Annotated in this window: 52 protein-coding genes, 2 tRNA genes and 1 pseudogene (2 of these 55 only partly in view); 32 read left to right on the top strand and 23 right to left on the bottom strand. The window is 41.1% G+C overall.

Annotated features, from left to right (window positions below; all coding sequences use genetic code 11):
* Positions 1–3 (top strand): annotated as a pseudogene (rnpA, locus tag HQK88_09945) (ribonuclease P protein component); it begins 327 nt to the left of the window's first position.
* A protein-coding gene (gene yidD / locus HQK88_09940) for a membrane protein insertion efficiency factor YidD (protein MBF0617118.1) crosses the window boundary here: on the top strand, positions 1–209 show its 3' portion. Its footprint begins 1 nt before the window's first position; 209 of the gene's 210 nt are visible here — the last part of the coding sequence; only part of the start codon is in view: it crosses the left edge, with 2 bases visible at positions 1–2; the stop codon is at positions 207–209. The pseudogene rnpA and the gene yidD overlap by 4 nt, the downstream one beginning before the upstream one ends.
* Before the next feature lie 87 nt (positions 210–296).
* Complete coding sequence (gene yidC, locus HQK88_09935) at positions 297–1,916, top strand: membrane protein insertase YidC (protein MBF0617117.1); 1,620 nt, start codon at positions 297–299, stop codon at positions 1,914–1,916.
* Positions 1,917–1,924: 8 nt separating this feature from the next.
* Positions 1,925–4,543: a CBS domain-containing protein gene (locus HQK88_09930; GenBank protein MBF0617116.1), complete on the top strand. Its 2,619-nt coding sequence runs from the start codon at positions 1,925–1,927 to the stop codon at positions 4,541–4,543.
* Here HQK88_09930 and rmuC read toward each other — a convergent pair.
* Positions 4,540–5,853 (bottom strand): DNA recombination protein RmuC, encoded by a 1,314-nt coding sequence (rmuC, locus tag HQK88_09925; GenBank protein ID MBF0617115.1) that lies wholly within the window; start codon positions 5,851–5,853, stop codon positions 4,540–4,542. The two genes, HQK88_09930 and rmuC, sit on opposite strands and share 4 nt — an antisense overlap.
* 214 nt (positions 5,854–6,067) lie before the next feature.
* Here rmuC and HQK88_09920 point away from each other — a divergent pair, with 214 nt between their 5' ends.
* Positions 6,068–7,945: a GNAT family N-acetyltransferase gene (locus HQK88_09920; protein MBF0617114.1), complete on the top strand. Its 1,878-nt coding sequence runs from the start codon at positions 6,068–6,070 to the stop codon at positions 7,943–7,945.
* 12 nt (positions 7,946–7,957) lie between these two features.
* Here the strand turns inward: HQK88_09920 and HQK88_09915 are convergent, their stop codons facing one another.
* The gene (locus HQK88_09915) at positions 7,958–8,782 is read right to left on the bottom strand and encodes a nitroreductase family protein (GenBank protein ID MBF0617113.1); all 825 of its coding nucleotides are present in this window, start codon (positions 8,780–8,782) and stop codon (positions 7,958–7,960) included.
* A gap of 224 nt (positions 8,783–9,006) precedes the next feature.
* On the opposite strand from HQK88_09915, the gene HQK88_09910 reads away from it, so the two are divergent.
* Complete coding sequence (locus tag HQK88_09910) at positions 9,007–10,503, top strand: hypothetical protein (protein ID MBF0617112.1); 1,497 nt, start codon at positions 9,007–9,009, stop codon at positions 10,501–10,503.
* Positions 10,504–10,906: 403 nt separating this feature from the next.
* Here the strand turns inward: HQK88_09910 and HQK88_09905 are convergent, their stop codons facing one another.
* The gene (locus tag HQK88_09905) at positions 10,907–11,434 is read right to left on the bottom strand and encodes a hypothetical protein (GenBank protein MBF0617111.1); all 528 of its coding nucleotides are present in this window, start codon (positions 11,432–11,434) and stop codon (positions 10,907–10,909) included.
* Positions 11,435–11,493: 59 nt separating this feature from the next.
* Positions 11,494–11,568: transfer RNA gene (locus HQK88_09900), tRNA-Gly, on the bottom strand.
* Between the two features lie 153 nt (positions 11,569–11,721).
* Here HQK88_09900 and trpE point away from each other — a divergent pair.
* Genes trpE through trpD form a run of 3 tightly spaced genes read left to right on the top strand, consistent with a single transcriptional unit; the run spans position 11,722 to position 14,855 of the window.
* The gene (gene trpE, locus HQK88_09895; GenBank protein MBF0617110.1) at positions 11,722–13,212 is read left to right on the top strand and encodes an anthranilate synthase component I; all 1,491 of its coding nucleotides are present in this window, start codon (positions 11,722–11,724) and stop codon (positions 13,210–13,212) included.
* 19 nt (positions 13,213–13,231) lie between these two features.
* Positions 13,232–13,834 carry an aminodeoxychorismate/anthranilate synthase component II gene (locus HQK88_09890; GenBank protein MBF0617109.1) on the top strand — a complete coding sequence of 201 codons (603 nt, stop codon included), beginning with the start codon at positions 13,232–13,234 and terminating at the stop codon, positions 13,832–13,834.
* A 4-nt stretch (positions 13,835–13,838) separates the two neighbouring features.
* A complete protein-coding gene (gene trpD, locus HQK88_09885) occupies positions 13,839–14,855 on the top strand; it encodes an anthranilate phosphoribosyltransferase (GenBank protein ID MBF0617108.1) in 1,017 nt (338 codons plus the stop codon).
* A 35-nt stretch (positions 14,856–14,890) separates the two neighbouring features.
* Here trpD and nadC read toward each other — a convergent pair whose 3' ends face one another.
* From nadC to HQK88_09845, 8 genes are all read right to left on the bottom strand, one after another.
* Positions 14,891–15,730 carry a carboxylating nicotinate-nucleotide diphosphorylase gene (gene nadC, locus HQK88_09880; protein ID MBF0617107.1) on the bottom strand — a complete coding sequence of 280 codons (840 nt, stop codon included), beginning with the start codon at positions 15,728–15,730 and terminating at the stop codon, positions 14,891–14,893.
* Positions 15,727–18,582 carry a valine--tRNA ligase gene (locus HQK88_09875; GenBank protein MBF0617106.1) on the bottom strand — a complete coding sequence of 952 codons (2,856 nt, stop codon included), beginning with the start codon at positions 18,580–18,582 and terminating at the stop codon, positions 15,727–15,729. The genes nadC and HQK88_09875 overlap by 4 nt, the downstream gene beginning before the upstream one ends.
* A 330-nt stretch (positions 18,583–18,912) precedes the next feature.
* Positions 18,913–20,484: a response regulator gene (locus tag HQK88_09870; GenBank protein MBF0617105.1), complete on the bottom strand. Its 1,572-nt coding sequence runs from the start codon at positions 20,482–20,484 to the stop codon at positions 18,913–18,915.
* A 104-nt stretch (positions 20,485–20,588) separates the two neighbouring features.
* Positions 20,589–20,786 (bottom strand): zinc ribbon domain-containing protein, encoded by a 198-nt coding sequence (locus tag HQK88_09865; protein MBF0617104.1) that lies wholly within the window; start codon positions 20,784–20,786, stop codon positions 20,589–20,591.
* A 128-nt stretch (positions 20,787–20,914) separates the two neighbouring features.
* Positions 20,915–21,154, bottom strand: a complete 240-nt coding sequence (locus HQK88_09860) for a hypothetical protein (GenBank protein ID MBF0617103.1) — start codon at positions 21,152–21,154, stop codon at positions 20,915–20,917.
* 128 nt (positions 21,155–21,282) lie between these two features.
* Complete coding sequence (carB, locus tag HQK88_09855; GenBank protein MBF0617102.1) at positions 21,283–24,576, bottom strand: carbamoyl-phosphate synthase large subunit; 3,294 nt, start codon at positions 24,574–24,576, stop codon at positions 21,283–21,285.
* Positions 24,577–24,591: 15 nt separating this feature from the next.
* Complete coding sequence (locus HQK88_09850; protein ID MBF0617101.1) at positions 24,592–25,341, bottom strand: hypothetical protein; 750 nt, start codon at positions 25,339–25,341, stop codon at positions 24,592–24,594.
* The gene (locus HQK88_09845) at positions 25,265–25,723 is read right to left on the bottom strand and encodes a hypothetical protein (protein MBF0617100.1); all 459 of its coding nucleotides are present in this window, start codon (positions 25,721–25,723) and stop codon (positions 25,265–25,267) included. Before HQK88_09845 ends, HQK88_09850 begins: the two co-directional genes overlap by 77 nt.
* A gap of 131 nt (positions 25,724–25,854) precedes the next feature.
* Between HQK88_09845 and HQK88_09840 the strand changes: the two genes are divergently transcribed.
* Together HQK88_09840 and HQK88_09835 are read left to right on the top strand one after the other, a co-directional pair.
* Positions 25,855–26,055 carry a type II toxin-antitoxin system HicB family antitoxin gene (locus tag HQK88_09840; GenBank protein ID MBF0617099.1) on the top strand — a complete coding sequence of 67 codons (201 nt, stop codon included), beginning with the start codon at positions 25,855–25,857 and terminating at the stop codon, positions 26,053–26,055.
* Positions 26,052–26,270, top strand: a complete 219-nt coding sequence (locus tag HQK88_09835) for a type II toxin-antitoxin system HicA family toxin (protein ID MBF0617098.1) — start codon at positions 26,052–26,054, stop codon at positions 26,268–26,270. Before HQK88_09840 ends, HQK88_09835 begins: the two co-directional genes overlap by 4 nt.
* A gap of 99 nt (positions 26,271–26,369) precedes the next feature.
* On the opposite strand, the gene HQK88_09830 is transcribed toward HQK88_09835, so the two are convergent.
* The 4 genes from HQK88_09830 to HQK88_09815 all read right to left on the bottom strand — a co-directional run bounded on the left by HQK88_09830 (position 26,370) and on the right by HQK88_09815 (position 30,296).
* Complete coding sequence (locus HQK88_09830; GenBank protein MBF0617097.1) at positions 26,370–27,290, bottom strand: restriction endonuclease; 921 nt, start codon at positions 27,288–27,290, stop codon at positions 26,370–26,372.
* An 84-nt stretch (positions 27,291–27,374) separates the two neighbouring features.
* A complete protein-coding gene (locus HQK88_09825; GenBank protein ID MBF0617096.1) occupies positions 27,375–27,713 on the bottom strand; it encodes a Rieske (2Fe-2S) protein in 339 nt (112 codons plus the stop codon).
* Between the two features lie 136 nt (positions 27,714–27,849).
* Positions 27,850–28,992 carry a glutamine-hydrolyzing carbamoyl-phosphate synthase small subunit gene (gene carA, locus HQK88_09820; protein ID MBF0617095.1) on the bottom strand — a complete coding sequence of 381 codons (1,143 nt, stop codon included), beginning with the start codon at positions 28,990–28,992 and terminating at the stop codon, positions 27,850–27,852.
* Positions 28,992–30,296, bottom strand: a complete 1,305-nt coding sequence (locus tag HQK88_09815; GenBank protein ID MBF0617094.1) for a dihydroorotase — start codon at positions 30,294–30,296, stop codon at positions 28,992–28,994. Before HQK88_09815 ends, carA begins: the two co-directional genes overlap by 1 nt.
* Positions 30,297–31,064: 768 nt before the next feature.
* Here HQK88_09815 and HQK88_09810 point away from each other — a divergent pair.
* The 4 genes from HQK88_09810 (at position 31,065) to HQK88_09795 (ending at position 33,866) form a co-directional block, all read left to right on the top strand.
* Positions 31,065–31,364: an AbrB/MazE/SpoVT family DNA-binding domain-containing protein gene (locus HQK88_09810; protein ID MBF0617093.1), complete on the top strand. Its 300-nt coding sequence runs from the start codon at positions 31,065–31,067 to the stop codon at positions 31,362–31,364.
* 8 nt (positions 31,365–31,372) lie between these two features.
* Positions 31,373–31,762, top strand: coding sequence for a putative toxin-antitoxin system toxin component, PIN family (locus HQK88_09805; protein ID MBF0617092.1), 390 nt, complete (start codon positions 31,373–31,375; stop codon positions 31,760–31,762).
* Between the two features lie 234 nt (positions 31,763–31,996).
* Entirely contained in the window at positions 31,997–33,247 is a 1,251-nt protein-coding gene (locus HQK88_09800; GenBank protein ID MBF0617091.1) for an ATP-binding protein, read from the top strand.
* Positions 33,228–33,866: an RloB domain-containing protein gene (locus tag HQK88_09795; protein ID MBF0617090.1), complete on the top strand. Its 639-nt coding sequence runs from the start codon at positions 33,228–33,230 to the stop codon at positions 33,864–33,866. The genes HQK88_09800 and HQK88_09795 overlap by 20 nt, the downstream gene beginning before the upstream one ends.
* 49 nt (positions 33,867–33,915) lie before the next feature.
* On the opposite strand, the gene HQK88_09790 is transcribed toward HQK88_09795, so the two are convergent.
* The 6 genes from HQK88_09790 to HQK88_09765 are packed head-to-tail and all read right to left on the bottom strand — an operon-like array spanning position 33,916 to position 39,308.
* Positions 33,916–35,136 (bottom strand): aspartate kinase, encoded by a 1,221-nt coding sequence (locus HQK88_09790; GenBank protein ID MBF0617089.1) that lies wholly within the window; start codon positions 35,134–35,136, stop codon positions 33,916–33,918.
* Between the two features lie 20 nt (positions 35,137–35,156).
* On the bottom strand, positions 35,157–36,362 hold the full coding sequence (locus HQK88_09785; protein MBF0617088.1) for a cofactor-independent phosphoglycerate mutase: 1,206 nt from the start codon (positions 36,360–36,362) through the stop codon (positions 35,157–35,159).
* A gap of 33 nt (positions 36,363–36,395) precedes the next feature.
* On the bottom strand, positions 36,396–37,469 hold the full coding sequence (locus HQK88_09780; GenBank protein ID MBF0617087.1) for a threonine synthase: 1,074 nt from the start codon (positions 37,467–37,469) through the stop codon (positions 36,396–36,398).
* A gap of 52 nt (positions 37,470–37,521) precedes the next feature.
* Positions 37,522–37,758: an NIL domain-containing protein gene (locus tag HQK88_09775; GenBank protein ID MBF0617086.1), complete on the bottom strand. Its 237-nt coding sequence runs from the start codon at positions 37,756–37,758 to the stop codon at positions 37,522–37,524.
* A 3-nt stretch (positions 37,759–37,761) separates the two neighbouring features.
* The gene (locus tag HQK88_09770; protein MBF0617085.1) at positions 37,762–38,055 is read right to left on the bottom strand and encodes a MoaD/ThiS family protein; all 294 of its coding nucleotides are present in this window, start codon (positions 38,053–38,055) and stop codon (positions 37,762–37,764) included.
* 14 nt (positions 38,056–38,069) lie between these two features.
* Positions 38,070–39,308: a threonine synthase gene (locus tag HQK88_09765; GenBank protein ID MBF0617084.1), complete on the bottom strand. Its 1,239-nt coding sequence runs from the start codon at positions 39,306–39,308 to the stop codon at positions 38,070–38,072.
* Between the two features lie 551 nt (positions 39,309–39,859).
* On the opposite strand from HQK88_09765, the gene HQK88_09760 reads away from it, so the two are divergent.
* On the top strand, positions 39,860–40,069 hold the full coding sequence (locus HQK88_09760) for a type II toxin-antitoxin system HicB family antitoxin (GenBank protein MBF0617083.1): 210 nt from the start codon (positions 39,860–39,862) through the stop codon (positions 40,067–40,069).
* Between the two features lie 243 nt (positions 40,070–40,312).
* Here the strand turns inward: HQK88_09760 and HQK88_09755 are convergent, their stop codons facing one another.
* Positions 40,313–41,245, bottom strand: a complete 933-nt coding sequence (locus tag HQK88_09755; protein ID MBF0617082.1) for a hypothetical protein — start codon at positions 41,243–41,245, stop codon at positions 40,313–40,315.
* A 304-nt stretch (positions 41,246–41,549) separates the two neighbouring features.
* Here HQK88_09755 and HQK88_09750 point away from each other — a divergent pair, with 304 nt between their 5' ends.
* The 16 genes from HQK88_09750 to HQK88_09675 all read left to right on the top strand — a co-directional run bounded on the left by HQK88_09750 (position 41,550) and on the right by HQK88_09675 (position 57,301).
* A complete protein-coding gene (locus HQK88_09750) occupies positions 41,550–41,834 on the top strand; it encodes a DUF4258 domain-containing protein (protein MBF0617081.1) in 285 nt (94 codons plus the stop codon).
* Positions 41,831–42,052, top strand: a complete 222-nt coding sequence (locus HQK88_09745) for a YgiT-type zinc finger protein (GenBank protein ID MBF0617080.1) — start codon at positions 41,831–41,833, stop codon at positions 42,050–42,052. The genes HQK88_09750 and HQK88_09745 overlap by 4 nt, the downstream gene beginning before the upstream one ends.
* 131 nt (positions 42,053–42,183) lie before the next feature.
* Positions 42,184–43,293 carry a glycosyltransferase family 4 protein gene (locus HQK88_09740; protein MBF0617079.1) on the top strand — a complete coding sequence of 370 codons (1,110 nt, stop codon included), beginning with the start codon at positions 42,184–42,186 and terminating at the stop codon, positions 43,291–43,293.
* A gap of 116 nt (positions 43,294–43,409) precedes the next feature.
* Positions 43,410–44,105 carry a DUF928 domain-containing protein gene (locus HQK88_09735; GenBank protein MBF0617078.1) on the top strand — a complete coding sequence of 232 codons (696 nt, stop codon included), beginning with the start codon at positions 43,410–43,412 and terminating at the stop codon, positions 44,103–44,105.
* A 300-nt stretch (positions 44,106–44,405) separates the two neighbouring features.
* The gene (locus tag HQK88_09730) at positions 44,406–45,212 is read left to right on the top strand and encodes a hypothetical protein (protein MBF0617077.1); all 807 of its coding nucleotides are present in this window, start codon (positions 44,406–44,408) and stop codon (positions 45,210–45,212) included.
* 135 nt (positions 45,213–45,347) lie between these two features.
* Positions 45,348–47,528, top strand: a complete 2,181-nt coding sequence (locus HQK88_09725; GenBank protein ID MBF0617076.1) for a hypothetical protein — start codon at positions 45,348–45,350, stop codon at positions 47,526–47,528.
* Between the two features lie 52 nt (positions 47,529–47,580).
* Entirely contained in the window at positions 47,581–48,309 is a 729-nt protein-coding gene (locus HQK88_09720; GenBank protein ID MBF0617075.1) for a class I SAM-dependent methyltransferase, read from the top strand.
* Positions 48,310–48,428: 119 nt separating this feature from the next.
* Positions 48,429–49,133 (top strand): class I SAM-dependent methyltransferase, encoded by a 705-nt coding sequence (locus tag HQK88_09715; protein MBF0617074.1) that lies wholly within the window; start codon positions 48,429–48,431, stop codon positions 49,131–49,133.
* A 26-nt stretch (positions 49,134–49,159) separates the two neighbouring features.
* The gene (locus HQK88_09710; protein ID MBF0617073.1) at positions 49,160–50,323 is read left to right on the top strand and encodes a glycosyltransferase family 2 protein; all 1,164 of its coding nucleotides are present in this window, start codon (positions 49,160–49,162) and stop codon (positions 50,321–50,323) included.
* Positions 50,324–50,569: 246 nt separating this feature from the next.
* Positions 50,570–52,522: a hypothetical protein gene (locus tag HQK88_09705; GenBank protein ID MBF0617072.1), complete on the top strand. Its 1,953-nt coding sequence runs from the start codon at positions 50,570–50,572 to the stop codon at positions 52,520–52,522.
* Between the two features lie 184 nt (positions 52,523–52,706).
* A complete protein-coding gene (locus tag HQK88_09700) occupies positions 52,707–53,516 on the top strand; it encodes a MotA/TolQ/ExbB proton channel family protein (protein ID MBF0617071.1) in 810 nt (269 codons plus the stop codon).
* 11 nt (positions 53,517–53,527) lie between these two features.
* Positions 53,528–54,268: a flagellar motor protein MotB gene (locus HQK88_09695; protein MBF0617070.1), complete on the top strand. Its 741-nt coding sequence runs from the start codon at positions 53,528–53,530 to the stop codon at positions 54,266–54,268.
* A 63-nt stretch (positions 54,269–54,331) separates the two neighbouring features.
* On the top strand, positions 54,332–55,066 hold the full coding sequence (locus HQK88_09690) for a radical SAM protein (GenBank protein ID MBF0617069.1): 735 nt from the start codon (positions 54,332–54,334) through the stop codon (positions 55,064–55,066).
* Between the two features lie 174 nt (positions 55,067–55,240).
* Positions 55,241–55,327: transfer RNA gene (locus HQK88_09685), tRNA-Ser, on the top strand.
* A gap of 127 nt (positions 55,328–55,454) precedes the next feature.
* A complete protein-coding gene (locus HQK88_09680) occupies positions 55,455–55,616 on the top strand; it encodes a hypothetical protein (GenBank protein ID MBF0617068.1) in 162 nt (53 codons plus the stop codon).
* 197 nt (positions 55,617–55,813) lie between these two features.
* On the top strand, positions 55,814–57,301 hold the full coding sequence (locus tag HQK88_09675) for a restriction endonuclease (protein MBF0617067.1): 1,488 nt from the start codon (positions 55,814–55,816) through the stop codon (positions 57,299–57,301).
* The last annotated feature ends 370 nt before the right edge of the window (positions 57,302–57,671 follow it).

Here is a 57,671-nt window from a genome sequence, read left to right as displayed (position 1 = left end):
TGAAGACGATTCTCATTACGCTTATTCAGTTCTATAAGGCAATGTTTTCGCCACTGTTACCGTCATCATGCAGATTCTATCCGAGCTGTTCCGATTACTGTGCAGAGGCGATAGAAAAACACGGCCCTTTTACAGGGTTGTTAATGTCTTTAAAGAGGGTTTTAAGGTGTCATCCGATAAGCCGCGGCGGCTATGATCCGGTTAAATAAAAACAATGAATCTGGGGGTTAGCAACCCCTTGCGTTATTGGGGTTAGCAACCCCTTGCGTTATTAAGGAGAGGATTTAAAATATATTATGGAAAAGAAAGCTCTTACGGCTATAGTGCTCTCAGTTGCAGTACTGTTATTATACCAATTTTTCTACATAAAACCGCTTACGGAAAAACAAAGGCTGGCGGCTCAACAGGCAGCTCAAACAGCGGCTCAGGTTAAAGTGGAAACTAAGACGACTGCTGCCGATAATACACCTAAAGAAGCTACTGCTCCTACTACAGAAGCTAAAAACAACACTGCTGTTAACACTCCAGCATTAGCCAACGAAACGCCAAACGCACATGTTCCCATTAAACAGATAACCGTTGATACTCTGCACTACACTGCAATTGTGAACTCTGTTGGTGGTACGATTGAATCGTTTAAGCTTAAGGATTATAAAAACAATGACAAAAAAGATATTGAACTGATTGATAAAACCGCTAAGTACGGCGCCTTTGTAATTGGAGCTACAACTGATTTTGAACTCTCTCAGGCGGCATTTGCCACAGACTCAAAGAATATCACCTTAAACGGAACTGACACAGGACAGGTGATTTTGGATTATGAGTCAAACGGTAAAAAAATTAGAAGGACTTATACCTTTTATGCAAACAGCTACAAGGTGGAACTTAAGGACGAAACCTCCGGCATAAGCCCATACTACATAACTATCGGCAGCGGTTTTAGCCGGGATGGCGGAGATGGCTACGCTGCGCATTTTGGGCCAGTTGTCTTAAATGGTATGGACAGAGTAGAGTTTAATGAAGACAAAAAAATGGATGACATCAAAAAATATCCTGATGGTGTAAAATGGATTGCTGAGGAAAACAAATATTTTTGCACCGCTCTGGTGCCTCAAGGTCCTATGGCAGAGACAACGGTGTGGCAAATTCCAGCCACTCCATCTGTTAAACAAAAGTCTCTGGTGGCATTTAAGAGCACAAACTCCAGCAACGAGTTTCTTATTTACGCAGGCCCAAAAAAGTACGATTTCTTAAAGGCTCTAAATGTCTCCCTTGAACCTATTGTGGACTTTGGGTACTTCTCTATAATCGCACGGCCGCTTTTCTGGTTTCTGTTGTTCCTTAACAAATATCTTGGGAACTTTGGAGTTGCCATTATTGTTCTTACACTTATAGTTAGAATTCCTTTCATTCCGCTTATCAACAAAGGGCAGAGTTCAATGAAAAAGCTCCAAAAGATTCAGCCGCTTATGACCGAGATAAGGGAAAAACACAAGAAAGACCCCCAGAAAATGCAGCGGGAAATGATGGAGCTCTATAAAGTCCATAAGGTTAACCCTATGGGCGGATGTCTTCCGATAGTGATTCAGATACCGGTGTTTTTTGCCCTTTATAAGGCCTTATTAGTATCTGTTGAGTTACGGGGAGCACCATTTTTCTTTTGGGTCACTGATCTTTCTGCAAAAGACCCCATATACGTGCTTCCTGTCATAATGGGTATCACCATGTTCATACAGCAGAAGATGACACCTACCACTATGGATCCGACTCAGGCCAAAATCATGATGATTATGCCAATTGTCTTTACTTTTATGTTTTTAAGTTTTCCCTCAGGTTTGGTTTTGTACTGGCTTGTGAGCAATTTGCTAAGTATTGCGCAGCAGACGTATGTAAACCGTAAAGCCGCTGTAACTTAGACCTCACAGTGGATGTCATTACATGCCACATTAATGCTGACTTTGATTGTTTGGCTTCAATGGTGGGTACAAAAAGGTTGTTTCCGGAGGCTGTAATTGCTTTCCCAGGCTCTATGGAAAAACCTGTCAGAGATTTCCTTAAAGCATATCCTGTAGAGTTTTCAAAAATAAAAGATATTCCAATAAAAAAAATCAAGCGTCTTATCATAGTAGATACTCAGAGCGCTATAAGGATAGGACAATTTGCAGATGTGGTTGGCAAAAGTGGTGTCATCACTTTTATCTATGACCATCATGTTAAAAAGCAAAACGACATCATGGCCACCTTTGAGACAATTGAAGAGGCAGGAGCTACGGCAACAATAATTACCGAACTTTTGTTAAAGAGCTCTGTCACCATCACAGCCCTTGAGGCTACCATTCTGTGTCTGGGGATATATGAGGAAACTGGCTCGATGAGATTCTCTTCAACTACTGAGAGAGACTTGAAAGCGGCAGCATATCTGCTTAGGCGCGGCGCAAACCTCAACATCGTGTCGGCGTTTCTGAGGCCTCTGTTAAGTAAAGAGGATTTTGAGCTGTTAAATGAACTGGTTAACTCACTCTCTGAGGTGTTTGTCTCAGGGATAAGGGTAAAAATCGGCATTGCTGTCAGAGATAGCTATTTTGGCGATGTCGCCTACATGGCACACTATATAATGGACATGGAGGAGACAGACGCTGTGGTCTTGGTGTTTTCCATGGAGGGGAAAACTCTGCTTGTCGGACGCTCACGAGTGCCGGAGCTTAATATGGCAGAGCTTATGGGAATGTATGGAGGCGGAGGGCACTCTGTGGCTGCCTCAGCGACAATAAGAGAGGAAATCCCTGAGATTGTTGTTGAGGGGATAAAGGACGCTATTAAAAAGTTAATCAAACCAGTTAAGACGGCAAAAGAGATAATGACAAGTCCTGTTATCACAATAAAGTTAAATTCCACAATAAAGGAGGCCGGGCTGCTGCTTACGAAGTATGAAATAAATGTGCTGCCGGTTGTCAAAGAGGACTCTTACGTTGGGGTAATATCCCGTGAAGTTGTGGAAAAGGCAATTTTCCATGGTTTTCAAAAAAGTGCGATTGATGACTTTATAACTACCGATGCGGCAACAGCAGACACTGGCACATCTGTCAGTGAAATTGAAGAGACAATGGTAGAAAAGAATCAGCGCTTTTTACCGGTACTTACCGGGGATACGATAGTGGGAGCGATAACAAGAACTGATTTGTTAAGAAACCTATATGAGGACTACGTAAGACGTGACAGGTCGGCATCTAAGAATGATATTAAAACGTCATCGGTAAGAAACATCGCTTCACTTCTTAAAGAAAGGTTTCCGGCCTCAGTTTTTAAAATATTGAAAGACGTTGGAGACGCAGCTGACTCGCTTGGTATGAAGGTATTTCTTGTAGGAGGTGCTGTGAGAGACCTCCTGCGGTTTGAACAAAATCTGGATATAGATATAGTTGTCGAGGGAGATGGGATAGCGCTTGCCAGAGAGATTTCACTGCGACTTAACGGACGGGTAAAAACCCATGAAAGATTTCAAACGGCAAAGGTGTTTGGAATCAGGCTGCAAGGTACCAAGGATTTTGTAATAGATATAGCCACAGCACGCACCGAGTACTATGAAGAGCCGGGAGCGCTCCCTCAAGTTTTATCTTCCTCGGTTAAAAAAGACCTCTATAGGCGGGATTTTACGATAAATACGCTTGCAGTGTGTTTGAATAAAAAGGATTTCGGTAAGCTTATAGATTACTTTGGCGCTCAACGCGACCTGAAAGAGAAAACCATCAGGGTGCTTCATAATTTGAGTTTCATAGAGGATCCTACGAGGGCTTTCCGAGCAGTTAGATTTTCCGAGCGGTTTGACTTTAAGATAAGTAAACACACCGAGAGATTAATAAAGACGGCAGTTAAGTTTGATCTCTTTGGAAAAGTCTCAGGCACAAGGGTTTATGATGAAATGTCGGCTGTGTTCAGAGAATTAGACCCGGCTAAGGCTCTAAAGAGATTATCCGGCTATGAGCTGCTGAAAGCAATTCATCCGGACTTTACATTTAATAAGGACCTTGAGAGCATTTTAAAAAGTATCCACGCCGCCATATCATGGTACAAACTGACTTTTTTTTCGAGTGAACCGGATATTGGCCGGATTTATCTCATGGGAATAATGTCAACCCTTCCTGAAAGCTCACGCAGGGATGCTCTTATGAGACTAACAACACCACCTAACATAACAGAGAACATAATAAACTCTTTGAAGCACTCGGCTGCTTTTTTTGCTTTGCCCGACTCTGACAACCCTGAGGTGTTATATCATTTCTGTAAAAATTTAAATATAGAGACCATATTGTTTTTAATGGCAGTACACAAGGGCAGACAACAGGCCATATCGAGGTATCTGGTACAGCACAGACACATAGAACCTCTCTTAACAGGCAAAGAACTTAAGGACATGGGTTTAACGCCAGGACCAATCTATAGAGAAGTGTTTGACCAAATAATTAATGCAAAAATCTCAGGACTCATTAGAGACAAAGACGATGAGATAGCGTTAGTTAAGGAACGTTTTTTAATTCCAGCTTAATAATCTGTCTTATCTGCCTCACCAACCTCTGGCTCATCTTCTATCAGATTTTGGGGAAGCAGCGATGCAGCCTCACTCACTGGAAGCTCTTGCACATCCTTTAGTTTCCGGCCAACTGCTTTTGACCTCACTTTGGCTTTTTCAAGTGTATCGGATGCCTGATGCAGCTTTTTTTGCACTGCATCCAGTACATCTCCATACTTAGTCCACTCAGTTTTGACAGCAGCAAGGAGGTTCCATACCTCTCCGGAGCGCTTTTGGATTGCCAGAGTGCGAAATCCCATTTGAAGGCTGTTTAAAATTGACCATAATGTAGTTGGCCCAGCTATAACCACACGGGACTCCCGTTGAATAACCTCAGTTAATCCAACCCTGCGAATAACCTCGGCAAAAAGACCCTCTATGGGTAAGAACAGGATCCCAAAGTCTGTTGACTTGGGCGGGTTCAGGTATTTTGTACAGATGTCTTGTGCGCAGGCCTTAACACGGCTCTCCAGATGCTTTCCTGCCGCCTCCACACCATCTGCATCAGCACGCTCCTGAGCCTCCACCAAACGCTGATAATCCTCGATAGGAAACTTGGCGTCAATCGGTAACCAGACAGTTTCATCCTTTTCCTGTCCAGGCAACTTAATCGCAAACTCGACATTCTCACCGCCATCTTTCATGGCTACATTACGGGCAAACTGATTGGAATTCAGAGCTTGCTCCAGCAACGCCCCAAGCTGCACTTCACCCCACGTCCCACGCGTTTTAACGTTTGTCAGTACCCTCTTTAAATCACCAACACCCGTAGCAAGGGTCTGCATCTCACCAAGCCCTTTATGCACCTGCTCCAGCCGCTCACTGACCTGTTTGAAGGATTCGCCTAAGCGCTTTTCCAGCGTCCCCTGCAGTTTTTCGTCCACGGTCTGCCGCATTTGGTCAAGTTGTTTAGCATTATCGTTCTGTATGTTTTGGAGCTTTCCTTCAACAGTGGCCCTGATTGCCTCCAGTTTTTTCTCATTTGATTCAGAAAGCCTTCCTATTGCAGACGACATGAGCTCAAGCTGAGTCTTTTGAACATTAGCCAACTCGCCGATTGTCGTTATCATCGTCTCTGTCAGTTCCTGCCGCTGTTGTCTTGCTGCGTTACTGTGCTCTTCTCTGCTTTGTATCAGTTCTTGCCTGAGAGCGCGTTCGGTACGTTCCTGGGCTTTTTCAAAAGCATCAAGACGGTAATCAAGCGTTGATGTTTGTGGTGCTTTTATCAATAGCTTAAAAAGAAGAGCTATCACTGTTATCAGCATAATGAAAATAACGGGCAGCATTATATTAATGCCAGTCACACTTAACCTCCTTTTTTACCCACTAAAACTACCTGTACAACCACGTCCATTATAGCTGTATTGCACAGTATTTTACAAAAGCAGAGTATTTACGTTAACAGGCAAGTCACATTTTTTTTGATTTATCTACTCAATTGTGTTAGCATAGTTTAACAATACTAAATGTCTTACAGATTAGTGCGAAGGGGTTCCTGCAATGAGCCTGGATGAGCTATACAGCAAGAAATGTGTAACTGAGGAGACAATTTTCAGTCACATCAGGCGTGGCTCAAGGATTTTTGTGGGCACTGGGTGTGCCGAACCTCAGTACCTCGTAAAGGCACTAATAAAATATGCGGAGACCCACCCAAAGGCTTTTTTTGACACTGAGATTTTTCATGTCTGGTCACTTGGAGTGACTCCATACACTGACGAAAAGTTTAAGAACAACTTCAGGTATAATTCATTTTTTATAGGCGGCGGCGCCAGATCGGCGGTAAATGAGGGGTTAGCCGACTATACCCCTATATTTCTTTCAAAAGTGCCTGGGTTATTTATACGGAGAGTTGTTCCTGTTGACGTAGCTCTTATACAGTGCTCACCACCGGATACACATGGCTATATGAATCTCGGAGTAAGTGTAGATATAGTTAAGGCTGCTCTTGAGGCAGCCTCTATGGTTGTTGTTCAGATAAATACACATAGCCCCATTGTGCACGGCGACGGCTTTATTCATTTAAATGATGTGGATTACATCGTGCAAGCAGATGAACCCATACTGCAATACCACTCAGAGGCTGACTGTGAAACCGGACAAGCTATCGGGCGGTATGTTTCAGCGTTGATTCAAGACGGTGATACACTTCAGGTTGGCCATGGGAGTATTCCAAATGCAGCTATGGCAAATCTCTCTGGTAAAAACAACTTAGGAATACACACAGAGCTTCTTTCAGATGGGATAGTGGATTTAATAAAAAATGGCAATGTTAACAATTTTAAAAAGAACAGAAACCGCGGCAAAACCGTGGCATCTTTTGCCATGGGCTCTCAGAGCACCTATGATTTTATTAATAATAATCCCTCAATAGAGTTCAGAACCATAGACTATACAAATGATCCAATGGTAATAGCCTCACACGACAACATGGTGGCAATAAACAGTGCTCTGCAGTTGGATTTAACCGGACAGGCCTCTTCGGAATCCATAGGAAAGATGTTTTACAGCGGCATAGGGGGTCAGGCAGATTTCATGCGTGGAGCGGTTTTATCCAAAGGCGGTAAGACCATTTTAACTATTCAGTCAACTGCTACCATTGTTGATAGCACCGGAGCAACAAAAACAATTTCACGGATAGTTCCCCTGCTTGATAAGGGAGCTGGGGTAACACTCAACCGTGGTGATATCCATTATGTTGTGACAGAGTATGGAATCAGCTATCTTCATGGCAAAAACATCAGAGAAAGGGCTATGCAGCTTATATCCATATCGCATCCATATTTCAGGGCATGGCTTATTGAAGAGGCTAAGAGCCTTAACTTAATCTATAAAGATCAGCCCAATGTTACAGGCAGCTATCCGTTTGAACTTGAAACGCACAAGAGGCTTAAATCTGGTCTTGATATCTTTATCAGACCGATTAAAATAACTGATGAACCGCTCATGAAGGAGTTTTTTTATTCTCTCTCTGATGAAACGTTGTATAGCCGCTTTACATCGGTAAGGAAAGATATGCCGCATGAGAGGCTTCAGGAGTTTATCTCTATTGATTACAGCTCAAAAATTGTTATTGTTGCCATCATACAAACGGACAACAGGGAGTGGATTGCTGGGGTGGGCCAGTATGCACTTTCTAAGGATACTTACATGGCTGAAGCTGCCTTTGTAGTCAGAGATGACTACCAGGGAAAGGGGATAGGCAAGGAGTTGATCAAACATCTGACATTTATAGCTCAGAAACAAGGACTTCTTGGCTTTATTGCAGAGACCATATCAGAAAACCATTCTATGATTGCCTTACTAAAGTCACTGGAGGCCACTATGGAAAGACACGACGAGGAGGGCTCGTGCTCTATTAAGGCTGTTTTCAAACGATAACCTATTGTTGTTTCAGAATGTAACCCTGTTTATCTGTGCCGGGCCTCTCTGAACAGTGCGGTAATACTGTACGGCAGGTCTGCCAAATACCATGCAATACCCTATATAATGATCTTCAGGAATTCCAATTTTCTTTCTAAGCTCTGGCACAACGGCAGTGACAGCCCATTTTAAAAGGCCGTTCCAAAGTGTACCTATTCCCATGCTTTGTGCCAACAACTCAAAATAAGTTAGTGCAATAAGGGTGTCTGCCTCAGGAGACGGGCCATCTTTTGGTGATGATACAACAAGCATGTGTGGTGCGCCACGGAAAACAATGTCCTTGCCTGCATCCCAGGCATCAACTACAAAAGAGTAGAATTCAAATCCCTTTGGAAGAGCATAGTTTGCAACTGCCCTCCGGAGTCCTTCCATAGTTTCCTGTTTTATTTTATCCATAACCAGAGGGTCACTAACAACTGTAAAAAGATTCTGTCTTGTATTTCTGCCTGTGGGCGAATTTGCTACAACATCCAACAGACCACTTATCGTCTCCCACAGTACAGGCTCTTTCAAATAACGTCTCACTGCCCGCCGTCCTTTCATAAGTACCTCAAGCTTACTGGTTTCGGGCAGATTTCCTTCAAGCCTGATTGCATTGTCCGGATTAAGGCCTAAGATGCTAACTGCCCCTTCACTGCAGACAGCAAAACAATGCTCACACTGAACGCATTCGCTTTCCTTTCCTGGAATAATAGCAGGGTATTGTCCTTCAAATGCAATAATATTCATTACGCAATCCTCTATGCACTCACCGCACTTAAGACATCTTTCTTTGTTAACTGAAAAGTTAGTCATATATTACTCCTTTTATAAAAAAACCTCTGTTATTTTGCAGCTAAAAACAACTCCCCTATTTGAGGCATGTTAACCTCCACACACCTTATGACCTTCTATATTATAGTACAGAAACTATAGCTAATGCTGATATTATATCATATTATGTTGACTTTAAGAAGCCAAAACAGGCACAATCTTATCTGCGTACCTGGAATTTGAGTTATGTTATCGGGAGATTATTGATGGATACCGCTGCTAACAAACACGAGCTTTATCACAGCATATTTGGTTCTATACTTGACCGAACCGAAATGACCCCTTACCTTATGCTCTCCGCATATGATTATAAAACCGCTCTCTCACAGGCTACAAAAATGATGGGAAATCGCGGGTTTGACATAAGAGGAGCCGATGAGCTAACCACCGGTGAAAATAGCAGGGCAAAACGATATGTAGATATGGCTCTCAGTTATTGCCATCAATACCTGTTTCCATTTTTAAAGGAACAACTTGCAACACTGATAAGGTTAAACTCACCAGCTCTTCATTATTATGAAACGGTTAATGATTCATTAAAAGAAATAGAACAGAAACTTGAAAACAATGAATTCTGCAGCCTTGTCGATGAAGATCCAAGACATCTTTTTTTAATGGCATCATCGAGAAAGTACCCACACATGTTTTATGGATATAAAGGGACAGATATGGCAATATCCAGTGAATTCCAGCAAATGGCCTGCGCCCTTCTAAAAGTCTGTCATCTGATAAAATCAACCGAGGAGGACAGCCAGGATATAAACGATTTTGTTCAGCTCGGCCTTTATTTTACTTCAAACGGCTTATCCCTCAATAATCTGTTTGATTTTGACTGGAGGAACCCTCCTCCAACTCTAATTGAGAATGAGTCTTCATTCAGGGCATATGTTAAGGTTTCAACCTTCTTTGAGCGTCTCAAAGAATTCATAGATTTTGACAGGGTAAAAAACCTCTTTATTTTCAAAAGCGGTGACGGTGTCGATGTGGAGATTTCGGAAATCTCCTCCAGATTAAAGACCATATACAGTATGGCAACTAAACTTGGAAATGATTTTGAAGGTGAAGCCCACATAATAAAAGATCCGCTGGCCGTTACGTTTATATTAAATGACAGAGACGATACACTTAAGCTTTTTCACGCCTTGCAAAAAAGAGGTGTAATTCTGCAGGAGACCGTAGTCTCCTCATCCATTATGCAGACAATATTTGACACCCCGGAGGACATGACAGAGGCCATAAAGAGGTTAATGACAAGTCTGAACAAAAGTGCCCACAAAGATTATATGCCTGAAAATGAGGAGATTTCTCAAAGCGCAAGGGATTTCTACGGCGCACTGAGCAGAAATGCCATCCGAAATGCACATACCTCAAAAGGCCAAAAAAAGTTTCAGTGCAAGTTAAATTTTCCCGTACCAATACACCGTTGCAAGCAAACGAGAAAAATCCTTCTGCCGTATGCTGATAATCACTGCGGAGGAATATCCACGCCGTTTTTTACAGAACAACACACGCTACCAGTTGAATTAAGAATATCGGATAAACAGAGTTGGGAGGAATCGGAACAGAAAGGTGATTCCCATCACGACGCATATAAGTTCAGACAACTGGTTTCGGTGATGAACAGGATTTTTAAGGATAATTTCCACCTCCCAAAAGAAATAGATCCGCTATTGAGAGAGGATCAGCGGAGTATTTTTCTTTAGAGAGCAAAACACATCTGCTCTACTTTCTTTTTAATACCGAGTAGAGACCGTTGCAAAAATATTATAACACCAAGTTGAGTTCAAAAATATAACAAAATGTTATAGAAAAAGGATGAGATTGCCACACCCCCTGCGGGGGTTCGCAATGACGGCGTGGGCTGTGCGTGGGCGTACCTATCCGTCATTACGAGGAGCGATAGCGACGTGGTAATCTCATCATTATTATATTTTAGGCTGCTACTCGGTATTAATTGGGAAATACTTTCCCCCCATTTTGGGAATTTTGCAACGGTCTCGAGTAGCAGTCAGAGCATAACAAGGCGGCAAGGAGAAAGCGACGCAGGCGTACTTTTAGTACGTTGAGGAGCTTTTAACGATGCCAACAAAGTTAGGCGATAGAACGCTACTTGGTATTTTGGTCTAAAAAACCATGCCGTATGACACTATATCGCCCACTTTCCGTATTAACTTCATAAATGTCAAAGTTGTCTTTGAGGGAAAACCCTAATTCGTGCACTGCAAAATTCAATGAAAGTGATCCATCCTGTCCACTGGACACCCTGTGAAACACGCCAGGCGGCCATGACAGTATTGCAGGGGTGTCTATAACCAGCTCACCATTGTGTTTGATTGACTCAGGCGTTACTTCAAAAGTTTCTATCTTTCCATGTTTAGGGGTATAGAGTTCCGTTATCCTTGAGCCAAGGAAAACAAGGAGATTATCGGTCTGTGCTTTGTGATAATACCAAAACTGTCCTGTGCTCCCTTTTATGGTTGGAGAAACAGCATTTGGTCCGTGCTCAACTCTGTCCACCGAGTCTATACGCGGTATTTTATTTTCAGGAAGTACGTGGAATTTTACACTCGGTGTGTTTCTAAACTCTACCAGAGGTATTATCGTGTATAAGCCATCCACAAATAGTTTTGTCACAAGTGAACCCTCTCTCCCTCTCCCCTCCACCCCTTTTTCAATGCCACGCTGAGGAAATATGGAGCGGGCAACGAGACTCGAACTCGCGACCCCAACCTTGGCAAGGTTGTGCTCTACCACTGAGCTACGCCCGCTCTGGTGATGCCTCTACCGGTATCTTACTATAATACTTTCAAGTTTTACAAGTTTGCTCTTGTAACTTTAACATCTTTCTATGTATCATACAGTAACGTACCGTGAATGAATCACGGAAATAATTCTAAAGGAAAACGGCAGAGTTTGTCAATATGTATTATCCAAAAATAGAGGAATTTAAAAAAATATCTGAAGAGGGTAATCTAATCCCTGTTTATACCGAGATTTTAGCAGACACCGAGACTCCGGTTTCGGCCTATTTAAAACTGTGCGGACCTAACAGTTTCCTGCTTGAGAGCGTTATGGGGGGCGAGAAGTGGGCAAGGTATTCGTTTTTAGGAGTGGCGCCTGAAAAAATTATAAGATCGTATGGAAATGATGTTGAAATCATAACTGATGGTAAATCCATCACAAAAACGGTGCCAGACCCTATAGAGGTTCTAAGAGCAGAACTCTCGCAGCATGTTCCTGTCAAGATTCAGGGGCTGCCGCGATTTTATGGCGGACTTGTCGGATATATCGGATATGAGTGCGTGCGGTTTTTTGAAAGCGTTCCGGTAAGGGAGAAACCATCCCTTGATTTTCCTGATTCGATGTTTATGCTTATGGATACTATTGTAATTTTTGACAACCTGAGACAGGCAATTAAAGTGGTCGCTAATGCCTCCCTCATTGGCGGTAAAACCCCTGAGGAAAGTTACAAAGAGGCCACGGCAAAAATTGACGCTCTTGTTGAAATGCTAAAAAAACCGTCAACCAGCCGCACTCTCTCAATTGCTGAAAATCTCACTAATGTTAAAGACTCTGATGGATTTAAGTCATCATTTGTTGAAAAAGGACAGTTTCTTGCTGCAGTGGAAAAATCAAAGGAATACATAAGAGCAGGGGATGCCTTTCAAATAGTGGTGTCTCAGCGGTTTGAGGCAGACATAGATATAGACCCATTTGATGTGTATCGCTGCCTGCGGGTAATCAATCCCTCGCCGTACATGTTTTATCTTAACTTTGGGGATATAAAAATCGTCGGGTCCTCACCGGAGATTCTTGTCAGGGTAGAGGATGGCAAAATTACACTGCGCCCGATTGCGGGCACTCGTAAACGCGGACGCTCAAGCGATGAGGACAGTGCCCTTGAGGTTGAATTGAAGGCTGACCCAAAAGAACGGGCAGAGCACATAATGCTGGTTGATCTTGGCAGGAACGATGTTGGACGTGTGGCTGTCACAGGGTCAGTTAAGGTTACCGAACTAATGGACGTAGAGCGCTATAGCCATGTCATGCACATAGTGTCAAATGTGGAGGGTGTTTTACGAGAGGGGCTTGACTCCTTTGATGTGTTAAGAGCTTGTTTTCCGGCTGGAACCGTAACGGGAGCGCCTAAGGTGCGGGCAATGGAAATTATAGATGAGCTTGAACCTGTCATGCGTGGGCCCTATGCCGGAGCTGTAGGATATTTCGGCTTTTCCGGCTCAATGGATACGTGTATTACAATACGCACCATACTGATTACAGAGGGCAAGGTATATGTGCAGGCAGGGGCCGGAATTGTTGCTGACTCGGTTGCCGAAAATGAGTATGATGAAACTGTTAATAAAGCAAAAGGCATGTTTCGTGCCGTTAACATGGCTAAGAGCGGGTATTAGCCAAAAATATGGCGGTATTATGCTTTTAATGATAGATAATTATGATTCCTTTACGTACAATCTGGTTCAGTACCTTGGGGAACTTGGACAGAACATAAAAGTGTTCAGAAACGATAAAATCACCCTCAATGAAATTGAGAAACTAAGGCCGGAAAAAATTGTGATTTCTCCAGGCCCCTGCACACCAAATGAGGCCGGTGTTTCCGTTGATTTGATTAAAACATTTTGTACCAGAATCCCAATTTTTGGCGTTTGCCTGGGACATCAGTCCATAGGAGCCGCATTTAACGCAGACATTGTCAGAGCGGACAGGCTTATGCACGGCAAAACCTCACTGATTTACCACGACAACCGCGGCATATTTAAAGGCATACCAAATCCGTTTGAAGCTACCCGGTATCATTCCCTCATTATCAAAAATGGTACACTTTCCGAGGATTTTGAAATCACCGCGTGGACTGACGCAGATGAAATCATGGGGGTCAGGCACAAGTCATACCCACTGGATGGGGTGCAGTTTCACCCGGAGTCAATACTAACCAAAGCTGGCAAGGATATACTTTCAAATTTCCTGACACTTGCCGATGTTTTTAACAGCCATCACAGCACAGGTGGAGACTAAGCCTATGATAAGAGAGGCGATAAGCATAGTGACTCAGGGGATAAACCTTAGTGGTGCCGAGATGATTGACTGCATGACAGAAATAATGGAGGGCAAAGCAACGGATGCCCAGATAGCGGCGTTTTTGACAGCCCTTAAGATTAAAGGCGAAACAGTTGAAGAGATAACGGCAGCCGTCTCTGTGATGAGAAAGAAGGCTATAAAAATAAATGCGCCTGAAGGGGTTGTAGATACCTGCGGCACTGGTGGCGATCTTTCTCACACATTTAACATATCAACAACCGCTGCCATTGTTACCTCAGCGTGCGGAATTCCTGTGGCAAAGCACGGTAACCGTTCCTCGTCAAGCCGTAGCGGAAGCGCCGATGTGCTTGAAGCGCTTGGCATAAAAATAGACCTGAGTCCCGAAAACGTTGAAAAATGTTTGTTTGATACAGGGTTTGGTTTCCTTTTTGCGCCACTTTTTCACCCTGCTATGAAATATGCAGTTACCCCAAGGCGAGAAATCGGAATTAGAACGATTTTTAATATACTTGGGCCTCTGACAAATCCTGCAGGAGCTAAACGGCAAACAGTAGGCGTCTATGACTCAGCATTAACGGAGCCGCTTGCAAGGGTGCTTGGTAATCTGGGCGCCATTGATGCTATGGTGTTTCATGGAACGGACGGACTCGATGAGGTAACTATAACGAACGGCACACGGGTATCACGTTTTTCAGGAGGTACCGTTGATAATCTGGTGTTTACACCTGAGGATTTTCGTTTAGACAGAGCGACGCTTACTGACATAGCAGGCGGGAGCCGTGAGGACAATGCTCGTATTACACAAGAAATTCTAAGCGGTAAAAAAGGCCCCATGCACGACATAGTTGTCATGAACTCCGCTTGCGCTCTTATGGTATCTGAGGGACAGTATGATATTGATACGGCAGTTAATACTGTAACTGAGGCATTGGACAGCGGACGGGCACTTAAGAAGTTAGAGGAAATAAAGAGAGTCTCCGTGTCTTTATCAAACTAAGCTTTATATCGCTGTTTTTGAAAAAACAGATCCTATTAAATTATCTTCATACTTAAGTCAACAGCCTGAGCCGAGTGGGTGATAAACCCTGTTGATATAACATCAACTCCGGTTTCCGCAATTCTCCGCACGTTTTGCAGTGTCACGTTGCCGGAGGCCTCTATTAAAATCCTGCCTCCTGTGCTTCTGACTACTCCGACTGCTTCTTTCATCTGCTCTATATTCATATTATCCAGCATCACAGCATCTACGCCACAACTGAGAGCCTCATTGAGTTCTGAGAGGGTTTGCACCTCAACCTCTATTTTTGTAAGAAACGGGACATTCTTTTTTGCCCTGGTTACTGCCTTTGTAATTCCTCCTGAGGCCTTTATGTGATTGTCTTTAATTAGTACCCCATCATATAGTCCAAACCTGTGGTTTGACCCGCCTCCCACTGTTACCGCATACTTTTCCATGTGCCGCATGTTGGGCGTTGTCTTTCTTGTATCAAGAATTTTGACCCCAAGATCTTTGACCTCTGTTACAAATTTTGCGGTTAATGTTGCTATTCCTGATAACCGCTGCAAAATATTTAAAGCAACTCTCTCTCCTGTAAGCAATGAGGCGGTGTTGCCGGTAAGTCTTGCAATGTTCTGGCCGCGTTGCATAGTCGTACCGTCTGTGGCCAATACGGCCACCGTTACACCCTGCTTGAGAATATCAAAAACCTCTTTAAAAAACAATATACCGGCTAAAATCATTGTCTCTTTGGCAAGCACAACAGCCTCAGACATTGAATTATCATCAATTGTGCTCTCTGTCGTTATATCGCCGTGTCCTATGTCCTCAGCTAAGGCATCTCTTATGAATTCCCTGACTTGCGGCGTTATCATTTTATTTCCTTAAGTTTACTGATGTTTTCCACTATCCGCTCTCTTTTAAGAATATGCTCGTTATATTTAAGCTTTTCTTTATCAACTACAGCCTTTGGCGCTCGCTCTATGAAATCCTCATTAGAGAGTTTTATATTTAACCCGTGTATCGCCTCATCAACCTTTTTAAGTTCCTTATCAAGCCTCTCCGTCTCTGCCTCAATGTCAAACAGTCCGCTTAAAGGAACATATATTTCCATCTCTGTCTTTACCGAGGTAACCGAACCCTTTGACTTTTCCACGTTTTCACCTATTTCAAGGTTTTCCCCGCACCTTGTTAGCGCTGAGATATAATCCTTATGTTCTAACAGATTCAGGCGAGCTGCATCTGAAAAAGTCCTGATTAAAGCCGAAATCTTCTTTGACGGTGAAATATTGAACTCCCCGCGGATACTTCTTATGCCGGTTACGGCGTTAATGACAAAATCCATACGCTCCAGCGCTTCTGCGTCCTCTGCCAACATGTCGGGATATGAGGTGAGCATAATGGTTTTTCCCTCGTGAGGATATGAGTTCCAAATCTCTTCTGTTACAAAGGGCATGAAGGGGTGAAGAAGCCGCACTGAGGCATCAAGCACATACAGAAGACATTTAAGGGCAGCCTCAGAATACTCTTTACTCCTTTCAAAGGAGGTCTTAGATAGCTCTATGTACCAATCGCAAAACTCATACCACACAAACTGATACACAGCGTTTGCTGCATCATTAAACCTGTACTCCTCAAGTCCTCTGTTGACCTCAGCTGCGGCAAAAGACAGCCTGTTTAGAATCCACCTCTCAGGCAAGCGCATCAGAGCCCTGTCTGTCACAAGGAGTTCCTTTGCAATCTCCTCTATTTTCAATCCCTTATCAAATCCATACTTTTCTATGTTAAGATTTATAAACCGTGAAGCATTCCAGAGTTTATTAATGAAGTGCTTATACCCCTCTACCCTCTCCTCGGAAAACCTGATATCTCTGCCCTGAGCAGCAAACGCAGCCAGCGAAAATCTGAAAGAATCAGCCCCATACTCATCTATCATAATCAGAGGGTCAATCACGTTGCCCTTAGACTTGCTCATCTTCTGCCCGCTTTCGTCCCTTATGAGCGCATGAATGTACACATCGTTAAACGGGCGGTCTTTCATAAACTTTAACCCCATCATTATCATTCGCGCCACCCAAAAAAACAATATATCAAATGCTGTGACAAGCACACTTGTCGGATAGTATTCACTGAGGTCTTTTGTCTTATCAGGCCAGCCCATGGTGGAAAATGGCCAAAGTGCCGAGGAAAACCATGTGTCAAGGACATCCTGGTCGCGGATAATGTCACCACATCCACAGTGCGGGCAACTTGTTGGGTCAACGCTTGCGGAAAACGGTTTAACAGATATTCCAACAGTTAAACTTCTGACATTTTGGATTATATCCTTGTGTTCCACACCGGCCTCAGTCAGTTGCTTATATGTTCCCTCGTTAAGTCCCCTTAGTTTTTTCGAAAGCACTATAAAAATGGATTCGCTGTTAGAAGCGCCTTGATCATCTGTGCACTTAGGGCAGTACCAGACAGGAATTCTGTGCCCCCACCATATCTGCCTTGATATGCACCAGTCTCTTATGTTTTCCATCCATGAGTAATAATTATTTTTCCACCCATCGGGAATAATCCGAATCTTTCCCTCTTTTACGGCATCAATAGCATCTTTTGCCATTGAAGAGACACTAACATACCACTGGGCAGTAGGGAGCGGCTCTATTATGGTTTTACACCTGTAGCAACTGGCTACCGAATGGACATGTTTTTCCTCTTTTTGGATAAGCCCTTTTTCCTTAAGGTCAGCTACAACTTGTTTTCTACACTCATATCTGTCAAGGCCGGCAAACCTCCGTCCGGCATCGGCTGTCATCGTGCCGTCAAGCCCTATGACTGTAATAAATGGAAGGTTCGGATTTTGGCGCTTTGCAATCGCCTCATCGTTAAAATCATGTGACGGGGTCACTTTTACAGCACCTGTGCCAAAAGCCTGGTCAACCTCAGTATCGGTAACTATGGGAATGGCCCGGTCGGTAAGCGGGAGTATCAAACGTTTTCCTGCCAGTTGCTGATACCTTACATCTAAGGGATTGACGGCCACTGCCGTATCCCCAAGCATTGTCTCAGGTCGGGTGGTTGCTACCACGATATGGCCAGAGCCGTCCTCAAGTGGATACTTGATGTAGGTGAGTCTGCCCTCAAGTTCCTCATGTTCCGCCTCAAGGTCGGAAAGCGCAGTGTAACATCGCGGACACCAGTTTATCAGTCTCAGCGCTCTGTATATAAGTCCCTCGTTAAACAAGGAAACAAACACCTCACGCACAGCGTTAGAGAGTCCCTCATCAAGTGTGAAGCGCTCCTTTGTCCAGTCACAGGATGCGCCAATTTTTTTTAATTGATGTATTATCTGCCCGCCATAACTGCGTTTCCACTCCCAGACCCTTTTTATAAACTCATCACGTCCCAGCGTGTGGCGGGTTAAATTCTCCTTAGCAAGCATTTTTTCCACAACATTCTGGGTGGCTATGCCTGCGTGGTCTGTGCCGGGCACCCACAGCACCTTAAATCCCTTCATCCGTTTCCATCTGCAAAGCGTATCCTGTAGGGTTGCGTTTAAGGCATGTCCCATGTGAAGTGTTCCGGTAACATTAGGGGGCGGAATCACAATTGAAAACGACGGACGCCCACTGTCGCTTTCCGGGCTGAAGAGATTATTTTTCAGCCAAAAGTTATACCATTTATCTTCTATTTCTGAGGGAATATATCCCTTTGAAGGCTCTTTTTTTGTGTCTTCCATTAGTATGATTCCTTATACCTCAGTGACTATACATTTGTAAACGTCTGTTTACATGAATTCTTACAATGATTGATAAGGGAAAAGAGGAGATTACTACGTCGCTGTCGCTCCTCGTAATGACGGATAGGAATACTATGCATAGTTCCACGCCATCATTGTACAACCACAAGGCCACGAGCTGTCATTGCGAACCCCCACAGGGGGTGTGGCAATCTCCTCTTTTTGCAAAAACCAAATAACTCTTTCCATATTAATAATTTCTCTTCCAAAAAAATGCCCGACCCCTTACGGTGATTGGCATCTTACAAAAGAACCTAACTGTAAAATATGTTACATGAATTCCGATTTTATCTGCTCTATTTCGATTTTTATTAGTTTTTCTGCCATTTGCGGGACTGTCTCCCATATTACCTTTTCTACCTCCTCTCTGAGTGTTGGGATGTTTTCCTCCAAAGTGTTTTTTATGACACGCTCTGTTATTTCCTTTGTCATCTTAAACATCTCGCTGACTGTGTTAGATAAAATCCCCTTAATGGTAGAGGATATTACCTGGCTTATTATGGCATCAAGGTTAATCTGGCCTACAACATCATTTATTTTCCTGTTAATAGCCTCCGAGACACGGTCATCAAGGTCTATACTGATATCTTTAAAGTTTTCCTTAACATACAGATTTACCGACTCCTGAAATACGGAAAGAATACTCCCTTCGTCAAAAACCATATCTATCTTGTGGTCAAGACTTCTTTTAAGAATGCTGATTACATCAAAAGACGTAAGAAGGACATCACCTTGCGGCCTTAAGCCGGCATCCATTGGGATTTCTCTGTATCTGTCTTCTTTAGGGGTGTAAGAAACTGTATCTTTAGTTTCAGCCTTTGGTTGATTATCTTTTGTAAAGAAACTGCCGGAGAGCTCCTGCAGCTCCTCTTGATCTAAAAATTCGGTTGCGGTTATCTCCTCTTCTAAGAACTCCTGAGTTGGGACAGGGTCACCCTCTTTAAGCTCATCCGTAAGTTCATCAAAAAGTGAAGCAACAGAGTCATCGCCGTTGTCTTTACCATCTTTAGCCTGGAGAATTACATCCTGAGTGGTGTCAAAATCATCAAAGGACAGCTCTTCAAGATTTGCATCCTCCAGTTTCCTTGCATCGCCTTCAAAGGAAACTGTCTCCTCAACCATCGTCTCATTAAGAAGAGCCTCTATGTCGGCATCGCTCATCATAGAGGTATTATCCAACTCCATGGGTTCATCCATAATCTCATCCATGGAATCTTCATTGTCGTCGCCTGTCAGACTCTCCAACACATCTTTAAGTTCCCGTGTGGTTAAATCATTATCTGTGAAATCCTGAAAGTCATCTTTTTCGCCATGCAGAGAATCCTCAAACACAGCCGTTTCCTCTACATGAGTGTCTTCAAACAAACTGTCAATGTCTTTTTCATCCATGATGGAGGTCTCACCAAGCTCAATAGGCTCCTCCTCCTTGTGTGGATCCTCCACATCACCAGAGTCCATATTCTCAACGGCAGCAGATGATTTTATATAAGTATGTATCTTATTTAAAAACTCTTTGGAATCAAAAGGTTTAAACAGGTAATCGTTAGCTCCGACCTCTTTTATTTTTTGCTCATTAAGGGATTCAAATGCTCCAATGAGCAGTACAAAGGGCACATCTTTGAGGGCCTTATTAGCTTTTACCTGTTTACAGAGGTCGTAGCCGCCAAGCTTTGGAAGCTCCACGTCAGCAAGGATAATGTCCGGAACAAATGACTTTAATTTAGAAAGAGCCTCCTCCCCATCGTTAACAAAAACAATCTCGTAATTCTCCTCAGAGAGAATCAGCTCAACCACTTTTAGAATGGTCACACTGTTATTTACTAACAAAAGCTTATTAGCCATCAGCCATTTTCACTCTTTACCCTGTGTTCCGGCACAAAAAACTACCGGAAAGATATGTCAAATTTTAATATTGTTAAACACACGGTTTAACAGGAGGAAACACCTCATGAGCCGCCAAAACCGCCTGAGGGCATGGGATTATTAGAGAAATCTGATGAACTGTCCGCACAACTAAAGGTAGAAAATTGTTTTTTCACGTTTTTAGAATTACACAAGGTGCAAACGGCATCAGTTTCACCCATCTTCTGAAACACTGAAAAAAGCTTCTTACAGTCCTCACATATATATTCATATATAGGCATTGCTAACTCCTTTTTTTTTGGTATTTGCTTTAAACTTTCCGGCTATATTAACATAAAACAATAGTTTTGTTAACTATGTTGTTACATCATTTCATTATATCGGCCTGATACAATCCTCTGTCCACTCGTTAATCCTCTAAAATCTGCCCTTTCAGTCCATCTGGGGTGTAAACGCATATGGCATCCTTGTTTCCACTATCCGGATAAATCATACACCTGTAGGAGGCAGTCTTTCCGTAGTTTACCTTTATATGTTCCCATCCATTTATGTAAAAGCTGCACTCATCATTAAAACATACATACAAAAACGGGGTACACCACCCAAGACCGTCACTTAAATTAAACGTGGGTGGTTCCATCTTGCTCATCTTATGTCCGCAGTAGGGGCACTCCGGTGCTTCAGTCACTTTTACCTTTGTTTCCGTCATAAGTCTTTCCTGTCTCCTTTAACATACCAACGATACCCGTTGTTTGTCTTTGTTTATAAAAAAGTCTTTCATAGCCCTGATGCCGTCCTGTGGTATTCCTGAATAGATTTAATCCCCACCTTGTTTGATTTTAACATTTCCACAGCATTTGCGACAGCCCTTGCCGCAGAAATCGTAGTTGCGTAGGGAATCTTATAGGTGAGTGCTGATGTTCTTATTGATTGGGAGTCTTGTTTAGATTTGGAATCTGATATTGTGTTGATTATGAAGCTGATTTCTTTGCTTTTTATTAAATCAACAATGTGAGGCCTCAGTCCCTCATTTACTTTATTAACCGGCTCAGCCTCAATCCCCTGCCCCATCAGAAATTCCGTAGTGCCTTTTGTTGCAGCAATTGTAAAACCGTTTTTAATGAAGGTGCGCGCTATTTCCACGCATGAGTGCTTGTCCTTATCCCGCACACTTATAAAAATCTTACCCGCCATCGGAATCCTGTTATAGGCCGAGGCCTGAGCTTTAGCATAGGCCAGACCAAAATCCACGTCTATTCCCATAACCTCACCGGTTGATTTCATCTCAGGTCCAAGTATTGTATCAACTCCGGGAAACCTCCCAAATGGCAACACTGATTCCTTTACCGCAATGTGTTTAATTACCGGCTCCTTTGTGACACCCAACTCATCAAGAGTTCTGCCGGCCATTATCTTTGCCGCAATTTTGGCGATTGATACCCCTGTGGCCTTACTGACAAATGGCACCGTGCGGCTGGCTCTGGGGTTAACCTCCAAAATGTATATCTCACCCTCTTTTACGGCAAACTGTACGTTCATCAGCCCTATAACGCGAAGCTCAAGAGCCAGCGCTTTCGTCTGCTCCTTTATTTCGTTCACTATGCGGGGGTGCAGGGAGTATGGTGGTAGTGAACAGGCCGAATCTCCTGAGTGAATTCCAGCCTCCTCAATGTGTTCCATGACTCCGCCTATTATGACTTTGGTGCCATCCGATATGGCATCCACATCAACCTCTATGGCATCCTCCAGGTACTTATCCACTAACACCGGTTTTTCATGAGACACCTTAACGGCACGCCCCATGTAATCATATAACGACTCGCTGTCATAGACAATTTCCATGGCGCGTCCCCCTAATACATACGAGGGCCTTAACATAACCGGATAACCAATCCCATCTGCCGTCTTTACCGCCTCTTCAACAGAGCGTGCTATGCCGCTAAGTGGTTGTTTCAAATTTAACTTATGGAGAAGGTCTTTGAATCTGGCCCTGTCTTCAGCCCTGTCAATAGCATCGGGAGATGTGCCAAGCACCCTGACTCCAGCTCTTTCAAGCGGCACGGCAAGTTTAAGCGGCGTCTGCCCGCCAAACTGCACTATCACTCCTTCAGGTTTTTCAACGTCTATAATTGAAAGCACATCTTCAATAGTAAGAGGCTCAAAGTACAGCCTGTCCGAGGTGTCATAGTCGGTGCTAACAGTTTCCGGGTTACAGTTTATCATTATGGTTTCATACCCAAGCTCCTTAAGGGCATAAACCGCCTGTACGCAGCAGTAGTCAAACTCTATCCCCTGCCCTATCCTGTTTGGGCCTGAGCCAAGAATCACTATCTTTTTCCGATCAGTTGGGTTAGCCTCACAGGCCGATACGGCGTTTACTTCTGCCTTACCTGCGCCATCCTCGGTTATTTTGTAAAACGGCCTTTCATACGTTGAATACAGGTATGGGGTGCGTGCCTTAAATTCTGCCCCGCAGGTGTCAACGATTTTATATACCGGTATAATTCCTCTGAGTTTTCTTAATGCTCTGACTGTGTCCTCATCGGTTTTTAGAAGCTCTGAAAGCCGCCGGTCTGAAAACCCAAACTCTTTTGCTTTTCTAAGCAGCCCGGAATCTATATCTGACAGATTCTTGCCGTTTAAAGCTATGTCGGATAGTTGTTTTTCAAAATCAATAATTTCCTTAATATTGTTTAAAAACCAGGGATCCATTTTGGTCACTGAGTTTATGGCATCAACCGTATAACCCCTTCTTAGGGCTTCACCAATAAACCAGAGTCTTTCTGAGTTTGGCACTTTGAGTTTTAACATCAGAGCCTTTTCGTTTAAAGTTTCATCGGGCTTTTCAAAGCCGTATGTGTCTGCTTCAAGGCTTCGCATCGCTTTTTGAAGTGATTCCTTAAAAGTTCTCCCTATAGCCATAACCTCACCCACAGACTTCATGGCGACGGTTAGAATGGGCTCTGCCTCCGGAAATTTTTCAAACGCAAAACGAGGAATCTTTGTTACCACATAATCTATGGTTGGCTCAAAAGAGGCCGGAGTTTCACGGGTTATATCGTTTGGGATTTCATCAAGCCGTAATCCTACGGCAAGTTTAGCGGCTATTTTGGCTATCGGAAATCCGGTTGCTTTGCTTGCCAACGCCGAGCTTCTTGACACTCTCGGATTCATTTCAATGACAAGCATTCTGCCTGTTTCCGGACTTAGTGCAAACTGAATATTGCTCCCTCCGGTATCAACCCCAATTTCTCTGATAATAGCGATTGAAGCGTCTCTCATCCTCTGATACTCTTTGTCGGTAAGGGTCTGAACCGGAGCCACCGTTATAGAATCCCCGGTGTGTACCCCCATAGGGTCTAAGTTTTCTATTGAGCAGATTATAACCACATTGTCGGCATTATCTCTCATCACTTCAAGCTCATACTCTTTCCAGCCTATGACCGATTCCTCTATGAGCACCTGAGTGACAGGACTGAGATCAAGCGCATTTTTAAGAAGCGCACCGTACTCTTCAAGATTATAGGCAACCCCTCCTCCGGTGCCGCCCAGTGTAAAGGCAGGCCGCAAAATAGCCGGAAACCTTACGTACTCAACCGCCCTCATTCCCTCTTCAACCGTAGTTACAGCGACACTTCGGGGAATCTCAAGCCCGATTCGCTCCATAGAATGCTTAAACTGCTCTCTGTTTTCAGCCTTTACTATTGCATCCAGCCCGGCCCCTATCAGCTTTATACCGTATTTGTCCACCACACCAAGCTCACATAATTCCACGGTGAGATTAAGGGCTGTCTGCCCGCCCATAGTTGGCAACAGGGCATCGGGGCGTTCCTTTTCGATTATCATCTCAAGGATTTCACTGGTAAGCGGCTCAATGTAGGTCACATCGGCCATATCGGGGTCAGTCATTATAGTTGCAGGGTTGGAGTTTACTAAAATTACCTCATACCCCTCTTCTCTCAGCGCCTTACACGCCTGAGTACCCGAATAATCAAACTCACAAGCCTGGCCGATTATTATAGGCCCGGAGCCTATTATTAGAATTTTTTTAATGTCGCCTCTTTTTGGCACTTTCTTCCTCTTGGTTTATGTTTTTATATAATGCAACACGTTATCCGCTAATTCCTGAGACTCTTCTTTGGTTTTACTGCTGTATATTATTATGTTTTCTGCCAAGTCAGAAGTGTTTTTGAAAATACACTCAACAGTATAAATATGTTCGGAAAGCCCAAAGCCCGGGATGACTGTCCCATGGCCAAGAGCAATTTTCTTTACAAACTCAACCCCGTCAGGGTTAGACATCTTAAACTCTGTGTGTTTAACTATAACATCCTTAATATCACTTAATGGCCTTTCAAAAACATTGGTTCTAAATGTCCCGTTTTTAGTTAACTTTATTAGTCCAACGTCTTTATCTATTAACAGCTCAAGAGCCGGCTCTTTAAAAAGTAGAATTCTTGATAGTGGAAATGAGGTAATTGCAAGCACTAAAGCTATAACGTAGTGGCTAATTGTCAAAACGCTGACTCTGTATACGATAAACACATATAACAGCGCAACCCCTCCTGAAACAAATGCTGCTGACATTTCAGCGTTAAATATCCCCACATGCAGCACACTCGTCTTTTCCGACTTAAAAGATTTTGAGATTAGAAGCAGACAATTGCCTTCATAGTATATGTCATAGTTGTGTCCACTATTACTATTATCTTTTAAAACTGAGACAGTACCCCCCATTGCTGGTAAAACTATGTTCTCATTATAATAGCCCGACGTGTTTAAGAGCCTCTTTGATGTCAGGGTTTTTGATGGATACTTCTTTAAGGGCTTTTTCAAGCAATTCAGCCCGTTCCTCGAGTTCTTTAGTTTTTCGTACGGCGGGAGCAAGTGCAGTACGTCTGTCCCATAGTACAAATCCCATTAAAAATCCCATGCCACTAAAAAATAGTCCAAACAGTATTCCAAAGCCCCAAAGCATGAAAGTTGTCATCTGGTCAAACTTTCTATTCATATCAGCTTTCAAATCGTCAATCCTTTGGTTTGTAGCTTTCAGCCCATCGTCAATCTTTTGGTTTGTAGCCTTCAGCCCCTCTTCAAGGCGAATCAAGCGATCCCTGTCCGACTGCGTAAATGATGAATCTGCTGAAAAAGCAACGGTTGACAGACAAAACAACACAAATACGGCTATCGCTACGCTCTTCATGATTGATTGTAACATATATCGTATATTGCCAGCAACACGGCTGCGTTTTTTAACTAGTCAATATGCAAGAGATTGTGCCGTCAGGTTAGATGTGGTTGCAAAAAAATTCCAACACTTGATATTATTAGTTAAACAGGAGGACAAAGATGAGACGTGTAATAATTTATCCCGGAGAGGATGGATATTGGGTCGCGCAGTGTCCGTCTCTGCCGGGATGTATAAGCCAGGGGATTACAAGAACTGAAGCGCTTGAAAATATCAAAGAAGCCATAATACTGTATATTGAGACATTAACCGAGGATGGGCACTCAGTACCGGAGGATAATCTGGAATTAGTAACGGTATGAAATTGCCTGTTGTTTCAGGCAGTGAATGCGTTAAAGCTCTTGCAAAAACAGGGTTTATATTTAAAAGACAGCATAGCAGCCATATAATACTTGCAAGAGATAATCCTTATTCACTAATAGTAGTGCCTGACCATGCAACGTTAGACAGAGGAACATTAAGAGCAATTATAAGACAGGCCGGACTTACCGTCAACGAGTTTTTAGAATTGCTTTAAGTAACGCAGTTCTTCATTGACTACTGACATGCAAATTAAATGTGTTTATTCCGGATGTCATTTCTACAGCCTGATCGGTTCGCCTTTTTTTCATACAACTTAATCCTCAGAAAAGTAGTCTGAATCAATTTTTTTAAGCTCGTAGGAGCTTGAAAGTTTTACTCCAACATTGAAATTCATCATTAGTTCCGTTAATTTTTCTCCATCTATCAATATTAGTTTTGTATCACCCAATTTTTCAATATAAGACAGAGCATCTGACGTGAATTTTGAAGTTGTTATGAACACTCCTTTTTTAGCACCTTTTTGAAGCATAGCTCCGGCAAAACTTCTGACCTCCGACACACTAACAGACACTTTATCCCATCTTTTTGCCTGTATATATATTACGTCCAGACCTAAATGATCTTCCTTTATTATCCCATCTATTCCATCATCACCCGTTCTACCGACAGCCCTGCCAGCTTCTTTATTTGAGCCGCCATATCCCATTTTTACAAGGAGATCAACTACCAACATCTCAAAAAAACTAGGTGAACATACTTTAACTTTATCAAGCAGCTCGTCAGACAGTGCGTTTCTAATCTTTTTATATCCGTCCTCTATCATTTCCTCAGGGGTTGTTTCTTCAAACTCTGCATTATCATTTTTCTCTACCGTTGCAGACTTTTTATCATCAGCTATACCCTTTAATAATAGAGAAAACTCTGGATATTTTTTGAGAAAAGGCAAATTTATTTTAGCTGGATTTTGCCCTAGCGCATCCAATCCCCGCTCAAGTATTTTTATTACTCCACGACCTTTCGATTCTATTAATAATGCCTTTTTTAAATAGTTCACAGCCCAACCAATTCTATTGTATAGAATTTTTTGACCACTTGAATATCTGTCATTTAACTCATCATCAGATAAACTAAATTCCTTTGCAATAGAATCTACTATCTCACTTGTTCTATGTTCCTTTCGGTCTTTACAAAAACAAAGTATCGGAAGCATCAATGTCTGGAAATCAGGAATCATAATTTAGACCTATGCCTTCTCATCAAGTAACAGCTTGCCAGGATACTTATCATTTTAATAACCTCTATTTCCCCAAGTTTTCCTTCACGTTTCAATTAAAACCTCATCGCCACTGACTGTGCACTTATATGTCTTTACGTTCATAATGCCGATTTTAGCGATGAGTTTTATTAAAAATGGGGGAAAAATCTTATACCAGGCCTGAAGTTTCCCCGTGGTTACGTCAAAAGTCGCTCCGTGACATGGACATATTACCTGAGTGCCTTTTAATGTGCCTGTATGAAGTCTGCACTTTTTGTGCGGACATATGTCTCCCAAAGCAAAATAGTCACTACCAACTTTTATTAAAAGCACGTTGTTGCCACCCTCTTCAACTCCCATCATGCCGTTTTTCTCTAATTTATCAACACTCACTCGTATCAAATTTTTATCCTCCATAGCATATATTAACCAAGTGTTTTTAAAGAATTCTTTATTCGCAGATTTTCACAGATTGATATTTTTTATCTGCGTTCATCTGCGTCATCTGTGGACTATCCCTTTTCTGTAAATGTTTTCTTTACACATTTTTTTCAACCATATCCATAAAGCGCCTGAAGAGATACATAGAGTCGTTAGGCCCGGGGCCTGCCTCCGGGTGGTACTGTACTGAAAACAACGGGTACTCGTTATGCCGCATTCCCTCAGCCGTGTTGTCGTAGAGGTTAACGTGAGTAAGTTCCACTTTACCCTTCAGGGAGTCAACGTCAACACAGTAGTTGTGGTTTTGGGATGTGATTTCCACCTTTCCGCTTTCGAGGTCTTTAACCGGATGATTACCGCCGTGGTGGCCAAATTTAAGTTTATACGTCTTTCCGCCTAAAGCAAGCCCAATTATCTGATGTCCAAGACATATACCAAATATGGGCTTTTTGCCGATTAGTTTTCTTACATTAGAAATGGCGTATGTTACAGCCTCAGGGTCACCGGGGCCATTACTTAAAAAAATTCCATCCGGTTCCATGCCAAGCACATCCTCGGCTGATGTTTTTGCCGGTACCACTGTTATGTCAAACCCTGTATTAAACAAATTCCGTAGTATGTTAAATTTAACGCCAAAATCATAGACCACAACTTTGGGTTTAGCCCTGTCCACTATCTGATACAAATGCCTGCTGCGTTGTTTTTCCTTGCCCCATTCCCACAGCTTTTCATTCCAGCTGTAATCGGATTTGGTAGTCACATCCTTAACCAGATCAACACCCGCAATTCCAGCATGTGCTCTTATTTTTTTTAATAAATCCTTAGCGTTAGTCTCTCCTGTTGCAATAATTCCCATCATAGAGCCGTTGTCTCTAAGGTGTGAGGTGAGTGCCCGTGTGTCTATTCCCTGAATGCCTACTTTGCCGTGGTCTTTTAAATAACTGTCAAGAGAGCCCTTAGAGCGCCAATTGCTGTGGCAATCGAAATTCTCTTTTACGATAAAACCTTCAACTTTTGGGCCGCCCTTGGATTCAACATCCTCCGGATTAACTCCGTAGTTACCCATCTGTGTGTATGTCATGGCTACAATTTGTCCTGTGTATGAGGGGTCGGTAAGAATCTCCTGATACCCGGTCATTGAGGTGTTAAACACAACCTCACCTGCGGCCTCACCTGAGGCGCCAAAACTCTCACCCTCAAAAACCAAACCATCCGACAGCACAAGCGTTGCCTTTAGCATTAGTGTCTCTCCGAAATATTATCATAAGTGACTCTGCCTCGATTTATAGTTAACACCGGCTGCCCTTTAAGTTGCCATCCTAAAAAGGGAGTGTTTTTACCTTTTGATAAAAACTGTTCGCTTTCCACTATAAATTCCGCCCCCATATCAACCACCACAACGTCACCGTCTTTGCCCTCATGAAGGGTGCCCTTATCTATGTTTAATATAAGTGCCGGTTGACTGGTCATCTTTTGTATTAATCTATTTAGCGTCAACACTCCGTCATGCACCAGTCTGATACTTAGAGCAAAAGCCGTTTCAAAGCCTGAAATCCCAAATGCCGCCCTGTCAAACTCACACATCTTATCGTCCCTGTGATGAGGGGCATGGTCGGTTGCGATTGTGTCAATTGTGTCGTCACTTAGGCCCTCTCTTACGGCCTCCACATCGCGTTGGGTTCTAAGCGGAGGATTAACCTTACCGTTGGTATTGTATCCTGAGACAGCATCCTCCGTTATACTAAAATAATGCGGGCAGGTCTCGGCAGTGACATTTATCCCGTCTTTTTTAGCCTCTCGAATTGCTCTGACTCCGCCTGCCGTTGAGACGTGTGCCACATGCAGTCTGCCTCCGGTAAGAGCCGCTAAATCAATATCACGCTTAATCATGATAATCTCTGCCTCGGCTGGAATTCCTCTAAGCCCCAGTATGGTTGACAAATACCCCTCATTCATCACCCCGCCCTCGGATAAATGAGCATCCTCAGCATGGGAAATTACAGGACAGGAAAACACTTTAGAATACTCAAGCGCCCTCCTCATTATAAGAGAGTTCATAACAGGTTTTCCGTCATCTGAAAATGCAACACATCCGGCCGTTTTCATCATACCCATTTCGGCAAGCTCCTTGCCCTCCTGTCCCTTTGTGATAGCGCCAATTGGAAACACATCGCAATACCCCTCAACCATTGCCTTTCTTACGATAAACTCCGTCACTGTTTCGTTATCGTTTACTGGCTTTGTGTTTGGCATTGGGCAGACAGAGGTAAATCCGCCACGTGCTGCGGCAAGTGTGCCGGTTCGTATGGTTTCTTTGTACTCAAACCCAGGCTCTCTTAAATGAGCGTGCATGTCAACAAACCCCGGGAAAACATGCAGTCCTGCCGCATCAACCACAGTTATATTGGAATCGCCAACCTTGATTGAATCTGCTCCAACAGACACCTTTTCAACTCTGCCGTTTGTGATTAATACGCAGCCAACAGCGTCTATCCCCTGTGAGGGGTCAGTGATGTGTCCGTTTTTGATTAAATAATCTGTCATCTTTCTCTACCTATGCTGTCACTTAGTTCTTAATTTATCTCTTGTGTGGATAGGAGCATTTAAGTAGAATCCATTTGTTTGTGTTTCTATTTTAACGCTTACAGGTATAGAAAAGTCAATGGTAATAACAAAGCAACTGTTAAGTTTTATAGTAAATCATCAATGATCTGCTTGAGAGTTTTTATGAGAACCGGTACATCGTTAAGACAGGGAGCAAAAACAGCCTCAGCACTGATGTCAAAATACTGGTGTGCAATTTTCCCAAAGATGTTCTGTAGGTTCAGCTTCGGTGAATATGCAGGCTATAAGATAGTATAACATAATACTCTTTAGATTGCTATTTGAGACCGTTGCAAAATTCCCAAAATGGGGGAAAAGTATTTCCCAATTAATACCGAGTAGCAGCCTAAAATATAATAATGATGAGATTACCACGTCGCTATCGCTCCTCGTAATGACGGATAGGTACGCCCACGCACAGCCCCACGCCGTCATTGCGAACCCCCGCAGGGGGTGTGGCAATCTCATCCTTTTTCTATAACATTTTGTTATATTTTTGAACTCAACTTTGGTTTTATAATATTTTTGCAACGGTCTCTATTTGGTGTTGGTTTTAAAATAGGACAATTGCCCACATCAGTCTAAGACCTCATTTTGTGTGCAAATAAATTAGGATTCCAGCTTAGAGTCAACGTCTTGTTTTTCTTTACCCATTTATTTTATACTAAAAATGTATTTTACTAATTTAGTAATTTAATAAGGAGCACTATGAACGAACAAAAAACAATCGTTAGAAAAATAAGCCGGGGGTTTCAAATAACTATCCCACGAACCCTGCGAGAAACTTTTGGTCTTCATATCGGAGACATGATTGAGTTTGAGCAAAAGGACGACATGTTTATATTACGACCGGTGGAGGTGATAAGAAGAAAAGAAATGGTTCAAAAGTTGAAACATATATTGGAGAATCAACAGGAAAATGAGTTTAGTAATCTTTCAGAGGATGAAATAATGACAATTGCCAATGAAGAAATTAGAAAAAGCAGAAAGGAACGAAAGAAGCAGTAATTTATAAAATGAAGGTCGTAATAGATTGCAACATTTTTATTTCTGCAGGTTTAAACAGAGGTACTTGCCGGGATTTAATTTATGAACTGATTGAACATCATACAGTGTACTTTTCACCAGAAATTATCGAGGAATACACCGTTGTAATCAACAGGCCGAAATTTCAAAAAGTCCCTGCTTTTAATTTGATTTTGCAGGATTTAGGAACAGTAGCAATTATAGTTAAACCAGTGCAACTCTCTTTTAAACTTGCTGATCCCAACGATGAAACCTACCTTGCCACAGCATTGACAGCTAAAGCCAACGTAATTATCACTGGAAATAAAAAACATTTTCCTCTTGATGAGTACGAGGGAGTAAAAATTTTAAGCCCAAGAGAATTCTTAGATTTACTCTGACATTACCACGTTGGTGCAATCTTCTTGATTGCGCAGTAATGTTTGGAATTTTGAAAATGTTGGTACTACAATCCCAAACGTTATGGAGCAGTCTGCAAGACTGCTTCAACGCAGGCTTTAAATAGTTTTATCCAAACATAAATCGTAATATTATGAGAATTTATCACATTTATTGACTTTATTTTAAATATTTTATATGCTATAGCTAAAATACTTATAAAAAGGATAAATGAAATGTTAGTGACTTTTAGCGTAGCAAACAATTTGTCTTTTAAAAAGAAAGTAACACTAAGCATGGTTGCCGCCTCAGTTAAAGAACATGCGGATCACCTTATTCTCACACCTAACCCTAAACTAAAACTCTTAAAAAGCGCTGTCATATATGGTGCTAATGCAAGCGGTAAAAGTAATCTGATTAAATCAATAACTTTCATGAGAAACTGTGTATTGGAATCTGCAAATGAGAAATGGTTAGAGACTAGTTATCCCTTTCTTTTTGACACAGAAAGCATAAATAGAAATTCACACTTTGAGATTATTTTCATGTTAGGCGAAGTAAGGTACAGATATGGTTTTGAACTTTTGAAAGGCAAAGTCCAAAGTGAATGGCTCTATTCAAGTCTGAAAGCTAAGGAAAGGAAACTTTTTAAAAGAGAGCTTGGTAACATAGAACCTAAATTTAAGGAGGGCAAAGGTTTAGAGGAGAGGACTCGTCCTAACGCTTTGTTTTTGTCAGTTTGTGCTCAGTGGAATGGTGAAATCTCAACTAATATTTCAAATTGGTTTTCAAATGTTAACATAATTTCAGGGATAGATGACAGGCGCATCTTGCCATATTCATTGAAAAAACTTGAAGATGAAACAAATAAGAACAGTATTTTAGACTTTATAAAAATTGCTGATTTACAAATTGAGGATATTAAAAGTGAAAAAATAAAGGTAACTGCAGAACAAATTCCAGAAGATTTTCCAGAAGAATTAAGAAAGGCATTGTTAGAAAAGGACGCATCACTATCTTTCACTTTACACAATAAATACGATAATGAGAGGAAAGCAAGTGGTCATGTTAAATTACCAATAAATTTTGAATCTGAAGGAACATTGAAAATAATATCCTTATCAGCTCCAATACTTGAGAAACTTGCAGATGGTACAATTTTGGTTATTGATGAGATGGATGCAAGGTTACACCCAATAATAACCAAAGAGTTAGTTAAAATATTTAATACCAAAAATAAAAATGCACAGTTTATAATGGCAACGCACGACACTAATTTGTTAAAAAAGGAATACTTTAGAAGAGACCAGATTTGGTTTACTGAAAAGGACAGATATGGGGCTACTGACTTATACTCTCTAGTAGAATTTAAAGTAAGAAATGATGCCTCGTATAATAAAGACTATATAATGGGGAAATATGGGGCGGTACCTTTTATTGGTGATTTCTCAACACTTACTAAAGAACATGAGACGGCAAATGAATAATTTAAAACGCAAACAAAACTATAGAAAAGTTAGCAAAACAATTTTGATTGTCTGTGAAGGAGAAAAAACAGAGAAGAATTATTTTGAGAGTTTTCGGAAAGATCTTCATAATAGTCTGATAAATATACAAGATGTTAAAATAATTGGCACAGGATATAACACTTGCTCTTTAGTGCAAAAAGCAAAAGATTTACGAATAGAACTCAAAAAAGAAGGAAAAGATTTTGAAATAACCTGGGTAGTGTTTGACAAAGACTCTTTTGCATCTGAAAATTTCAATAAAGCAATTGATTCAGCAAAAAAGTGTAATATTCGTGTTGCCTATTCAAATGAGGCTTTTGAGTTGTGGTACTTGCTGCATTACGCTTATATTGATGCAGGGTTATCAAGAGACCAGTATAAAGAAAAGCTTACAACACGCTTAGGATTTAAATACGAAAAGAACTCAAAAAGTATGTATAGCACACTATTAGATAGACAGACAACCGCAATAATAAATGCTAAAAAATTAATAGAGCATCATAAGACTAGCAACCCTAACGGTTTAAACCCTGAACGAGATAATCCGTCAACAACAGTTCATGAACTGGTCGAGGAACTAAACAAATATCGTAAGTAGTGACTTTAAATAATTCCTGCATGTTATCTATGGGTCAATCAGCCATCTTTTACGCAGCAGCCAGTTCAAAAGCATCGTGCAGCTCTCGCACGGCAAGCTCCGTATATTTGGCGTCTATCACGCAGGATATTTTTATCTCAGACGTGCTTATCATCATAATGTTTATGTTGTTTGACGAGAGGGTTTGAAACATCTTTGCGGCTGCCCCGGAGTGGGTTCTCATACCTGCCCCTATGATGGAAATTTTAGATATGTTGTCGTTTAAGACCACTCCCTCAGCTTTTAGCTCTCCTGCCACCTTCTCGGTTATTGCCTGTGCAGCCTTTGAGTCCGTTTTAGGCACTGTGAAAGAAATATCAGCGGCTTTACTGTCTGTGCTAATGTTTTGCACTATCATATCAACAACAATACCTGCATCGGCAATGTTTGTAAACAGAGTTGAGGCAATACCCGGTCTGTCCGGAACGCCACGTACCGTTAGCTTCACCTGATTTTTATCATAGGCCACACCGGAGACCACTACCTTTTCCATCTCACTGTCCTCCTTTATTACTAAAGTGCCTGGCACATCATTAAAACTTGACCGCACCACTACCGGCACATCGTATTTCTTAGCATATTCCACAGACCTTGTCTGAAGCACCTTAGCGCCCAGACTTGCCAACTCAAGCATCTCATCATAAGAGATTTTGGTTAGTTTCCGTGCGTTTTTTACAACGTTTGGATCTGTCGTATAAACTCCGTCCACATCGGTGTATATTTCACAGAGATCGGCACGTATTGCGGCACTCATTGCCACTGCACTGAGGTCAGATCCACCACGGCCAAGGGTTGTTACATCTGCTCCCGTATTTGTAATCCCCTGAAACCCCGCTATCACAGGTATAAAGCCTTCTTTTAGAGCCACTAATACCCGTGCTGCATCAACCTTTTCTATCTTTGCCCGTGTGTGTTCACAAGTTGTGAAAACTCCGGCCTGTCTGCCGGAAAGCGACAACGACCTCTCTCCCAGTGACTCTATCGCTATAGCTGTTAGAGCGGCGCTTATGCGCTCTCCACTTGATAGCAGCATATCCATATCACGAGTTGACGGATTTTGACTTATCTCCTGTGCCAGATTTATTAATCTATCGGTCTCACCAGACATCGCTGACACAATAAGCACGACATCATGTCCCTCACGCTTTGTTCTAACCGCACGCTCAGCTACCGCCTTGATTCGCTCCTTGCTGCCAACCGATGTGCCCCCATACTTTTGCACTATTAACATATTATTTCACCGCCGTTTCTTTAGACGCTTATAAAATAATCCATAAGCGTATGCCCTGAGGTTATTGTCATAACACCCGCAGTTGTAATTATGTTTTCATCGTAAGATTTTACCGGACTTTTCACATCGTCTGCTGAATCATAAATAATAAACGGCACCGGTTCCCGGCTGTGGGTTTTTATACATATCGGGGTTGCGTGATCCGGCATTATCAACAGCCTGAAATCATGCCTGCCCTTTAGTTTATCTAACACTCCGCCAACAATGTATTTATCAAAATCCTCAATAGCCTTGATCTTATCATTAAGATTTCCCGTGTGTCCGGCCTCATCTGGGGCCTCAACGTGGATATAGACAAAGTCGGCATCATTCAGGGCATCAACCCCGTAGCTTGCCTTGCCCTCGTAATTGGTATCAATATAGCCGGTTATGCCGGGAACTTGAATTATTTTTAATCCTGCGGCAACCCCAAGTCCTCGTGTTAAGTCAACAGCGCTAATGAGAGCTCCGTTAAGTTTATATTTTTCTTTAAATAGCGGCAACAAAGGACGCTTGCCCTGTCCCCATAGCCATATGCTTGTGGCTGGTTTTTTGCCGTCTCGAGCCCTGCGGGTATTTACCTCATGCGTCTTAAGCACACCCTCTGATGCCGTCATAAGATCTATCAAAACATCTGATTTCTGTCCTTTAGGCAAAAACTGTGCTATCGGTTTACCGGTTATATCGTGAGGCGGAGTGCAGTCAATGTCAGTCAGCCCGTTTTCCCAGACCATCAGATGACGATAGCTTATGCCGGGATAAAATTTGAAATCGCTATTAGAAGGAACCGAGGCTGCCATTGCCTCAATGAGCGCCCCACCCTCCTCAGTTGTAATGTGGCCGGAACTGTAGTCCTCCATGATGGTCTGCCCATCCACGGTTTTCAATGTGACAAGATTGCAGCGGTAGGCAACATCAGTGGGTTTCAGGTCAATACCCATACTGAGAGCCTCAAACGGTGCTCTGCCTGTGTAGTAGAGAGTGGGGTCATAACCTAAAATACTTAAGTTCGCTACATCAGAGCCCGGCGGCAAACTCTCCGGCACTGTCTGAACCCCACCAACTGTGCCCCGTGAGGCAAGCATATCCATGTTTGGCGTGTGTGCTTTCATAAGCGGAGTCTGGCCACCAATGGAGTCAATCGGACGGTCTGCCATCCCGTCTCCTATCAGCACTATGTATTTCATGTTGTTGTGTTTCCTTATCAGAAGATTATTATCTTACAGAAGCTTTTCAATATATTCCTCAACGGAAGCCATATCTGACCACACCTGAAGGGGGTCTTTGGTAACTTTAAACACTGTGTCAGGGTCTTTCAGGCCATTTCCGGTAAGGGTGCAAACAATGGATGTACCCTGTTCAAAATATCCTGTCTTTGTGAGCTTTATAACTCCTGCAATTGTGGCAGCCGAAGCGGGTTCACAGAAAACTCCCTCAACTTTGGCAACAAGCGCGTAAGCCTCAAGAATCTCCTCATCCGTCACGGAGTCAATAAGACCGCCGGATTCATCCCTTGCCGCCTCTGCGCGTTTCCAGCTGGCAGGATTTCCGATTCTTATAGCCGATGCCACTGTCTCTGGCTTTGCTATTGGCTTGCCAAGCACTATGGGAGCTGCTCCTGCTGCCTGAAATCCGACCATCTTAGGCAGGGAATCTATCTTGCCGTGGGATTTGTATTCATTGTACCCTTTCCAGTAAGCCGTGATGTTGCCGGCGTTTCCAACCGGTAAGACATGATAGTGCGGAGCGCAAGACATCTGGTCACAAATCTCAAACGCTGCAGTCTTTTGTCCCTCCAATCTGAAAGGATTTATCGAATTAACCAAGGTCACTGGATATTTTGTAACCACATCTTTCACTATATTAAGAGCATCGTCAAAATTTCCCTTTATCTGAAGCACTGCAGCGCCATGAATAATTGCCTGAGCAAGCTTTCCCATAGCAATTTTCCCCTCCGGAATAATCACGATGGCGCTTATACCTGCCCTTGCGGCAAAAGCAGCGGCTGAAGCGGATGTGTTACCAGTAGAAGCGCATATAACGGCACGGCAGCCCTCCTCCACAGCTTTTGATATTGCTACTGTCATCCCCCTGTCTTTGAAAGAGCCGGTTGGATTTAAGCCATCAAACTTAAAATACAAGTTGGCTTTGAGGCCTATCTTTTTACAAAGATTCCTTGCCGGTATTAAGGGAGTGTTTCCCTCATTAAGTGTAATTACAGGGGTTTTTTCGGTAACTGGAAGATATTCCCTGTATTTTTCTATTAGTCCATTCCACTGTAACTTTGCAGGCATCGTACCTCCGTCTGCATCTAATGACATTTAACCTCCGTTAACCTCCGTGAGTTTACTGTAAGATGTCTCCCTCTACAAGCTCAACCTCTACACCCTTTTCTCTTAAGGCTGCAACCGCCTTATCCACAAGCTCATCCGTGCCATCTATTTCAAGCACCATTTCGCCTACTGTATCGGTAATCCTTGCCCGCCGGATGTTTGGCGTAATATCAAATTGTCTGGCTACCGTAAAAACGATCGGCTCCTTTATCAGATCCGGGGGAAATGTTAATTTTATGCGCCTTTTCATAGGTTAAACCCCAGAGTCAGTCGGGCATCCTCCGGCAATTGCTGGCACAATGGAAATCTCAGCCCCATCTACAACCTGCGTCTCTTCTGCCGACAGAAAGCGAATGTCTTCCTCATTAACATATACGTTGACAAAGCGGCGAATTTTACCGCCATCAGAAATCCTCTCGGCTATCCCCGGATACTTTGAGTCAAGTTCAGATACTATGCCTATGACAGTGCCTGCTGTGGCCTCCACTACATCTTTCCCCTCTGTCAGCCTCTGGAGAGGGGTTGGGATTCTCACTTTGACAGCCATATGACCTCCTTGATTTATGTATTTTGAATTTTTTTCAATGCTTCTTCAAAAGATTTCATGTTTGGAGCAATGTGGTGCGGACCACCCATGTGGCCGTTTAACGCCTCCTGGGTTTTAAGTCCGTTGCCGGTTACGCAAATTACCGTGGTTTCATTTTTCCCGATAACCCCTTGTGCCGCAAGTTTCTTAGTGACTGCCACAGTTACACCGCCTGCAGTCTCGGCAAAAATCCCCTCGGTTTTAGCCAGAAGTTTAATGCCGTCTATGATTTCCTGATCGGTTACACTGGCTCCGCCCCCCTGGGTCTCTTGTGTAATCTTAAGGGCATAGTAACCGTCAGCCGGATTCCCTATTGCCAAAGACTTTGCTATCGTGTTGGGTTTAACCGGCCTTATAGCGTCTGTGTGGTTATTGAGGGCTGTAATGATAGGACTGCACCCTTCAGCCTGAGCTGCAAACACACGGGTTTCCAGTTTTTTGAGCACTCCTATTTTTTGAAACTCTGTAAAACTCTTCCACACTTTTGTAAGCAGGGAGCCGCTGGCACACGGCACTATCACGTTATCGGGAGCAGTCCAGTTAAGCTGCTCTATGATTTCAAATCCGAGGGTCTTTGACCCTTCGGCATAAAACGGCCTGATGTTAATGTTTACAAATGCCCATTTGTACTTATTGGCGATTTCACTGCACAGTCTGTTGACGTCATCGTAGTTACCATCAACGGCAAGCAAATTAGGCTCATAGACCAGAGAAGCCACAATTTTACTGGCTTCAAGGGAGCCCGGGATAAATATAAAACGTTTAAATCCAGCCTTTGCGCCATGTGCTGAAACTGAATGTGCAAGATTACCGGTTGAAGCGCAGGCAACAGTGTCAAATCCAAACTCCTTTGCTTTTGTAAGAGCTACTGCAACCACTCTGTCTTTAAAAGAAAGGGTGGGATGGACAACCGTATCGTCTTTTATATAGAGGGATTTAAGCCCAAGCGCTTTACCGAGATTTTTGGCCTCAACAAGAGGAGTAAACCCAGAGTCAAGCCCGACCTGAGGATCGCCGTCAATAGGCAGAAGCTCCCTGTAACGCCACAGATTAGCGGGTCTTTGCATTATTTTTTTGCGATTTAATGCCTTCTTTATCTTATTATAGTCATAGACGGCCTCAAGTGGCCCAAAACAAAACTCACATACGTATATAGGATCTATCGGATATTCCCTTCCGCACTCACGACACTTTAACCCTGAAACAAAACCCATCTACAGACCTCCTTAACAGCTCTCTGTCCACGGCGCTGCCGCACGTGAAATGAGCTTATTGCGGGGAAGCTAATGTCCACACAACACAATACTAAAATATTTAAAGATATTTTGTAAACTGCGGGGTGATGATTTATAAAAAAAGTAAATTAATAAGAGAAGTAAGGGAAAGGGTGCTGCCCTTTCCCTTAACCCTATCCCACACGGGGAATGATTCCCCGTGACCCCCGGTTTTTTGACAATGATTGGGTGGTTTATTCTAATGCTGTTTTATTTTCCATGTGGGTAGCGAATTTTTTAACCAGCGTTCCGCCGCTTAAAAACTCTCATTGCGAGCTCCGCCCGAACAACAGACGAACAAATTAAAAGATTTATAAATATTATCGATATGAATGCTGCATGACCGCATCCCTCCGTTGGTGCAATCTTGTAGATTGTACCTCAGTGTTTGGAATTTGGAAAATGCGGGTACTGCAATCCAAAACTTTATGGAGCAGTCTTATTGACTGCTCCATAACAGAGGAAAAATGTTAAAATGCCTGTAAAAGAAGATGAATAAATATGAGATAATTATCTATTGGAGCAATGAGGACGAATCATTCATAGCTGAAGCACCCGAACTTCCTGGATGTGCGTCAGACAGCGGCACTTATCAAGAAGCCTTAGCAAACATTGAAGTAGTTATCTTAGAGTGGATAGAAACAGCAAAAGAATTAGGACGCACTATCCCACAACCAAAAGGACGTTTGATTTATGCTTAGGCTAAACATTATATGGCTCATTTTCAAATTGAGCGTTTAGAAAAAAGAACAAACCACTGTCGCTTAAAAAGAGTAGCCTTATTAGACGTTTTGCCTGTAAGCTTAATTTAAGTAAGCATAAGAATCGCTAACCACCCAACATCCCCACCACTTTCTACTTGTGGCTTTACACCTTCTGAGTATATGAAATAAAGTACCGAAATCTCTTCTTTGGAACTGCCTAACTAATGGGAAAGTTTACGGTTACAAATCTTTTTCATAATCCTCATCTATTTCATGAGCTATATTTTTCATATCTTCACATTTATTGTTTAAATAATTAGCAAATATGTAAGCGGAGTTGTTATTTAGGTAGCAGGTATCATTATCAGAAAAGAAAACTTTTAGCTCATCAATGGTATATTTAATTATTTTCATTTCGTATTCAATGTTCATATAAAATGGTAAAATATTTCTCTTTTTAAGAAAGGCTTCAAATTTTTTAATAATGTCATCAATCATCTCAATATGAGTTAAACCAATTCTCTTGTCTGATGAAGAGCATCCTTCAATTACCTTTTGTTTTATATAATCTGATTTTGAAAAAATATCAACTAGCTTCTCGGCCCTAAACTTTGCTTTGTGCATATTCTGTTCCTCAATCAATTTATTATAGATTCTTTGCAAAATGACTTTATGACATTCTCTCTGTATTTTGATCAATTCAGTTATATCTATATATTCACGTTTATATAATTCGTTTTCATCATTACCTGCTATCATCAAAATAAAACCATTTTTACTCATAGACATCCGTTCAATAAAATTACTTGTCGTTTCCACATTTTTATCACGTTTTGTTGGATGTCCAATTGAGTCATTTCGAATATGTCTGATTTTTCCCAGTTTATCATTTTTTTCCCGTAGTATTTTTAATGACTCCGTCATGTGTTTTATGGCATCTTGTTGTAAAAATAGACATTGTAGAATTCCATAAATAAATATATAAATTAACCCTTTATCGGAAATATCATCACAACTAAGGTAACTTTCAATGGCTATCTCCGTATCTCCAATAACATCAAGAGAACTGCATAGTTGATGCCATAATTTCGTATCTTTTATTAAAATATTCTGTTTATTTTGATTGTTTATTAAATCTCTAATCTTTCCTTCTAATGTTGCAACATCACCCATTATAAGTTTCTCCTTTTATTAAAAAATAAGTAAATATCATTTAATATATCATATAAAGACCTCTGCATAACTTAAAATAATGAATATTTTTAGGATTACTTAAGGGGAAGGACTCCATCCTTCCTGTTGGAGCAGTCTGAAAAACTGCTCCAACGCTAAAAACTATGATTAAAGAAACGGAATGATTTTCTGAACTATGATATAATGAATAAATACATAAAATAGAGGCGGATTACTTATTAACTTTGGCAATGCAGTTTAAAAGAGTGATGAAATTCACTAAAAATCATACTCCATCATTAAAATGACAGTATTAAAGAGGATTAGGCAAAAGATAATTGATAAGGATTATTACATATCTTCACACGCTGAAGATGAAATGTTTGATGACGGATTAAACAGAGATGATATTGAAAATGTAATATTGACAGGCAGGATAGATAAAAAACTTCTTACAGACGTCAGAGGGACGAGATATAGGATAGAAGGTCTTTCTTTGAATGGAGAGATTGTATATGTTATATGCCGGTTCAAAGAAAATGGAAATCTTATAATAGTTACAGCATATATGGTAACGGAGGGATTATGATTTGTGAATTTTGTGGTGGCAACACTACCGTTAAAAGAGTCAAGAGACAGCATTGGCTTCATGACAGGTTATATATCGTTGAAAATGTTGAAGCAGAAGTCTGTACAGAATGTGGAGAAAGATATTTTCATATAAAAACACTGGAAAACATTGATAGAGTTCTTGGTAGTGAACATAAAGTAAAAGAAAAAATTGGTGTCGAGATTGTTACCATGTAACAGTGTCAACCAAGCGCGGAATTCTACATAATTATAAAAAAAAAGTAGCTTGTTTTCCTGATGATGTGTTAAAATCTCGGCACAGTGCCTTATTTTTGGTTTAGCAAATTGTGCAGGATGGGTATATATAGTTGAAGATACTACAGATAATATATGAAAGTGCGGGTAGTCCTTTTGGATTTGGAGGGGCTGGGGTAAGGGCGTACGAAATATACAGCAGGCTTACCGAACGGCACGATATAACCCTGTTGTGCATGAAATATAAGGGAGCAAGGGATGGGGTTAAAAACGGTCTTAAACATGTCTTTGTCGGCATTGAAAACAGAAGTCTCACCAAAAGCGTTATTGCCTATACGTTTAAAGCAGGGCGGTATGTAAAGAAATTTGGTGGCAATTTTGATATAATAGTTGAAAATTTCCTTCCGTCAACACCTTTTTTCTCTAAATTTTTTACCTCCACCCCAGTGGTGCTTCAGGTGCAGGGGATAATGGAAAAGCACTCGTTTAATAAATTCAGCCCGCTCTACTCTATACCCATGTACGGGGTGGAAAGTGTTTATCCAAGCTTTTACGACCGGTTGCTTTTTGTCTCTGAAGTGACAAGGCGCAAGGTCATGTCTAATGTCTCAATGGGAAATGCAATAAGCACAGTCATCCCTAACGGTGTAAATCAGGAACTTTTGGAGGTTGAACCGGTTGAAAAACCATACGTGCTTTTTTTCAGCCGCATTGATATTTACACTAAGGGACTCGATATATTAATGAGGGCTTTTAATGAGATAGCTGATAAGTATCCCGATATAACACTAAAACTAGCCGGTTATGAATTTGATAATGCCTCACTTCTGATAGCAAGGCAGAATCAAAAACTCAGACAGCGGATTCAATACGTTGGGTTTGTATCGGGGGCCGAAAAAATAAAACTCCTGCAAGAGGCGATGATTGTGGTGCTGCCCTCACGGCATGAATCCCAGCCAGTCAGCATATTAGAGGCAGCAGCTTGCGAAAAGCCGGTTATAGTCAGTGATGTTGACGAGCTCTTGTTTGTCAGTGAAAACGACATCGGGTTGACATTTAAGTCTCAAAACTATGAAAGTCTCGCTGCTAAATTGCAGCAACTGATTGGCGATCAATCACTCCGGCAGGCTTTTGGAAAACGAGGCCGCGCCTATGCCTCTAAATTCCTCTGGGACTCTATAGCGCTAAAATACGAGAGTTTTCTGACAGGCTTTGTGCAGTAATTGACAAACTCAGCTTAAAGTTTATAAACTTAAAAAGCAGTTTTTACAGAGACGTTAGCCGTTTCGAGTGACACTGTGTTGCGGGGGTTCAAAAATAAGAAACAATGGAGGGTTTTATGAAAAGTATAGTGTTTGGCGTTTTGGTAGTCACCTTGTTGTCGTTATCATACGGAATATTTACAGCAGCCGCAGAGGAGGCTATAACATACACACCTCCTAAGCTTGGAATGCCCACTGTGCGTGTTGGAGCAGGAACTCGAACTATTGGCGGCAATGCCGATGTCTTATTGGCTCTTGTACCAGAACATGCGGGCTTAACCTCAAAAACACAGCCAGCCATTTGTTGGTACATGTCCAAACCGAGAAAGGCAAAGTTAGAAATTAGGGCACTTACATCTGAGGCAACAGCCCCTGTATTAGACAAAGAGATTGCAAAGCCAGCCAGGGGTGGGATTTATTGCGCTAACCTGAAAGACTCCGGAGTTACTCTTGAAAAGAAGGCGGAATATAAGTGGTTGATTTCGGCTATTGATGAAAAGGGACAAATTTCAAAAGGCATCTACGGTGGCGGAAATATAATTGTAACTGAACCCTCAGATGAATTCATAAAAAAAATATCCGAAGCAAAGGATACTCAAGTGCCCTTTGTAAGCGCAAGCAGTGGATATTGGTATGATGCAGTGGAAAGTGTTTCTGAATTAATAACAAAACACCCTAAGGACAAGAATTTACGAGGTATCAGAGCATCTCTCTTACAGCAGGTTGGACTGGAACAAGCGGCTGCTTCTGATAAAAAGACTTCAAAGAGATAAAACAATATAGCCTTTGTGTTGTAAAACACGCTGCAATATTTAAAAAAATACCGCAGCGTGTTTTTTTACTTCTTCTCATCGCATTCCTCCGGTCTTCTTTAAACCACACAAGTTAAAAAAAAATAAAAAAAAATAAAAAAAGTATATTTTATACTTGACATTTCTAAAATTGTGTGCTACGATACGCACGTGCTGAGCTTAAGCCTCAGATAAAGCCGTGGGAACTGCTTCTGAGGTAGTAAAAATCTAATTTTTAGATTTGATCTTATAGTTTTTAATAAGGAATCAAAGATGCTGAAAATGATGCTAAAAAAACTTTTTGTACTAAGCGCACTTTTTGTATTCCTGTACGGATGCGCAGAACATCAGGCAAACAAAGGGGATTTTTACTATGCTGATGGAAATTCATGGAATAATAACGAACTAAAAGCAAACTTGCTTGATACTAAAATACAAAACGAATCTGCAACGGATGAATTCTCCTCTGCCAATACTGCTGAACACTACTATAATAAACTCACTACAGAACCTGAGGAGAACACTCATGCCTCAAAAAAGAGTGTTATTGAAATCAATGTCCCTAAGGTGTCGCTCCACTACCTAGGGCTGCGTTACAGACGTGGTTCAGACCCTGATAAATCCCCATATTCTGACTGTTCTCATCTTGTCTGCGCTATAACTAAAAGAAGTTTGACCGACTCTGGCTACACATTTGTTCCGAATTATATTCCGTCACAGACTATTCAAGCTAACTACACATACACTATACAGAAAGAAGAAGTAAAACCCGGAGACCTTGTCTTTTTTAAGAAACCATACTACGCTAAACACAAAAAGTGCAGAGGAAAGAAGTATTCCAAAGCAAAACACCCCGCCGGATCAAGAATTTACCATGTTGCAATAGTAACAAAAGTTAATGGCGATACAATATACTTTACACACGCCTCCTCCGACTATGGAGTTGTTGAAACTTCTACCAACTCCAGAGACTGGCATTCTTACTGGGAAAAACATTTTCACTCCTTCGGCAGATGGCGCAAAGATGTCTTTGCAAAATCTGACAGTATCGCTAAAAACAACAGCAGCAGCTCTGCCGATCTCAATTGAAAATCGGTATAGGTGCGTTAAGCTGTTTTATATGGGATTCCGACGGTTTGTATGATTTAAGCAAACCGTCAGGGTTTGTCGTATAAGCGTTTTTACTGAGTCAAAGAAATCAAACAGCGTGCGGCTATTTAAATCATGAATCCGTCTTTTATAAAAAATATACTGTTTTCTATTGTAGTTGTTTTTTTAGCCTTTCTGTATGTTGGAGTTAGCCGTGCCTATCCTTTTTATTTCATCTGGGACATGGACCATTCGGTTACTGTGGATTTGCTTTTTTTGCAGAGTGGCCGTCTTCCAAGTAATTTAACGCACCCTGGATATGGTTTAAAGTTTCTGCTGTTTTTTATACAAAAAATCGGTTATCTTACTGGCGCCCTTTCGGTAAGTGATTTATCTAGCGTTAATTTTTCCCTGAATCCAATTATATGTGTAGCGGAATTGACTGATTTCAATCGTCTTGTGTCCCCGTTCTTAGCTTTATCCATAGTGCTATTATTGTGGGGGTCACTTGAGGTTTATTTTAAGCCTGATTTTAAACTTAGTATTTTTATACTGCTCTTTCTGGGTCTTGAGGAATCACTTATTTACCATTGCAGTATGATACGAAGCGAGCTTTACAGTGTTTTTTATCTTTGTTCTGAGGTGTTTTTTATATTGCTTGCAGCTAAAACTCAAAAGTTGAGTGTAAAAACCATAAGCTTAGTGATAGCAGGTACTCTGTCAGGGTTAGCATTTATGACAAAAGTGCAGGCTTATATACTAACTGCTTTTTTTCTCCCATTGCTCACATGTTTTGTCCTTTATGTCTGTGAACCACAAAAAAAAGAGACCGATGGTGTTAAAAAAATGCCGGTTTGGCTGTTTGCCGTCAGTATTTTTAATACAGTTACAATGGGAATACTACTTTTTAGTGCCTATAATTTCATAATGCCTGAGGAGCTTACACTTCTATTTACTGGTGTTTATGGATTTACCAAAATTTCAATATCCTTTACAATAATGCTTGGATTTATGTTCTTTTTTACAACACTTTTGTTTTTTGTGAAAAGATTTTATGGGAATTTCGTGCAAGCTGTAGTGTTTGTTAATCTCATGCTATTTGGGTTTATTTTGTCTGTTTTTTCTCATTTTTTACTGCTTAAAAGCACATCGTCTGGTTATGTTTACCTTTTAGCTGATCTCAAAGCAGTGTTTTTTGATCCTCTATTTACGGGAGCAGGTGGTTTTATGGGCTATTTTAATAAGACATCTGAGCAATTCCTGTATAATCCTGCACTTTTTATTACTAATTTGCTGTTAATTGCTTTTTTAATTTCAGGGTACTTTCTGAAGCTGATACGGGCACAATGGATGGAGTTTGTAATACTTGCGGCTGTCTGCTTTTTTTGCTATCTTAACATTTTTATAGGCACACGTTTTATTTTAAGAGATCATATATGGGTAGAGGTGTTTGCTAATTTTTTAAGTCTTTTTCTCTTTCTCTTTATAGCGTTAAGGCTTGTAAAATTTAAGAAGGTGTTTTCAACTGCTTTTATCGCTATTTTTATTTTTTTATTTTATATAAACGTTCTGCACTCAAAGGAAATGCCCATAAGAATTAATGCTAACTATAACACCTATGGATGGAAAATCCTTTTTACACAAGTATATTGTAACAATCCGTATGAGTACTACTTTAGTGAACCTATGGTAAACAGCTACAGTATGAACCTAAGTGAGGAGGGGCTTATGGAGGCTGCTAAAAGCACAGAAAATTATAGGTGGAAAAAACATGCTGCAGCTTTTGTATTTCCCGGAGTTAATCTAAACTTGCGGCATATTGGCTATGTTGCTAAAACCAGGCCAGTATGGACAGACTTACTCTATGTGAGAATTGCTGATTTCCCTGATGTATTAAAAGACGCAATGGTTGTCGACGTTTTGACTGCCTTAGGGGATAAAAACACTGCACTGCCATTTTATTTTGACCCCAAGTCGGTCATTTCTAATGACAAAGAGTTATTTTACCAATCTGAGTATCAGGATAAGCTCAGAAAGGAAAAAAAGAGCGGATTTCTGCCTGTTCTAACACGACAGGACTTAGATGTTTACTTATTTGTAGATAAAGTTGATTTCCCACAATTTAATAAGACACCGGACACTAAGAGTTTAACAATTAAACTTTTTGCTCTAAACTCATACTACGAATACAGCGGCATTAAAATTGACAAATATACCGAGTTGGAGCTTAAAAAATTTACTAAGAGATATTTTTTTGTGATTAAAAACAATTACCACAATTTTTACTGTATTCCCTCAAACAGGGCAGAATACTAACGTTTTAGCCTTGTCTCCTGTTCTCCACATTTGTTATACTTATAAGGTAGCAATGCAAGAAGTAAGTGCAAAAGACCAGGTTTTTTATGATAAGCTCTGGAAAGAGTGGGATGATATGCATTATTATTCTCCTGCTCCTCGGATAAGACGCGAGAGAATTATTGCACTCCTTAAAAAAGTACCGTTTAAATCCTTACTTGATGTGGGATGTGGAAACGGTGAATTTTTAAAAGATGTAGGAAACAGTATAGGCAACATATCACTTGCAGGAGCAGATATATCATCAAATGTCATAGAGAGCACCAGCAAAAGATTTAAAGATATGAAGTTTTATCAGCTTAACCTCAACGAGGAAACACTGCCTGAGAAATTCGACGTTGTAACCAGCCTTGAGGTGATAGAACACTGCTGCGATTACACAGATTCCGTAAGAAGGTTGGCAGAGATGACAAGAGGACGCCTCATTATCTCAGTCCCCTGCGGGCCGGTGTTTGCAATAGACCGTATTGTGGGACACACTAAGCATTTTACGGCTAAAGAAATACAAAACGCTATCGAAAAAGCTGGTTTAAGGGTTATCAATATTCAGTGCTGGGGATTTCCGTTTTTTAACCTCTATAAGCACGCTATCAATATATCACCTGAGAAAATGACGGAATCATTTATGTCTGAAAAGCCATATACATGGAAACATAAGCTGCTTTCCAATGCTGTTCACTCAGCGTTTAAACTCTGCTTTCCGTGGGGCGGGTATCAGTTGTTTGCCGAGGCTCAGCGTTAACCGTTTCTAAACTGAATCAGTAAGGATAATTACAGATAAAAACGTATTACATTATGGATGCCTTTTGCTTGATTTTTTAAGATCGTTAAACTTATAATATTTGTGCAGTGGAATATGAAGTGACGGAGACTCATAACGATTTCTACAAGCGATGGAATGCTCTTGCTAAACCGTATTTCGGCCTGCAACTGAGACAGTTTAACGGCTCTGTAGGAAAACGAGTGTGCGATATAGGCTGCGGCTACGGTAACTTTACTGACTTATTACAAGACAAAGACCTGTATGTCGGAGTTGACAGCAATTCTGAGTTTATCACTGAATTAAAATTAAAATATATGGACAGATCTAATATAAAATTTCTACATCATGACATAACCGACGAGGTTGCCGTTAAGGAGCTAAGAGCACTAGAACTGGACACCGTTCTGTGTATGAATCTTCTTGAGCATGTTGAAAATGACTCTGAAGTTGTAGAAAATATTTGTAACGTGCTGCCAAAAGGCGGTACCTTATGTATTTTAGTGCCGGCTTTTCAGTTTCTTTTTGGTACGCTTGATACTTTTGGTTTTCATTACAGAAGATATACGAAAGCCTCTCTAAAGAAAATACTTTCAAATCAGCCACTTGAAATACTTAAGATGCACTATTTCAATTTTCCTGGGGCCTTGGGCTGGTTTATAAAGGGGCGTATTCTTAAGCACAGCACACATACAAACGATAACTTTCACGTAATGAACGCTATTATACCACTGGTGGAAAAGATAGAGGGAATTATAAAACCCCCGATAGGGCAATCTCTTGTGGCAATTGCGATGCGCACGTGAGCACTAAGGTGGAACTGACAATTCTCATGCCATGCCTTAACGAGGCAGAAACACTGGGTATCTGTGTAGAAAAAGCGATGGGATTTATAAAGCGCTCAGGAATTTCAGCTGAGGTACTGGTGGCAGACAACGGCAGCACGGACGGCTCTAAAGAGATAGCCATAAGCCATGGAGCTACGGTAATTGATATAAAAGAACGCGGCTACGGAGCTGCTCTTATGGGAGGCATTGCGCAGGCAAACGGAAAATACGTGATAATGGGCGATTGTGATGACAGTTACGATTTTACAAATCTTGAGCCATTTGTCGAAAAACTTCGTGAGGGCTATGAGCTGGTAATGGGAAACAGATTTAAGGGCGGGATAAAAAAAGGCGCCATGCCTCCTCTTCACAGATACTTCGGGAATCCTTTCCTTAGCGGCTTAGGACGGTTGTTTTTCAGAAGTCCTGTCAGAGATTTCCAATGCGGCCTCCGCGGTTTTAACAAAGAATCAATCGAAAAGATAAACCTTCAAACGCCTGGTATGGAGTTTGCCAGCGAGATGGTTGTCAAGGCAACACTGTTTAAGCTTAAACTAACAGAGGTTCCTACCACTCTTTCCCCTGACGGCAGAAGCAGAGCACCGCATCTGAGGAGTTTTCGTGACGGATGGCGTTATCTCAGATTTCTCCTAATTTTCAGCCCCAGGTGGCTTTTTCTGTACCCGGGAATACTGATGATTTTTATCGGCACACTCTTAAATGCACTGATTATGCGGGGCCCTATGCCATTTCTGGGCGCCAATCTTGATATACACACCATGCTTTACGCATCTGCTGCGATAATAATTGGCGTACAGTCCGTTGTGTTTGCGCTGTTTTCAAAAGTATTTGCAATAAACTCAAAGCTTGTTCCGGATAACGATCGTTTTATAGAAATTGTTAAATCTTTCACTCTTGAAAAAGGCATAATTCTGGGAATGCTGCTTACATTAATAGGACTTGTAAGCTCTGTGTATGCAGTTGAACTTTGGAGCAAAGCAGCCTTTGGAAAGTTAAACGCTGCCATGATGATGCGCATTACGATACCTGCTGTCACCACTCTTACTGTGGGAATTCTGATCATTATTTCAAGCTTTTATCTGAGCATTCTTGGACTGAAATCAGATATAGAAACACAGCAGTCACTTAAGAAATGGCCAAAAAAATGATAGTATCAAAAGGATTTACCCTCGTTCAGGTTGTTTTAAGCAATTTTTATTTTTGATTCATACCACGTAGCTGCCAAAAAGGTAATATAATGTAATGGTGGAGAAAAAGGACTGGATCCCGCAACAAGTGCGGGATGACAAAGGGGTGGTTCTTATCCTGTCATTCCTGCGAAGGCAGGAATCCAGTATTTTATTTATATCTTTGAACGCAACTCGGTATAAGTGCAGCAATAAAAAGTTATCTCAATGAAAAGAACACAGAAATATCTCATAATAGCCCTGTTAATCATTGCCACTGTCAGGCTGTTTTTGGTGTCTAACATGTCAATAATTGCCTTTGGCATAAATAACATAGACGATGCCCTGTTTGTCAGGCTTGCCGCAAATATTTTAGGCGGCCTTTGGCTTGGTCCTTACAATGAGCTTACACTTATCAAAGGAGTGTTTTTTCCCTTGTTTATTGCCGCGAATTTTTTAATTGGCTTACCTCTTTTGCTTACTCAACATCTTTTCTATATTTTTGCAGGGTTGGTCTTTTCGTACACAGTCTATGGTATTACAAAAAACACGGTTATTTCAGCCGTTGTTTTTGCTTTTTACACATTTCTCCCGCTTCTTACCTACTTTGAGTTTACCAGAGTTATAAGAGATGGTATTTATGTATCTGAGGTAGTGTTATTGTTCTGCTCTTTATTTGGGATGATTCTTTACAGAAATTATAAGTGGGCTGTTTTTACAGGACTTTCCCTGTCAATGTTCTGGTTTACACGTGAAGAGGGAGTTTGGGTGCTACCATCAATTGCAATAGCTTATTTTGTTATCTTTTTTAAACTGAGAATTAACAGCAGAGATACAATACTCAAAACTCTAACCTTGTTAAGCATGCCAATTGTAATACTATTACTTTTTTCAGGTTTAATCTCTTACATTAATAATGTGCACTATGGTAGCTATACAGTAAACGAATTGAAAGAGAAATCCTTTCTCAAGGCTTACGGAGCAATAAGAAGGATAAAACCAAAAACGTGGAAACCGCAAGTGCCGGTTCAGTTGTCCACTATGGAGGAAATAGCAAAACATAGTCCTTTGTTTGCAAAAATAAAAGCTAACATCAACCCTGGATGGCCTAACGAAAATGGAGATATTTTGGGAGGATGGTTTCTTTGGGCTTTCAGAGGGGCGGTTGCGCGTGCAGGATACTATACATCAGCTAAGAATGCTTTGAATTTTTATGAACTGTTGGCACATGAAGTTAATGGTTTGTGTGATAGAAAAGTTCTGGAGTGTACCCAAAGCCGCGAGACTCTCATGCCTCCAATATGGAAATATGCCTTAACTGACTTTATAAAAAGCTTTTTCACGGCAGGAACGACCGCTTTTAACAATATTTCCAGGATTACACCCGATGAGTTTGAAAACTCCTATGGTGACACAAAATTGCTTAATATCTTTCAAACCATCACAAATAGCAGAATCTATCCGGATACATGCTCTTGCACAGTCAGAGGCTGGGCTTTTAAGAAGGGTTCTCCGCCGCTTCAGGTAAAACTCAAATCAATTGCCGCTAACCCCTATGCTTTTCCCTGTGCGTTTCAACCCACAACTTTACAGAGATTAGACAGCTCTGATATTGTAGCTGCACTTAAAGAGCCGTCAGCTGATGGGTCCAGATTTGAGATTTATACAAAATACCATAACTATTGCGCTTTAGCCTTTTATGATAACTCATCTGTTTTGGTTGCAGAGTCTCCAATAATTAATCTAAAAGACAGAATAAAACTCTACGATAAAAACGTGAAGGTGAATTTCGACTGGGTGATTTTCGAACATGACGCTTATGATTTGCTTAAAGACATACCGGCTCTGAAGTATCAAATGCTTAATCTTATCTCTGAAACATACCATAATATTTTCCCATATCTTTGCCTTACAGCCCTTCTGTGCTACTTTATGAACCTGCTCATATTCAGGAAATTTTCATTACTGTTCTGTCTTGATACAATTCTCTTAATTGGAATTATAAGCCGTCTCATGCTCCTTTCGATAATAGATGTGACATCATTTCCTGCTATTGATAACATTTACCTTTCACCAGCTATAGTGTTGCTTTGTCTGTTTGTTCCACTAAGTATAATAGATATTTTTCTGAAAATACCCTTTGTTAATGACAGTACTTATACTGAAAAATCTGCTGTTTGACCGCTTTTTTGACACATAACATTTTTTTGACCCCCGCATAAATGCAATAATTTCACGCTTAGCAGGAAAAATCTTCCCGTTGGTTTCAACTCCGTTTTTCTGCCATCACGCTAAATAGCTTGTATTTAAGCCATTGGCACAATATTTGCTAAATAAATAGGTAAGAAAAGCAGAGGAGGTTAAAATGAAAGCAATGAACTATCTGTCATTTACGGTAATATTAGGTGTACTTGCAGCAGTGGTGTTTTCAGTGTTTAAGGGGATGGGGCTTAACGTATTTCTGAATGCCGATGCACTTGTCATCGTATTTGGCGGCACAATCGTGGGAATGTTTCTGGCATTTCCAGTAGACAGAGTGAAAAATACAATTAAGGATATAGCAGCCTCGTTTAAGGGTAACCATGACAGGGATTTGCTTGTACAAGAAATTGTAGAGTGTGCGTCGGCTAACCGAACCATGGGAATACGGGAACTTGAGGAAATGACCTCAGATATTAAGGACGATTTCCTGCGCTTTGGCCTTACACTTGTAGTCAATAACCACAGTGAAAAGGCAATTTATGAAATCATGGAGCGGGAAATGACTGACAAAATGATTAATCTTAATTTTAGTCAGAATGTCCTTAAAACCATAGCACGGCTCACACCGTCCCTGGGCCTGACCGGTACGGTTATTAGTCTCATAAAGTTATTCAGGAATTTTGACTCCATAGATGCTCTTGCCCCTCTGATGGCAGTCGCTCTGATGTCAACTTTTTACGGCGTTGTCGTATCTAACCTGATAGCGCTGCCGCTTAGCGCTAAGCTAAAAGATTACGCTATGACCTCAGAGAGTCTTATGAATGTTACGCTGGAGGGTGTAGTAGCAATATCCTCACTTGAACATCCCTCTAAGGTAGAAGAGCGGTTAAGTAGGTATGATGATATTGACGAGATTGGTTACTCCAAAAACAACTACGGCAAAACCCTTGCATTTGGAAACACTTCAAGGTAGGAGTGATAGCGATGACTCACAGAAAACTTACAGGACATTCAAAGTCATCCGGGGATGAAAACCTCTGGCTAATTACTATGACGGATCTGATGTCTTTACTTTTGGTGTGTTTTGTCATGTTTTTCATTATCACACGCAACAAGGAAAAGGCGTTGGAAAAAGCAGCCGCACAGGGGACTTTAAAGAAAGTGCAGAATGATGAAAAAGTAACCCGCGCTAAGTCTGGCGCTGTGAGGCAGCCTGACAGTAAATTATCTAAAACTGAGCAATCTGTTGAGGACTTTCAAGTGTCAGAGCAAAGCAAGGAGGCGATACAAACGCTTAACGCTGTCATAAAAGAACTGAAACTTGAAAAAAATATAACTGCAGAGTCAAAAAACCGTGAGATATTGATTACAATGAAAGAAAGTGTGATGTTTGAGCCGGCCAATGCGGAGATTCTACAGCAATCGGCGCCCATGCTTGACTCAGTAGCTGAAATAATAGAAAAGTATCCGTCTCTTATAGTAGAAATAGACGGCCACACGGATAACGTTCCGATAAAGAATTCCCGTTATCCGTCCAACTGGGAACTCTCCTCAGCCAGGGCAACAACTGTGCTTAAGTACCTTACAAACGTGCATTCAATTGAAGCGGCAAGGTTTTCTGTAAAGGGCAGCGGAGCGGAACATCCGGTTACCCCTAACGATACTGCCGAGCACAGGGCACTTAACAGAAGGGTGGAAATACGGCTGAGAGACGTAAGGACATAAACCTGTAAACGACTGAAATACTGTTAAAGAAATTATAAAAATTGGATAAGGAGAAAAACTAATATGGCAGTAAAGATTGAAAAAATATCAGCTAAATCAGCACTGAAGCGGAGCCACGTAAAAGGAGTTGACTATTTTTTAAATCCATACAGCACTTGCACCAATGGTTGCAGGTACTGTGACACAAACAGCAGTGGCTACGGTGATACGTGGGGAGAAGGTATTAACCTCATTAAGATAAACTGTGCTGAGGTGTTAAAGCGGGAGCTGCCAACTGCTGAGCGCGGCGTCGTCAGGATAAGCCCACAAGCTGACCCGTATCAGCCGGCAGAGGGCAGATACAAAATCACAAGGAATTGTATGGAGGCACTTGTCCCGTATCAGTTCCCTGTTGAATTATTCACCAAATCTCCACTGATACTCAGAGACATTGACGTACTTAGCCAGTTAGAAACACTGGAGGTTGGAATAACCATCACAACAGACAGCGACATGGTACGAAGGGCATTTGAGCCTAAAGCATCTCCCATAGCTGTGCGCATAAACATTCTTAAAGCGCTTCATGAGGTTGGCATTAACACATGCGTAAAGATTGACCCGCTTTTACCGATGAACCCGGAAAGACTGGCTGAGAAAGTACGTTTATACACAGATAAGGTAATCATAAGCCATAGTAACTCCGTGTCAAATAAAACGTTGCATCTGTATAAGGAATTAGGCTACACACAGTGGGCAGACAAAAACTTCGTTAAGGATGTTCTGGAGAGGTTAAAAGAAAGTCTGCAAGGCCTTATCTAACATGTTGTTTACCTCTTAAAAATTACACCCCTCTTAGTGGCGGTAAGTCAAACTTACCGCCTTTCTTTTTTCCGATTTCTGAGTATATCTTGTATTTAATAATAGTTTTTTAATTTCTTAGTTGATAAATACTATACCAGTTGTTGTATTATATAAGCCGAGCTTGGGCATATGGGAGAGGTTGCCGAGCGGTTGAAGGCGACGGTCTTGAAAATCGTTGTAGGGGTAACTCTACCGTGGGTTCGAATCCCACCCTCTCCGCTTTTTTTTATTAAGTAAATTGAAGTATATTTTAAATAAAAAATTCTTGACAACGTAGATATTTGAGTGGTCTAATTTACAGACTAAATAATTTGTCTTGGGACTTAGTCAACAGGAGGGATTGGCGATGGCAATAACAATAGACACATTAAAGGTATACGAACGACTCAAGAATGGCAAGTTTGAGACCGTTGCAAAAATCATTTTTCAGCCAAAACTTTACAAAAAACACAATTGTAAATATACCAAAATTCAAAAAGATATTCATATTGATTATTTAAAAGGATGAGATTGCCACGCCCCCTGCGGGGGCTCGCAATGACGATAAATAATAGTTTTTACTGTGTTTTTTATTCGTCATTGCGAGGAGCGATAGCGACGTGGCAATCTCAGCCTTTAAAAATAATTAACGTAATTATGCATATCGCTATAAGAGTTTTTTTATTGTGAAAATTCAAAATATCGAATTATGCAACGGTCTCAAGTTTGGAAATTGATTCTTTAAAAAGTCTATTACTGGATAGTCTAAAAACAAATAATAAGTTTGATTGGAACACATTAAAAGATTTTTCTAATTTTGAAATTGCCAAACCAGAACTATCTATTGTGAAAATGCCAAATAGGGATGATTTTAAATATCAACCAAATTTTACATTAATAGATAAAATGTTCCTATCGCAAAAACAAGATAAAATAAATGAAGCAAATAAGAGATATCTTTATGATTTAACAGCATATCAACATACTTTATCAAAAAACAAAAAAGCATACAATGATGCACTAAATGAAGCTGATAGGAGATATCTTTTTGATTTAACAGCATATCAACATGCTGTATCAAACAATAAAAAAGTTTACAATGATTCACTAAAAGAATGGGAGGAAAAGAGAGATGAATTCATAAAAAAGCAGGAGGAACATAATTCTAAAATAGATAAATTTAAACAAGATTATTTCGATAATATTTCATCTGCAATAAGTGAATATTGTGAAATTATTTTATCTAATTCAAACTATCCTGAATTTATTACAAAAGAATATAAAGTCTTTTATGTTGAAGATAGTGGAATTCTGATTGTTGATTACTTTTTGCCTGCGCCAAACATATTGCCGAATGTTAAGGGTGTTAAATACAATAAATCTTCAAAAGAATATAAAGTTATATGTTTGTCAGAAACTGAGCAACAAAAATTATATGACAATACAATTTATCAAATAGCTTTACGTACTATTCATGAATTATATAATGCAGACATTATTAATGCACTTAAATCGGTAGCATTTAATGGTTTGGTAAAACATATTGACAAAGGGATAGGAAAAGAAGTAACTGCATGTATTATTTCTCTACAAGCGAACAAAGAAATATTTTCTGAAATCAATTTATCTCAGGTTGATCCAAAAATGTGTTTTAAGAAGTTAAAAGGAGTCGGAAGTTCAAACTTAACAGGTCTTACCCCTGTTGCGCCTATAATTAAAATTAATCGTGAAGACGATAGATTTATTGATGCTTATAATGTAACTGATGATATTAATTCTGAAACCTATTTAGCAGAAATGGATTGGAAAGATTTTGAGCATTTAATCAGGGAACTATTTGAAGAAGAATTTAAGGTAAATGGTGGTGAAGTTAAAATAACACAATCAAGCCATGATAGAGGGGTTGATGCTATAGCTTTTGATCCAGACCCAATCCGTGGTGGTAAAATTGTCATACAGTCGAAACGTTACACGAATGTAGTCGGGGTTTCCTCTGTTCGCGATCTTTATGGCACGGTAATGAACGAAGGGGCAACAAAAGGGATTATAGTTACAACTTCACATTATGGCCCTGATGCATATGAATTTGCTAAAGGTAAACCTTTAACACTGTTAGATGGCAGTAATCTATTATATCTTTTACAAAAACATGGTCATAAAGCAAAAATAGACATAAAAGAAGCCAAAAAAAATTATATTGACAGAGGACTATAACATGGATAAGAAGGAATTGATATTAACGGTGGCAAAGGATTTGGTTGTTTAACTAAGCTGAAAGTCCGGATTTATCAGTTTTTACACATAATGTGTTAAAATATGTTTAGATAGTTGTAAATAAGTAAAGGAGGTATGGGAAAATGGCGTCTGTATTAGAAAAAGAGTTTAATTATTTTATAGAGCATCAAGACGAGCTTGTGTCGCTATACAACGGGAAATATATAGTTATAAAAAATCAAACGGATATATTCAATAAACTGTGTCAAGTGTGAAATCACCTTAAACGGTAATATCCAATTTTAGCCTACCCTCAAAAAATAAAGCAAGTTGAGAGACAGTCTGGCTCCAGTTTCTCAATGGCTGTCTC

Source organism: Nitrospirota bacterium, assembly GCA_015233895.1.
GTDB lineage: Bacteria > Nitrospirota > Thermodesulfovibrionia > Thermodesulfovibrionales > Magnetobacteriaceae > Magnetomonas.
This window is presented reverse-complemented; position numbering and strand designations above follow the sequence as displayed.

What these genes read in the sequence shown, in the direction of transcription:
- yidC (MBF0617117.1), top strand. Translation starts at nt 297, where the DNA reads ATGGAAAAGAAAGCTCTTACGGCTATAGTGCTCTCAGTTGCAGTACTG.
- rmuC (MBF0617115.1), bottom strand. Translation starts at nt 5,853, where the DNA reads ATGCTGCCCGTTATTTTCATTATGCTGATAACAGTGATAGCTCTTCTT.
- HQK88_09920 (MBF0617114.1), top strand. Translation starts at nt 6,068, where the DNA reads ATGAGCCTGGATGAGCTATACAGCAAGAAATGTGTAACTGAGGAGACA.
- HQK88_09915 (MBF0617113.1), bottom strand. Translation starts at nt 8,782, where the DNA reads ATGACTAACTTTTCAGTTAACAAAGAAAGATGTCTTAAGTGCGGTGAG.
- HQK88_09910 (MBF0617112.1), top strand. Translation starts at nt 9,007, where the DNA reads ATGGATACCGCTGCTAACAAACACGAGCTTTATCACAGCATATTTGGT.
- trpE (MBF0617110.1), top strand. Translation starts at nt 11,722, where the DNA reads ATGTATTATCCAAAAATAGAGGAATTTAAAAAAATATCTGAAGAGGGT.
- HQK88_09890 (MBF0617109.1), top strand. Translation starts at nt 13,232, where the DNA reads ATGCTTTTAATGATAGATAATTATGATTCCTTTACGTACAATCTGGTT.
- trpD (MBF0617108.1), top strand. Translation starts at nt 13,839, where the DNA reads ATGATAAGAGAGGCGATAAGCATAGTGACTCAGGGGATAAACCTTAGT.
- nadC (MBF0617107.1), bottom strand. Translation starts at nt 15,730, where the DNA reads ATGATAACGCCGCAAGTCAGGGAATTCATAAGAGATGCCTTAGCTGAG.
- HQK88_09875 (MBF0617106.1), bottom strand. Translation starts at nt 18,582, where the DNA reads ATGGAAGACACAAAAAAAGAGCCTTCAAAGGGATATATTCCCTCAGAA.
- HQK88_09870 (MBF0617105.1), bottom strand. Translation starts at nt 20,484, where the DNA reads ATGGCTAATAAGCTTTTGTTAGTAAATAACAGTGTGACCATTCTAAAA.
- HQK88_09865 (MBF0617104.1), bottom strand. Translation starts at nt 20,786, where the DNA reads ATGCCTATATATGAATATATATGTGAGGACTGTAAGAAGCTTTTTTCA.
- HQK88_09860 (MBF0617103.1), bottom strand. Translation starts at nt 21,154, where the DNA reads ATGAGCAAGATGGAACCACCCACGTTTAATTTAAGTGACGGTCTTGGG.
- HQK88_09845 (MBF0617100.1), bottom strand. Translation starts at nt 25,723, where the DNA reads ATGTTACAATCAATCATGAAGAGCGTAGCGATAGCCGTATTTGTGTTG.
- HQK88_09840 (MBF0617099.1), top strand. Translation starts at nt 25,855, where the DNA reads ATGAGACGTGTAATAATTTATCCCGGAGAGGATGGATATTGGGTCGCG.
- HQK88_09835 (MBF0617098.1), top strand. Translation starts at nt 26,052, where the DNA reads ATGAAATTGCCTGTTGTTTCAGGCAGTGAATGCGTTAAAGCTCTTGCA.
- HQK88_09830 (MBF0617097.1), bottom strand. Translation starts at nt 27,290, where the DNA reads ATGATTCCTGATTTCCAGACATTGATGCTTCCGATACTTTGTTTTTGT.
- carA (MBF0617095.1), bottom strand. Translation starts at nt 28,992, where the DNA reads ATGCTAAAGGCAACGCTTGTGCTGTCGGATGGTTTGGTTTTTGAGGGT.
- HQK88_09815 (MBF0617094.1), bottom strand. Translation starts at nt 30,296, where the DNA reads ATGACAGATTATTTAATCAAAAACGGACACATCACTGACCCCTCACAG.
- HQK88_09810 (MBF0617093.1), top strand. Translation starts at nt 31,065, where the DNA reads ATGAACGAACAAAAAACAATCGTTAGAAAAATAAGCCGGGGGTTTCAA.
- HQK88_09805 (MBF0617092.1), top strand. Translation starts at nt 31,373, where the DNA reads ATGAAGGTCGTAATAGATTGCAACATTTTTATTTCTGCAGGTTTAAAC.
- HQK88_09800 (MBF0617091.1), top strand. Translation starts at nt 31,997, where the DNA reads ATGTTAGTGACTTTTAGCGTAGCAAACAATTTGTCTTTTAAAAAGAAA.
- HQK88_09795 (MBF0617090.1), top strand. Translation starts at nt 33,228, where the DNA reads ATGAGACGGCAAATGAATAATTTAAAACGCAAACAAAACTATAGAAAA.
- HQK88_09790 (MBF0617089.1), bottom strand. Translation starts at nt 35,136, where the DNA reads ATGTTAATAGTGCAAAAGTATGGGGGCACATCGGTTGGCAGCAAGGAG.
- HQK88_09785 (MBF0617088.1), bottom strand. Translation starts at nt 36,362, where the DNA reads ATGAAATACATAGTGCTGATAGGAGACGGGATGGCAGACCGTCCGATT.
- HQK88_09780 (MBF0617087.1), bottom strand. Translation starts at nt 37,469, where the DNA reads ATGCCTGCAAAGTTACAGTGGAATGGACTAATAGAAAAATACAGGGAA.
- HQK88_09775 (MBF0617086.1), bottom strand. Translation starts at nt 37,758, where the DNA reads ATGAAAAGGCGCATAAAATTAACATTTCCCCCGGATCTGATAAAGGAG.
- HQK88_09770 (MBF0617085.1), bottom strand. Translation starts at nt 38,055, where the DNA reads ATGGCTGTCAAAGTGAGAATCCCAACCCCTCTCCAGAGGCTGACAGAG.
- HQK88_09765 (MBF0617084.1), bottom strand. Translation starts at nt 39,308, where the DNA reads ATGGGTTTTGTTTCAGGGTTAAAGTGTCGTGAGTGCGGAAGGGAATAT.
- HQK88_09760 (MBF0617083.1), top strand. Translation starts at nt 39,860, where the DNA reads ATGAATAAATATGAGATAATTATCTATTGGAGCAATGAGGACGAATCA.
- HQK88_09755 (MBF0617082.1), bottom strand. Translation starts at nt 41,245, where the DNA reads ATGGGTGATGTTGCAACATTAGAAGGAAAGATTAGAGATTTAATAAAC.
- HQK88_09750 (MBF0617081.1), top strand. Translation starts at nt 41,550, where the DNA reads ATGACAGTATTAAAGAGGATTAGGCAAAAGATAATTGATAAGGATTAT.
- HQK88_09745 (MBF0617080.1), top strand. Translation starts at nt 41,831, where the DNA reads ATGATTTGTGAATTTTGTGGTGGCAACACTACCGTTAAAAGAGTCAAG.
- HQK88_09735 (MBF0617078.1), top strand. Translation starts at nt 43,410, where the DNA reads ATGAAAAGTATAGTGTTTGGCGTTTTGGTAGTCACCTTGTTGTCGTTA.
- HQK88_09730 (MBF0617077.1), top strand. Translation starts at nt 44,406, where the DNA reads ATGATGCTAAAAAAACTTTTTGTACTAAGCGCACTTTTTGTATTCCTG.
- HQK88_09725 (MBF0617076.1), top strand. Translation starts at nt 45,348, where the DNA reads ATGAATCCGTCTTTTATAAAAAATATACTGTTTTCTATTGTAGTTGTT.
- HQK88_09720 (MBF0617075.1), top strand. Translation starts at nt 47,581, where the DNA reads ATGCAAGAAGTAAGTGCAAAAGACCAGGTTTTTTATGATAAGCTCTGG.
- HQK88_09710 (MBF0617073.1), top strand. Translation starts at nt 49,160, where the DNA reads ATGCCATGCCTTAACGAGGCAGAAACACTGGGTATCTGTGTAGAAAAA.
- HQK88_09705 (MBF0617072.1), top strand. Translation starts at nt 50,570, where the DNA reads ATGAAAAGAACACAGAAATATCTCATAATAGCCCTGTTAATCATTGCC.
- HQK88_09700 (MBF0617071.1), top strand. Translation starts at nt 52,707, where the DNA reads ATGAAAGCAATGAACTATCTGTCATTTACGGTAATATTAGGTGTACTT.
- HQK88_09695 (MBF0617070.1), top strand. Translation starts at nt 53,528, where the DNA reads ATGACTCACAGAAAACTTACAGGACATTCAAAGTCATCCGGGGATGAA.
- HQK88_09690 (MBF0617069.1), top strand. Translation starts at nt 54,332, where the DNA reads ATGGCAGTAAAGATTGAAAAAATATCAGCTAAATCAGCACTGAAGCGG.
- HQK88_09680 (MBF0617068.1), top strand. Translation starts at nt 55,455, where the DNA reads ATGGCAATAACAATAGACACATTAAAGGTATACGAACGACTCAAGAAT.